At 69.2% G+C, this 45578-nt stretch carries 41 protein-coding genes (1 of these 41 running past the window's edge); 23 read left to right on the top strand and 18 right to left on the bottom strand.

The window, feature by feature from the left end:
• Positions 1 to 31 precede the first annotated feature (31 nt).
• A complete protein-coding gene (locus tag GXY47_06055; GenBank protein ID NLV30704.1) occupies positions 32 to 1927 on the top strand; it encodes a glycoside hydrolase family 31 protein in 1896 nt (631 codons plus the stop codon).
• Positions 1928 to 2268: 341 nt separating this feature from the next.
• Here GXY47_06055 and GXY47_06050 read toward each other — a convergent pair whose 3' ends face one another.
• Together GXY47_06050 and GXY47_06045 are read right to left on the bottom strand one after the other, a co-directional pair.
• A complete protein-coding gene (locus GXY47_06050; protein NLV30703.1) occupies positions 2269 to 2556 on the bottom strand; it encodes a HigA family addiction module antidote protein in 288 nt (95 codons plus the stop codon).
• A gap of 7 nt (positions 2557 to 2563) precedes the next feature.
• A complete protein-coding gene (locus tag GXY47_06045) occupies positions 2564 to 2842 on the bottom strand; it encodes a hypothetical protein (protein ID NLV30702.1) in 279 nt (92 codons plus the stop codon).
• 164 nt (positions 2843 to 3006) lie between these two features.
• Between GXY47_06045 and GXY47_06040 the strand changes: the two genes are divergently transcribed.
• Positions 3007 to 3366, top strand: coding sequence for a DUF4172 domain-containing protein (locus tag GXY47_06040; GenBank protein NLV30701.1), 360 nt, complete (start codon positions 3007 to 3009; stop codon positions 3364 to 3366).
• 115 nt (positions 3367 to 3481) lie between these two features.
• Here the strand turns inward: GXY47_06040 and GXY47_06035 are convergent, their stop codons facing one another.
• A complete protein-coding gene (locus tag GXY47_06035) occupies positions 3482 to 3904 on the bottom strand; it encodes an energy transducer TonB (GenBank protein ID NLV30700.1) in 423 nt (140 codons plus the stop codon).
• 112 nt (positions 3905 to 4016) lie between these two features.
• Entirely contained in the window at positions 4017 to 6362 is a 2346-nt protein-coding gene (locus GXY47_06030) for a glycoside hydrolase family 2 protein (protein ID NLV30699.1), read from the bottom strand.
• An 82-nt stretch (positions 6363 to 6444) separates the two neighbouring features.
• Here GXY47_06030 and GXY47_06025 point away from each other — a divergent pair, with 82 nt between their 5' ends.
• Positions 6445 to 9663, top strand: a complete 3219-nt coding sequence (locus tag GXY47_06025; GenBank protein NLV30698.1) for a glycoside hydrolase — start codon at positions 6445 to 6447, stop codon at positions 9661 to 9663.
• Here GXY47_06025 and GXY47_06020 read toward each other — a convergent pair.
• On the bottom strand, positions 9638 to 10492 hold the full coding sequence (locus GXY47_06020) for a solute-binding protein (GenBank protein ID NLV30697.1): 855 nt from the start codon (positions 10490 to 10492) through the stop codon (positions 9638 to 9640). The genes GXY47_06025 and GXY47_06020 overlap by 26 nt on opposite strands.
• A 341-nt stretch (positions 10493 to 10833) precedes the next feature.
• Here GXY47_06020 and GXY47_06015 point away from each other — a divergent pair, with 341 nt between their 5' ends.
• From GXY47_06015 to GXY47_06005, 3 genes are all read left to right on the top strand, one after another.
• A complete protein-coding gene (locus GXY47_06015; GenBank protein ID NLV30696.1) occupies positions 10834 to 15156 on the top strand; it encodes a hypothetical protein in 4323 nt (1440 codons plus the stop codon).
• 32 nt (positions 15157 to 15188) lie between these two features.
• Positions 15189 to 16802 carry a tetratricopeptide repeat protein gene (locus GXY47_06010; protein ID NLV30695.1) on the top strand — a complete coding sequence of 538 codons (1614 nt, stop codon included), beginning with the start codon at positions 15189 to 15191 and terminating at the stop codon, positions 16800 to 16802.
• A gap of 135 nt (positions 16803 to 16937) precedes the next feature.
• The gene (locus GXY47_06005) at positions 16938 to 17354 is read left to right on the top strand and encodes a hypothetical protein (protein ID NLV30694.1); all 417 of its coding nucleotides are present in this window, start codon (positions 16938 to 16940) and stop codon (positions 17352 to 17354) included.
• Between the two features lie 68 nt (positions 17355 to 17422).
• Here the strand turns inward: GXY47_06005 and GXY47_06000 are convergent, their stop codons facing one another.
• The 3 genes from GXY47_06000 to GXY47_05990 are packed head-to-tail and all read right to left on the bottom strand — an operon-like array spanning position 17423 to position 19764.
• Entirely contained in the window at positions 17423 to 17995 is a 573-nt protein-coding gene (locus tag GXY47_06000) for a hypothetical protein (protein NLV30693.1), read from the bottom strand.
• Positions 17996 to 18006: 11 nt separating this feature from the next.
• Positions 18007 to 19368, bottom strand: a complete 1362-nt coding sequence (locus tag GXY47_05995) for a hypothetical protein (protein NLV30692.1) — start codon at positions 19366 to 19368, stop codon at positions 18007 to 18009.
• A gap of 48 nt (positions 19369 to 19416) precedes the next feature.
• Entirely contained in the window at positions 19417 to 19764 is a 348-nt protein-coding gene (locus GXY47_05990; GenBank protein ID NLV30691.1) for a hypothetical protein, read from the bottom strand.
• Positions 19765 to 20015: 251 nt separating this feature from the next.
• Here GXY47_05990 and rnc point away from each other — a divergent pair, with 251 nt between their 5' ends.
• Positions 20016 to 20726: a ribonuclease III gene (gene rnc / locus GXY47_05985; protein ID NLV30690.1), complete on the top strand. Its 711-nt coding sequence runs from the start codon at positions 20016 to 20018 to the stop codon at positions 20724 to 20726.
• A 4-nt stretch (positions 20727 to 20730) separates the two neighbouring features.
• On the opposite strand, the gene GXY47_05980 is transcribed toward rnc, so the two are convergent.
• Positions 20731 to 22218 (bottom strand): DnaJ domain-containing protein, encoded by a 1488-nt coding sequence (locus GXY47_05980; protein ID NLV30689.1) that lies wholly within the window; start codon positions 22216 to 22218, stop codon positions 20731 to 20733.
• A 36-nt stretch (positions 22219 to 22254) separates the two neighbouring features.
• A complete protein-coding gene (locus tag GXY47_05975) occupies positions 22255 to 23010 on the bottom strand; it encodes a CPBP family intramembrane metalloprotease (GenBank protein ID NLV30688.1) in 756 nt (251 codons plus the stop codon).
• Between the two features lie 163 nt (positions 23011 to 23173).
• Here GXY47_05975 and GXY47_05970 point away from each other — a divergent pair, with 163 nt between their 5' ends.
• Positions 23174 to 23731, top strand: coding sequence for a hypothetical protein (locus GXY47_05970; protein NLV30687.1), 558 nt, complete (start codon positions 23174 to 23176; stop codon positions 23729 to 23731).
• Here GXY47_05970 and serS read toward each other — a convergent pair whose 3' ends face one another.
• Positions 23732 to 25006, bottom strand: a complete 1275-nt coding sequence (serS, locus tag GXY47_05965; GenBank protein ID NLV30686.1) for a serine--tRNA ligase — start codon at positions 25004 to 25006, stop codon at positions 23732 to 23734. It abuts the gene before it with no gap.
• A 106-nt stretch (positions 25007 to 25112) separates the two neighbouring features.
• Between serS and galU the strand changes: the two genes are divergently transcribed.
• Genes galU through mtaB form a run of 4 tightly spaced genes read left to right on the top strand, consistent with a single transcriptional unit; the run spans position 25113 to position 29136 of the window.
• Positions 25113 to 25991, top strand: a complete 879-nt coding sequence (gene galU, locus GXY47_05960) for a UTP--glucose-1-phosphate uridylyltransferase GalU (GenBank protein NLV30685.1) — start codon at positions 25113 to 25115, stop codon at positions 25989 to 25991.
• Positions 25992 to 26020: 29 nt separating this feature from the next.
• Positions 26021 to 27304 carry a phosphoribosylamine--glycine ligase gene (purD, locus tag GXY47_05955; protein ID NLV30684.1) on the top strand — a complete coding sequence of 428 codons (1284 nt, stop codon included), beginning with the start codon at positions 26021 to 26023 and terminating at the stop codon, positions 27302 to 27304.
• 31 nt (positions 27305 to 27335) lie between these two features.
• Positions 27336 to 27842, top strand: a complete 507-nt coding sequence (purE, locus tag GXY47_05950) for a 5-(carboxyamino)imidazole ribonucleotide mutase (GenBank protein NLV30683.1) — start codon at positions 27336 to 27338, stop codon at positions 27840 to 27842.
• Positions 27835 to 29136 (top strand): tRNA (N(6)-L-threonylcarbamoyladenosine(37)-C(2))-methylthiotransferase MtaB, encoded by a 1302-nt coding sequence (mtaB, locus tag GXY47_05945; GenBank protein ID NLV30682.1) that lies wholly within the window; start codon positions 27835 to 27837, stop codon positions 29134 to 29136. Before purE ends, mtaB begins: the two co-directional genes overlap by 8 nt.
• A gap of 56 nt (positions 29137 to 29192) precedes the next feature.
• On the opposite strand, the gene GXY47_05940 is transcribed toward mtaB, so the two are convergent.
• From GXY47_05940 to GXY47_05925, 4 genes are all read right to left on the bottom strand, one after another.
• Positions 29193 to 29420, bottom strand: coding sequence for a hypothetical protein (locus GXY47_05940; protein NLV30681.1), 228 nt, complete (start codon positions 29418 to 29420; stop codon positions 29193 to 29195).
• Positions 29420 to 29683, bottom strand: coding sequence for a hypothetical protein (locus GXY47_05935; protein NLV30680.1), 264 nt, complete (start codon positions 29681 to 29683; stop codon positions 29420 to 29422). Before GXY47_05935 ends, GXY47_05940 begins: the two co-directional genes overlap by 1 nt.
• A gap of 183 nt (positions 29684 to 29866) precedes the next feature.
• Positions 29867 to 30289 carry a type II toxin-antitoxin system VapC family toxin gene (locus GXY47_05930; protein ID NLV30679.1) on the bottom strand — a complete coding sequence of 141 codons (423 nt, stop codon included), beginning with the start codon at positions 30287 to 30289 and terminating at the stop codon, positions 29867 to 29869.
• Positions 30286 to 30531, bottom strand: a complete 246-nt coding sequence (locus tag GXY47_05925; protein ID NLV30678.1) for a type II toxin-antitoxin system Phd/YefM family antitoxin — start codon at positions 30529 to 30531, stop codon at positions 30286 to 30288. The genes GXY47_05930 and GXY47_05925 overlap by 4 nt, the downstream gene beginning before the upstream one ends.
• 176 nt (positions 30532 to 30707) lie before the next feature.
• On the opposite strand from GXY47_05925, the gene GXY47_05920 reads away from it, so the two are divergent.
• The 5 genes from GXY47_05920 to GXY47_05900 all read left to right on the top strand — a co-directional run bounded on the left by GXY47_05920 (position 30708) and on the right by GXY47_05900 (position 36205).
• The gene (locus GXY47_05920; protein ID NLV30677.1) at positions 30708 to 31838 is read left to right on the top strand and encodes a hypothetical protein; all 1131 of its coding nucleotides are present in this window, start codon (positions 30708 to 30710) and stop codon (positions 31836 to 31838) included.
• Positions 31839 to 31959: 121 nt separating this feature from the next.
• Positions 31960 to 32328, top strand: a complete 369-nt coding sequence (locus GXY47_05915) for a helix-turn-helix domain-containing protein (protein NLV30676.1) — start codon at positions 31960 to 31962, stop codon at positions 32326 to 32328.
• The gene (locus GXY47_05910; protein NLV30675.1) at positions 32328 to 33578 is read left to right on the top strand and encodes a type II toxin-antitoxin system HipA family toxin; all 1251 of its coding nucleotides are present in this window, start codon (positions 32328 to 32330) and stop codon (positions 33576 to 33578) included. Before GXY47_05915 ends, GXY47_05910 begins: the two co-directional genes overlap by 1 nt.
• Before the next feature lie 64 nt (positions 33579 to 33642).
• Complete coding sequence (locus tag GXY47_05905; protein ID NLV30674.1) at positions 33643 to 34563, top strand: VOC family protein; 921 nt, start codon at positions 33643 to 33645, stop codon at positions 34561 to 34563.
• A 100-nt stretch (positions 34564 to 34663) separates the two neighbouring features.
• The gene (locus tag GXY47_05900) at positions 34664 to 36205 is read left to right on the top strand and encodes a hypothetical protein (protein NLV30673.1); all 1542 of its coding nucleotides are present in this window, start codon (positions 34664 to 34666) and stop codon (positions 36203 to 36205) included.
• Between the two features lie 27 nt (positions 36206 to 36232).
• On the opposite strand, the gene GXY47_05895 is transcribed toward GXY47_05900, so the two are convergent.
• A complete protein-coding gene (locus GXY47_05895; protein NLV30672.1) occupies positions 36233 to 38053 on the bottom strand; it encodes a U32 family peptidase in 1821 nt (606 codons plus the stop codon).
• A 16-nt stretch (positions 38054 to 38069) separates the two neighbouring features.
• On the bottom strand, positions 38070 to 38450 hold the full coding sequence (locus GXY47_05890) for a holo-ACP synthase (GenBank protein ID NLV30671.1): 381 nt from the start codon (positions 38448 to 38450) through the stop codon (positions 38070 to 38072).
• Here GXY47_05890 and pgeF point away from each other — a divergent pair.
• On the top strand, positions 38416 to 39204 hold the full coding sequence (pgeF, locus tag GXY47_05885; protein NLV30670.1) for a peptidoglycan editing factor PgeF: 789 nt from the start codon (positions 38416 to 38418) through the stop codon (positions 39202 to 39204). The two genes, GXY47_05890 and pgeF, sit on opposite strands and share 35 nt — an antisense overlap.
• Here the strand turns inward: pgeF and rlmN are convergent.
• Positions 39188 to 40246, bottom strand: coding sequence for a 23S rRNA (adenine(2503)-C(2))-methyltransferase RlmN (gene rlmN, locus GXY47_05880; GenBank protein NLV30669.1), 1059 nt, complete (start codon positions 40244 to 40246; stop codon positions 39188 to 39190). The two genes, pgeF and rlmN, sit on opposite strands and share 17 nt — an antisense overlap.
• A gap of 99 nt (positions 40247 to 40345) precedes the next feature.
• Between rlmN and GXY47_05875 the strand changes: the two genes are divergently transcribed.
• The 5 genes from GXY47_05875 to GXY47_05855 all read left to right on the top strand — a co-directional run.
• A complete protein-coding gene (locus GXY47_05875) occupies positions 40346 to 41614 on the top strand; it encodes an insulinase family protein (protein ID NLV30668.1) in 1269 nt (422 codons plus the stop codon).
• Positions 41615 to 41617: 3 nt separating this feature from the next.
• The gene (locus tag GXY47_05870) at positions 41618 to 42403 is read left to right on the top strand and encodes an MBL fold metallo-hydrolase (GenBank protein ID NLV30667.1); all 786 of its coding nucleotides are present in this window, start codon (positions 41618 to 41620) and stop codon (positions 42401 to 42403) included.
• 20 nt (positions 42404 to 42423) lie between these two features.
• Complete coding sequence (locus GXY47_05865) at positions 42424 to 43734, top strand: adenylosuccinate lyase (GenBank protein NLV30666.1); 1311 nt, start codon at positions 42424 to 42426, stop codon at positions 43732 to 43734.
• Between the two features lie 66 nt (positions 43735 to 43800).
• Positions 43801 to 45177, top strand: a complete 1377-nt coding sequence (hydA, locus tag GXY47_05860; GenBank protein NLV30665.1) for a dihydropyrimidinase — start codon at positions 43801 to 43803, stop codon at positions 45175 to 45177.
• 247 nt (positions 45178 to 45424) lie between these two features.
• A protein-coding gene (locus GXY47_05855) for a PEGA domain-containing protein (protein ID NLV30664.1) crosses the window boundary here: on the top strand, positions 45425 to 45578 show its 5' end (the start). It continues 1508 nt past the right edge of the window; the window shows 154 of its 1662 coding nt (coding positions 1–154); it begins with the start codon at positions 45425 to 45427; its stop codon lies off the right edge, out of view.

Here is a 45578-nt window from a genome sequence, read left to right as displayed (position 1 = left end):
GGTGTTTTACGAGACGGCGGAGGGGAGGACGGTGCTGCCCGTCGAAGAGGCGGCGTGGAGTGGGGGCGGGCGGGTCGAGATGGAGTGGAAGCGGGGGGACGGGCCGGCGGTAAGAGTGGCGGTGGTGGCGCGCGGGAACGCGTTTACGGTGCGGATGGAGGGGGAAGCGGGGGCGGGGATCCTGGGCTGGGGGGTGTCGATCGAGGCGCGGGAGGGGGAATATTTCACCGGGCTGATGGAGCGGGTGGTGGACGGGGCGCAGGAGGCGTCCTGGGCGCCCGGGATCGGGGAGGGGATGGATCTCGGGGGGCAGCGGGTGGAGATGATCGTCAAGCCGACGACTTCGGTCTACGCGCCGTATTACCTCTCTTCGCGCGGGTACTCCTGCTTCGTCAAGGGGACCTGGCCCGGGGTGTACGATTTCGGCCGCGAGGACGCCGGCCGGGTGCGGATCCGGTTCGAGGGCCCGGAGCTGGAATTCAAGATCTCGACCGGCGACCCGGCGCGCCTGGTGGCGGAGCACGCGCTCGAGGCCGGCCCCCCGTTTCTCCCCCCCAAATGGGCCTACCTCCCCTGGCGCTGGCGCGACGAGCACACCCACGCGGACACGTATTACGACGGCACCCCCGTCACCGGGCCCTTCAACTCCCAGGTGATGGAAGACGTGCTCCTGATGAAGGCGTTCGGGATCCCCTGCGGCGTCTACTGGGTCGACCGCCCCTGGGGCCTCGGCTTCTGGGGCTACGACGACTTCGAGATCGACCCGGCGCGCCTTCCGAATTTCGAAAAGATGGTCCGCTGGCTTGGCAGCCGCGACATGCGCACCCTCCTCTGGATCGCCCCTTTCTTCCAGGGGAAGATGGAAAAGGAGGCGCTGGCCCGGGGCTACCACCTGGCCGGGCAGAAGCCGCAGCGCAACAACTACCCGATGGTCGATTTCACCAACCCGGAGGCGAAGGCCTACTGGCAGCGGGGGGTGGAAAAGCTCCTCGACCTGGGGGTGGCGGCGTTCAAGCTCGACCGCGGCGAGGAGGGGATCCCCGACGACGGCCTCCCCCCCGTCAGTGACGGCCGGTCGCTCCGGGAGCAGCGGAACGCCTACCCGGCCATGTACGTCCAGGCGGCCTACGAGGTCGCCCGCAAGCACCGCGGGGACGATTTTCTCCTGATGCCGCGCGGGGCCTACACCGGCAGCTCACGCTACGGGGTGTTCTGGGGCGGGGACATCGGCGGGACCCAGGAGGGGCTGCGGGCGTCGATCATCGCGCTCCAGCGCGCGGCGGTGATGGGGTACCCGAACTGGGGGTCGGACACCTGCGGCTACAACCAGCAGCTGATGGAGCAGGAGGTGTGCGCCCGCTGGCTCGCTTTCTCCTGCTTCACCCCGATCATGGAGGTGGGGCCGACGCGCAACCTGGCGTTCTGGAACCTCCCGCGCGAGCCGCGTTACGACGCGGTGCTGATCGCGGCCTGGAGGCTCTACGCCCGGCTCCACACCCGGTTGGCCGACTATACCTATTCACTGGCGCGGGAAGCCAGCCGGACCGGGGTACCCATCGTCCGGCCGCTCTTTTTAGCGGATGGGTCGCCCGAAGCCTGGAAATACTGGGATACGTATCTTTACGGGCCGGACCTGTTGGTGTCCCCGGTCTGGGAGAAGGGGAAGCGGGCGCAGACGGTCTATTTCCCCTCCGGCTCCCGCTGGCGCGACGCCTGGCGCCCCGACCGGGTCTACGAGGGGGGGCGAACGGCCGAAATTCCGGCCGAAGTGCACCAGATCCCGATCTTCGTCCGGGTGGGGTCACCCCTCCGGCTCGGCGATCTCAACCAGGAGTGGCGCGAGGCGATGGAGGTGGCCGGGCGCCGGCCCGATCTCGCCCGCCTCGACCGGGAACTGGCGGCGCAGTTCGGGAAGGTGGGACGGTAGGGAGCCGGGCTCGCAGCAGGACCAGGCAGGCGGCTGATTTAAAGGTTTGCCCCTGGCTGATTTAAACCTTTTTTCGCATGTCCATATCCGGAGTCTGCAGTAATTACTGTATTTTCAGTGGTTTCCATGCGGAGCCGGCCCGACCTTGGGCGCCTCGACAGGGAACTGGCGGAGCAGTTCGGGAGCGCCGGGCAAAACCAGGGTTTCTGGTTGGCCAGCGTATCGATTGCCTTCAGGATGAGGCGGGTGGCGCGCAGGATGGCGCTCACGATAAGGAGCGTCAGCCCGCCGGTCCAGAGCATCAGGCCTTGAGGGGGACAGTGGTGACTGTCCCCCTCCGGCTAAGCGGGCTCAATAGGTTTCAAATGGCCGAGATCCACCGATTGTGCTGTTTGCCAGAGATCATACTGGAGTTGAAGCTTGAGCCAGCCTTCGGGTGACCGGCCGAACACTTTTGACAACCTCAAGGCCATTTCAGGACTGATCCCGGCTCTGCCGTTCAATAGCGCCGAAAAGGTCTTTCTGGTTACACCAAGCGCTCTTGCCGCTTCCGTAACGGTGATATGGAGCGGTTCTACACAAAATTCCCTTATGATTTCGCCTGGATGGGGTGGGTTATGCATGGCCATTTTTTCCCTAATGATAGTCTTCATAATCGAGATCAAAGGCATCCCCGTTTTTCATCCTGAAGGTCATTCTCCAGTTTCCGCTGATTTTGACCGCCCAGGTTCCCTTACGATCCCCTCTGAGGGGGTGCAGATCCAGTCCCGGCAAATCCATATCTTGCAGGGTTTCAGCCGTTTCGAGCAGGGCGAGGATTTTTCTCATCCGAGCCGCATGTTGTGGATCCACACCACTGGTGTTACCGGATTCGAACAATCGTTTGAGCCCCTTGTGCCTGAAATTTTGGATCACGCACTTTCATTGTAACCAGGTACGTTGCGGGTGTCAACAGGAAGCTTGATTCGAGACCGGGGCCTAGGGGGCCAGGGTCGTTGATGCGCTTGCGGAGATTACGCGCCTATTAACCGCAAATAATGCGGCGAATGGTCGAATAATCTCCGCAGGAGGTGCGGAGATTGTACGGCCACGAGCTTGACGATTGGCCGCGGTTCCGGTGGGACGCGCAGCAGATTGCGTATCCTTTGGGCGAGGTACGCCATCGGCAGGGCCTTGAGGGGGACAGTCACCACTGTCCCCCGCTGGATTTGTCGACCCAGGGAGAGACTTTCGAGGTGGCCCGGAAGAACGTGATTGAGGCTTCCCAGTTATTCCTGACCAGCTGCCTGGAAAGAGGAACGCTCGATCAGGCGCTCAGGGAGCTGGGATTTGTCCCCATGCCCAATGAGATGCAGGAGGATTCGCTGCCTGAGGGGACCTTTTCCTTCCCGGTACCGATACCGTTTGTCTTTCAAAAACCCTCCGAATGCCACGCATAACCCCGCTGAGTTGTTGAAGGGGACAGTGGTGACTGTCCCCCCCCAATGTTCGTTATGCCGCTCGTCGGCTGCGGTGATTCTCTCGGGTGAAAAGTTTGACGGTCATGGAATAAGGTCATTGTGAATCTAAAGTGTCAGCATGCGGTCTTTCGGCTACTATGATTACTTTATCGGGATATTCAAACCAGGACTCTTGCCTGCAACCGATGTGATGATCACAATATCCCCTGAATGCAAAGCGGTAGGTGACGGTAATTTCTGCTGCATCCCCTTTGCCAGGAGGGTCGAACACCCACCGGCCTAAATTCGATTCAACCTCTTCTACTAAAAGCGACGGCCCGTTAACGATAGTAACATCGATAACCGATCCATCATCACGAACCCTGCATTTTGCCTTAACCGTCCCCTCTATTCCTGCAAATAGCGCCAGCTTGGGATAATTTGCTGCCAAAACCAAATGCGGACTCGGATGGATTTCCGCGTGGCAGACGGTCGACAATGCAATGATTGAAAACCAAACCCTAAACAATGGTTGCACGATTCAGTGTCTCCTGGCAATGTGCGCCCGTTTCCATTCGAGCCGATCGCTGCTTTGCACTCCGTCGCAAAAATACCATGTATTCAAGCAAAACCGTCTTTGCCCAATCATCTCAGGGCCTGCCCGCGGCCGCCTCGATGGTGAGGGTGCCTCCTTCGAGGCCGGGGGCGGAGGCTTTCACGGTGATCGTGCCGGGGGCGGAGAGGGCGCGGACCCAGGCGTAGCACTTCCCTCCGTAGGCGCGGCGGACAGAGCCGCGATACGATTCGGCGCTTCGGTTGTCGCCGTTGTCGACGGCGGCGATGGCGCCGGGGCCGGTGAGAGTGAAGGTGACCGGGTGGGAGGCGTCGGGGACGGGGACGCCGGCGCGGTCGGTGACGGTGGCGGTGACGCGGGCGACCTGGTCCCAGCCGGGGGCGAGGGGGGTGCGGTCGACCGTGAGGACGATTTTTTCCGGCCGGCCCGCCGTCCGCAGCTCGTGCCGGGCGGCGTCGCGGCCGCCGCTTCGGCCTATGGCGGCGAGGGTGCCCGGCTCGAAGGGGACTTTCCACACCCGCGGGGCGTCGTCGGCCGGGCGCCCTTTCTTTCCGAGTGATTTCCCGTTGAGGTAGAGTTCCACTTCGTCGCAGTTGGAATAGGCTTCCACCGTTTCCTCGTGCGGGTTCAGGTCGGCAGGGGTCCAGTCCGCAAACTGCGACTGCCTGTGGGTGAGGGGGACGAAGCCGGGGTCGTCGGGGACGGCCTTGGGGGGGAGGGTGCGGCGCACCACGTGGACCACCGGCTGGTCGCTCCACCAGGCCATTCTTTCATACGCCATCGGCTTGATCGCGCCGGCGCGGTCGAGCAGGCCGAAGCCGGCGCCGATCATCGGCCAGCCGAGCGATTCGCCCAGGTAGTCGATCCCGCTCCAGAGGAACTGCCCCGCGTGCTGCGGGTGGTCGCGCGCGGCCAGCCAGGTGGCCAGTTCGTGCCGCTGCTCGGTCCCGACGATCTTCCGCCCCGGTTTGGCCTTCCACGCCTCGAGCAGCTCGAGGTCGCGGTAGTTGGTGCCGATGACGTCGAGCAGGTCGGCCAGGCCGTTGGTGTAATCGCCGCTCACGTTCGGGCGGAAGAGCCCCTGGGTCACCGGCCGGGTCGGGTCGAGACGGTGAAAGAGGTCTACCAGCCCCGCCAGGACCTTCTTCCCGAGCTCCGCTTTGACCGTGTCCCGGATCTCGTTTCCCGCGCTCCAGAGGATGACGGAAGGGTGGTTGCGGTCGCGCACGACCGTGTCGCGCGCGTCGATGTGGGCCCAGCGCTCGAAGTCGCGGTGGTAATCGTGGGTATTTTTTCCGATGGTCCAGCAGTCGAACATTTCCACCATGACCAGGAACCCCATCCGGTCGCACAGGTCGAGAAAGTCGGGCGCGGGCGGGTTGTGGGCGGTGCGGAGGGCGTTGACCCCGAGCTTGCGCAGCCGGCCGAGGCGCTCTTCCCAGACCGAGAGCGGGACGGCGGCGCCGAACGCCCCCCCGTCGTGGTGGAGGCAGACGCCTTTTATTTTGAGGTTTTTCCCGTTGAGCCAGAAGCCCGTGTCCGAGTCGAAACGCGCCTCGCGGATCCCGAAGGGGATGCGCTCGCCGTCGCTTTCTTCGTCGCCGGAGCGGAGGGTCAGGCGGGCCTCATGGAGAAGGGGCCGGTCGAGGTCCCAGAGGACGGGATCCGTTACGGTGACCTCTTCCCGGAAGTCGGCGCCGGCGCCGGGGGCGACGTTGAGCGGGCGGGTGCCGGCCGTGCCGACGACCGTCCCGTCGGGAGCGACGAGGGTGATCTCCACGGAGACGGAGGCGGCTCGTGCGGAGCGGTTCAGGACGGTGCCCTCGATGTTTACCGCGGCCCGGTTGCCGGCGAGGCGGGTGGAGAGGAAGGGGCTCCATTTTTCGAAGTGGACCGGGCCGGTCACCACCAGGCGCGCGCGCCGGTAGATGCCGGCCCCGGTGTACCAGCGGGAGGCGGGCTGGCCGGAGTTGTCCGCGCGCACGGCGAGCAGGTTCGGGGCGCCGAAGCGGACGTGGCCGGTCAGGTCGTAGCCGAAACTCACGTAGCCGTTGGGGCGCTGCCCCAGGTGCACGCCGTTGACCCAGACGTCGCTGTGCGCCATCACCCCGTCGAATTCCACGGACACCCGCCGGCCGGCCCAGGCCGCGGGGAGGGTGAAGGGGCGGCGGTACCAGCCGATGCCGGCGGGGAGAAAGCCTCCCCCCGGCCCGGTCGGGTGTTTCGGGTCGTGGGCCCCCTCGATGCTCCAGTCGTGCGGAACGGTGAGTGGGCGCCAGTCGTGGTCGGCGTAGTCCGGGGCCTCCGCCCCCGGCGCGTCCCGCCCGAGGAAGAGCCAGCCGGAATCGAGCGGAATGATTTCGCGCGCCGCCGAACAGGGCGGGGCAAGAGAGATGAGGAGGAGGAGCAGGATCGGTTTCATCGGCGTACCCCGATTGAAGTATAGTGGGTAGTAGACCGCGCCGCCGGACCGCATTGCAAGGAGAAATATGAAAAGAGCCTGGATGCCCGCCGTCCTCTTTCTGGCAGCCGCCTTCGGCGGCGCCGATGAACTCCAGCAGGGATTTGTGAATCCGCCCGAGGAGGCCCGGCCGCGGGTCTGGTGGCACTGGACCGGGGGGAACGTCACCCGCGAAGGGATCACCAAGGACCTCGAGTGGATGAAGCGGGTGGGGATCGGCGGGGCTCACCTGGCCGACATCGGGATGGAAGGGGGGCAGCGGGTCGACGAGAAGGTGGAATTCCTCACCCCCGCGTGGCTGGACGCGGTGCGGCACGCGGCCGCCGAGGCCGACCGGCTCGGGCTCGAACTCGCGATCTTCAGTTCCTCGGGGTGGAGCCTGACGGGGGGGCCGTGGGTCGAGCCCCGGCAGGCGATGAAGCGGCTGGTGTGGAGCGAGACTTCGCTCGGCGGGCCGGGGAGGCGGCGGGTCGAGCTGCCGAGGCCGGTCGAGGAGGGGGAATTCTACCGCGACAGCGTCCTGGTCGCCTTCCGCACCCCGGCGGACGAACGGCCGATGGCCGAGCTCCGTCCGCGGGTGACGGCCGGCGGCCCGGTCGACGCGCCCCTTTTGATGGACGGGGACGACGCCACCGGGGTGAAGGTCCCGGGGGAGGCGGCCTGGATCCGGTACGAGTTTCCCGCGGCGGTGGGGGTCAAGGGGGTGACCCTGATCGCGCCCGGGCGCGGCGTCCCCTTCGGCCGGGTCGAGGGGAGCGAAGACGGGGTGAACTACCGCACCCTCGCGGCGCTCCCCGGGGCGGTGCAGTACCGCGCGCGGGGCCTCAAGACCTACGCCTTCCCGGAAGCGCGGGTGCGCTTCGTGCGCCTGGTGATGACCGGGGCGGCCCCCGACCCGGACGCCGTGATCTACCAGACCGCGCCCAAGCCAGCGCCTTCCTACGCGATCCACGAGTTTATCGTCCACACCGGGGCTTGCATCGACCGCTGGCAGGACAAGGCGGGGTTCAGCCTGATCTACGACTACGGAACGGTTCCCACCCCGCCGGTCGCGCCCCGCTCGGCGATCGGGGAGGTGCTCGACCTGACGCCGCTGATGGAGGACGGGGTCCTCGACTGGGACGCGCCCGAGGGGGAGTGGACCCTGCTGCGGATGGGGTACGCCCTGGTCGGGTCGCGCAACCGCTCCGCCTCGCCCGCCGGCACCGGGCTCGAGGTGGACAAGCTCTCCGCGCGCCACGTCGAAAGCTATTTCCGCGCCTACCTGGGGCCGATCGAGCGGGCGCTCGGGCCCCTGGTGGGGCGGAGCCTGCGCTATCTCGTCATGGACAGCTGGGAGGCGGGGGCGCAGAACTGGACCGAGGGGATGATCGAGCTGTTCCGGCAGCGGCGGGGGTACGACCCCACTCCCTATCTGCCCGCCCTCGTGGGGCGCGTGGTCAGGGGGTCCGAGGAGAGCGACCGCTTCCTCTGGGACTTCCGCCGCACCCTGGTGGAGGCGATCGCCGACGCCCACTACGGCACCATGGCCCGCCTGGCCCGGGAGAAGGGGATGGGGGTCTACGGCGAGGCGCCCGGGGTGTCGATGGAGATCCTGGAGGACACCCTTTTGACCAAGAGCCGGGTCGACATCCCGATGGGGGAGTTCTGGCTCGGGAAGATGCACCCGCCGGCCGAGTACTACGCCGACGTGCGCATGGCCGCCGCCGCGGCCCACGTCTACGGCAAGCGCTGGGTGGCCGCCGAGAGTTTCACCGGCGGGGGGTACGACCCCCCCGCGGCCTACAAGAACCTGGCCGACTACTGGTTCGCCCAGGGGGTGAACCGGATCGTGTTTCATTCCTCCGCCCACCAGCCGCTCGACGCCGCGCCGGGGAACACGATGGTGGGGACGCACTTCAACCGCAACATCACCTGGGCGGAACAGGCCTCCGGGGTGGTGGGCTATCTCGGGCGCGTCTCCCACATGCTCTCCGCGGGGCGCTTCGTCGCCGACCTGGTCTATCTCCTCGACGAGGGGGCGCCCTCGAGCCAGCCCTTCTGGGGCGCCGGCCTCCAGCCGGCCCCGCCCGAAGGGTACGACTACGACACGATCAACGCCGACGCGCTCCTTCACCGGATGAGGGTGGGGGAGGACGGGCGGCTCCTGCTGCCCGACGGGACGGGGTACCGCGTCCTGGTGCTTCCCCGCACCGGCCGGATGCGGGCCGAAGTGCTCCGGAAGGTGAAGGAGCTGGTAGAGGGGGGGGCGGTGGTGCTCGGGCCGAAGCCGGAAAAATCCCCGACCCTTGCCGGGGGGATGGAGCGCGAGGACGCCGAGGTGCGGGCGCTGGCCGCCGAGATCTGGGGCGACCTGGACGGGGTGCAGCGCACCCGGCGCCCCTGCGGCCGGGGGACGGTGGCCTGGGGGGTGCCGATCGGGGAGCTGCTCGCCTCGGCCGGGATCGCGCCCGACGCCGAGTTCGACCGCCCGCTCGACGCGGAAATTTCCTGGATCCACCGCCGGAGCGGGGAGGCGGAGATCTATTTCGTCGCCAACCGCACCGACCGGCCGCTCGAGATCCGCGCCCGCTTCCGGGTGGCGGGGAAGGAGGCGGAACTGTGGCGCCCCGACACGGGGAAGATCGGGCCGGCGGGCTACGCGATCGAGGGGGGGCGCACCACCGTGCCGCTCCAACTCGAGGAGCGCGGGTCGGTCTTCGTGGTCTTCCGCCGCCCGGCGGCGGCTTCCGCGCGCACCATCCCGCCGCCGGTGTACCGGACCGTGGCCGCGCTCGACGGGCCCTGGGACGTGGCCTTCCCCCCGGGGTGGGGGGCCCCGGAGCGGCTGAGGATGGAGCGGCTCGAGCCCTGGTCGGCGCACCCCGGGGAGGGGGTGAAATATTTCTCCGGCACCGCCGTCTACTCGAGGACGTTCCGGCTCCTCCCGGGGCAGGTCCGCGCCGGGCGCCTCTTTCTCGACCTGGGGAGGGTGGGGGACGTGGCCGAAGTGTGGGTCAACGGCCGGCGGGCGGAACTGCTCTGGAAGCCCCCCTACCGCGCCGAGGTGGGAGCTTTGATGAAAGCGGGGGAGAACCGGCTCGAGGTCCGGGTCACCAACCAGTGGTCGAACCGGATGCTGGGCGACCGCGCCCTCCCGCCGGAAGGGAAGAGGCTCCCCCCCGCCCCCGCCTGGATGGAGCGCTACGCCGCGCCGGCGGTGCTGGCCGAGTCGGGCCTCCTCGGCCCGGTCGCGATTATCGCGGCTGCCGGACCGGAATGAAGATCGGGACGCCGTCGCCGATCCCGCCGTCGTAGCCGGCCAGGAAGGACTGGACCCGGTCGGAGAGGAGGAAGTCGGACAGCTTCCGGGCGGCTTCGATGTCGGCGTCGGGGAACCTTTCCGGGTTGGCCACGATCGAGACGTAGGGGCGGCGCATGACGGGGTCCCCCTCGACCAGGATCTTCACCTTGGGGTCGGGCTCCATCTTGCCGTAGAGGACGGGCATCCGCCCGACGATCATGTAGGCGTTTCGGGCCGCCACGTAGTGGAGGATGCCGGCCGTCCCGGCGTGCTCGTACTTGAGGACCCAGGGGCCCGCCATCCGCACCCCGGCGTTTGCGAAGAGGGTGTGGGCCGTCTCGCGGGGGCCGTTCGACTCGAAGTCGAGCCAGTTGGAGCCGGTCGCGGCGATCCGGCGCACCGCCTCGGCGCCGTCTTTCAGCCCCGCGACGCCGGCGGGGTCGGCGGCCGGGCCGACGATGACCAGGTCGTTCTTGGCCCAGGGGCGCAGGTCGCGCGCCCAGCCGTCGGCCACCAGGTTGGTGGTCGCGTCGCTCGAGTGCATGGTGAGGAAATCGACCTTCCCCTCCTTCATGGCGCGCGCGAGGGAGGGCTTGGGCCCCGTCGCCACCACCTCCATCCGGATCCCGGTCTCGGCCAGGAAGAGCCTTTCGATCTCGCCCCAGAGGGGGGTCATGGTCATCCCGCCGATCACGGCCACCCGCAGCGGCCGGGAGTCCCCGGCCCCTTCCGCCGCCCGCAGCGACGGCGCCTGCGGCGCGAGCGCCGGCAGCAGCGCCGCAACCAGAATCCAGGTGCGCCCCCCCATCCTGTCCCCCTTCCGGAAAAAAAGCCGGAAAACCCGGCCGAGGAGCCAGTTATATCACGACAATGTATTTTATAAATAACAAATTCCGGGTGGCGGCGCGGGAGGGGGTGAAGAGGGACCTGGGGGAAGGCCCGGATACTGCATCGGACCCCCCCAGGCTTTTTTAGGGTTGTTATCTGGTAATACGTCATTGGAAGCCGGGCGTTTTGTTTTTTTCGATTTTTTTGTCCTCCGGCGGCGGTTTTTGGTTTTTCCGCGCCCGAGGCGATATAATGGGCCTCATTCGGCGCGGGGCTCCTGCCCCATCCCCGCGTGCGCCGGGGGGAAACGGGAAAACCATCATGGACGGTCTCATGCTGGGTATCGACATCGGCTCCACCACCTCGAAGGTGGTGCTGGCCGGCCCGGGCGGGCGCGTCCTTTTTTCCGACTACGCCCGGCACCACACCCGCACCCGGGAGACCCTGGCCGGTCAGCTGGAGAGGATGCGGGACGGTTGCGGCGACCTCCCGGTCCGGGCGGCCTGCACCGGGTCGGGCGCGATGGGGCTGGCCGAAAGCGCCGGGGTCCCCTTCGTCCAGGAGATCATCGCCGCGGCCGCGCTGGCCGCCGCGCGGTATCCCGCCCTCGGGAGCCTGGTCGACATCGGCGGCGAGGACTCCAAGCTGATCCTGTTCGAAGCGGGCCGGGCGCCCGACATCAGGATGAACGGCAACTGCGCGGGGGGGACGGGGGCCTACATCGACCAGATGGCCCTCCTGCTCGACCGGACCATCGGCGAACTCGACGAGATGGCCCTCGGGGCTTCGGCCGTCTACCCGATCGCCTCCCGCTGCGGGGTGTTCGCCAGGACCGACGTGCAGAACCTCCTCAGCCGCAAGATCGACCCCGCCGACATCGCCCTTTCGATCTTCGAGGCGGTGGCGGGGCAGATCATCAACTCCCTGGCCCGGGGCCGCACCATCCGCCCGCCGGTGGTGTTCACGGGGGGGCCGCTCACCTGGATCCGCTCGCTCCGGCGGGCGTTCGCCCGGCTGCTCGCGCTGGGGGAGGCCGACATCGTCCTCCCCGACCACGGCGAGCTCTTCACGGCCCTGGGGGCCGCGCACTCCGCCGCGGGGGACGCCACCTTCGGCACCCTCTCCGATCTCACCCGCCGGGTGCGGGAGGCGCGCGGGGGCGCGGCCCCGGCCGCCACCCTCCCCCCCCTCTTCCGCGACCGCGCCGAACGCGAGCGCTGGGAGCGCGAGAGGCGCCGGGTGCCGCTCGAGCGGGTGCCGCTCGAGCGGGCGGGTCCGGCGCGGGGCGCGTGCCGGCTCGGGATCGACTCGGGGTCGACCACGACCAAGATCGTGGCCGTCGACGACGCCGGGGCCGTCCTCTTCAGCTTCTACCGCAACAACCAGGGCCGGCCGCTCGAGACGGCGCTCGAGGGGCTCGGGGAGTTTTCCCGGCGGACGGCCGGCGCCCCGGTGCGGGTCGCGGCGGCGGCGGTGACGGGGTACGGGGAGGAACTGGTCCGGGCGGCGCTCGGGATCGAACTCGGGGTGGTGGAGACCGTGGCCCACTACCTCGCCGCGCAGAGGATCGCGCCGGGGGTGTCGTTCATCCTCGATGTGGGCGGGCAGGACATGAAGGCCGTCTTCGTGCGGGACGGGATCCTCGGCAACATCGAGATCAACGAGGCCTGCTCCTCGGGGTGCGGGTCGTTTCTCGAAAATTTCGCCGGCGCCCTGGGGTACGATCCCCCCGAATTCGCCCGGCTGGCGACCGGGTCGACCGCCCCCTGCGACCTCGGCTCCCGCTGCACCGTCTTCATGAACTCCAGGGTCCGGCAGGCGGTCGGGGACGGCGCCACCCCGAGCGACCTGGGCGCCGGGCTGGCCTACTCGGTCGTGAAGAACTGCCTCCACAAGGTGCTGCGCATCCGGAGCTGGGACGATATCGGCGACACGGTCGTGGTCCAGGGGGGGGTGTTCCGAAACGACGCCGTGGTGCGCAGCCTCGAGCTCCTCTCGGGGAAGACGGTCCTGATCTCCGACCGGCCCGAGCTGATGGGGGCCTACGGGGCCGCCCTCTACGCCCTCGAGCGCGGGGGGGAGAGCTCCTTCATCGGGCTCGGGCGGCTCGGGGAGGCCGGGGAGTACACGGCCCGGGTCACTTCCTGCCACGGGTGCCCCAACCGGTGCCGCGTCACCGTCTACCGCTTCGCCCACGGCGGCGTCTGCCACTCCGGGAACAAGTGCGAGAAGGTCTTCGGGGGGGGCGGCGCCTCCTCCTCCCGCGGCGCCAACATCTACGACCGCAAGCGCGAGCTGCTGTTCGGCCCGTCCGCCGAAGGCCCCGCGGCTCAAAGCCCCGCGGCCCAAAGCCCCCACGGCCGCCTCCGCATCGGCCTCCCGCGGGTGCTCGACATGTACGAGCATCTCCCCTTCTGGCGCGCCCTGCTCGAGGGGTGCGGCTTCGAGGTCGTGCTCTCCGACGAGAGCGGCCAGGCGCTGTACGAGCGGGGGATCGGGGCGCTGATGTCGGACAACATCTGCCTGCCGGCCAAGCTGGCCCACGGCCACGTCGTCAACCTGGTCGACAAGGGGGTGGACCGCGTCCTCCTCCCCTACGTGGTCTACGCCGAGAAGGCGTTCGAGCGATCGGCCAACAGCTTCAACTGCCCCATCGTCACCGCCTATGCCGAGGTCCTCAGGAGCGCGCACCTTCCCGGCGCGTCGGCCCCCGTCCCCTTCGACTCCCCCCCCGTCGCTTTTCACGACCCGCTCCTGCTCGAAAAAGCCTGCCGGCGCTACCTCCGCTCCCTGGGGGTCGGGGCCGCGCTTTTCCGCCGGGCGTTCCGCCGGGCGCTCCGGGCCCAGGGGGCGTTCCGGCGGGCGCTCGCGGAGGCGAACGACGCGATCCTCGGAGAGGCGCGGCGGCGGGGGGAGACGGTGGTCCTGGTGGCCGGCCACCCCTATCACGCCGACCGGATGGTGCACCAGCAGGTCTCGCAGATCCTGGCCGACATGGGGGTGCACGTGATCAACGAGGACATCGCCGCCGGCAGGGAGGGGGAGGGGTTCGGGGAGTTCTTCGCCGTCTCGCAGTGGGAATACCCCAGCCGGATCCTGCAATCGGCCTGGTGGGCGTCCCGGCAACCCTTCCCGCTCGGCTTCATCCAGCTCAACTCGTTCGGCTGCGGCCCCGATTCCTTCATCATGGACGAGGTCCGGGACCTGGCGCGGCGCGCGCGCCTCCCCTTCGCCCTGGTCCGGGTCGACGAGATCTCGAGCCCCGGCTCGGTCCGGCTGCGCCTGCGCTCCCTGGTCGAATCGCTCAAGCTGAAGGAGCGCGGGCCCGCCGTTCCCGCCGCCGTCCCCGCCGTCGTCCCCGCCCCGCCCGGCCGCGCGGTGGGGGAGCGGACCATCCTGGCCCCCTGGTTTTCCGATTTCTATTCCCCCTTCGTCCCCCTGATCGGCCGGTGCGCGGGGTACCGGATCGAGAACCTCCCCCCTCCCGACGCGCGGTCGGCCGAGCTCGGGCTCCAGTACGTGAACAACGAGGTCTGCTACCCCGCGATCCTGGTTGTGGGGGACATCATCCGGGCGCTCCGGGGGGGGCGGTACGACCCGGCCGGGGTGGCCGTCGGCATCACCCAGACCGGGGGGCAGTGCCGGGCGAGCAACTACATCGCCCTGATCCGGCGGGCGCTCGCCGACGCCGGTTTCGGCGGCGTCCCCGTCCTTTCCCTGGCCGTGTCGAGGGCGGTCGGGAGCCGCCGGTCCGGTTTCCGGCCGGACTGGCTGCGGGCCGTGAGGCCCGCCTTCGGCGCCGTCCTCTATGCCGACGCGCTGTCGCGCATGTACCACGCCACGGCCCCGCGCGAGCGGGTCGCGGGGGAAGCCGCGCGGTTGCGGGACCGGTATATCGGGCTCGCGTGCGCCTCGTGGGGCGACGACGGCCCCGGCCCGCTCCCCGGCCTCCTCCGCGCCGCCGTCGCCGATTTCAACGCGGTCGCGACGGCGGTGGACGAGGTCCGGGCCGTCGGCGTCGTGGGGGAGATCTACGTCAAGTACAACTCCTTCGGCCAGGCGGGCATCGTCGACTGGCTCATCGCCCGGCGGGTCGAGCCGGTGCTCCCCCCCCTGGTGGAATTTTTCACCCAGGCCTTCGTCAACGCCGGGGTGCGCCGGGACGATTTCCTGCAGCGCCGGCGGCCGCTCGATTTTCTCGCCCCCTTTCTCGAGCGGGCGGCCGAAAGGGTGGAGGGGCGCTTCGGGGAGGCGGCGCGGGGGTTCCGCTTCCACCGCCCGGTGGAGGGGATCCGGGGCGCCGCCCGGCTGGCCGCGGAGGCCCTCAGCCTCGACAACCAGTACGGCGAGGGGTGGCTCATTCCGGCCGGGATCGCCTCCTGCGCGCGCCAGGGGATCCGGCACGCCGTCTGCCTCCAGCCCTTCGGCTGCATCGCCAACCACGTCGTCGGCAAGGGGATGGAGATGAGGATGAAGAGCCTCTACCCCGACATGAACCTCCTCTACCTCGATTTCGATTCGGGCGTCAGCCGGGTGAACGTCCTCAACCGGCTCCACTTCCTGATCCAGAACATCCCCGCCGGCGATGGGGGAACTTTTCCCGCCGGGGGCGCGTATACCGGGGGTAGGAACGACAAGGGGTGAGGGGCGGGCGCAACAGCCGCGGAGGGGGAGGGATGGGGCGCACATTCCGGGTGGGCCATTGGCGGGTCGAGCCCGACCTGAACCGCATGAAGTGCGGCCGCCGGACCGTTTCGGTGGAACCGAAGGTGGCGGAGGTGCTGGCCTTCATGGCCCGCCACCCCGGGGAGGTGCTCGGCCGGGAGCGGATCCTCGGCGCGGTCTGGCCCGGCGTGCATGTCGGGGGGGAGGTGCTGCGCTATTCGATCTCGGAGCTGAGGAAGGCTTTCGGGGACGACGCCCGCAACCCCCGCTTCATCGAGACCATCCCCCGGCGCGGCTACCGGCTGATCGCGACGGTGTCCGGCGGCGGCCCCTCCCCGGGCGGGTCGGTCGCGGTCCTGGCCTTTTCCGACATGAGCGCGGCCCGGGACCAGGAGTATTTCTGCGACGGGATCGCGGAGGAGATCATCGGGAACCTCGTGCGCATCCGGCGGCTGCGGGTCGCCCCCCGCACCTCCTCCTTCGCCTTCAAGGGCCGCTCGGAGGACGCGCGCGCGATCGGCCGCGACCTGGGGGTCGACCACGTGCTCGACGGGAGCGTGCGCAGGGAGGGGGACCGGGTGCGCATCGCCGTGCAGCTGATCCGGACGGAGGACGGCACGACCGTCTGGTCGGAACGGTTCGACCGCAGGCCCGAGGACATCTTCGCGGTCCAGGACGAGATCGCCCGGAGCGTGGCCGCGGCCCTGGAGATCGCCCTGTCGCCGCGCGAGAGCCTCGCCATCGGGCGCGCGCCGACGAGCGACCCCGAGGCGTACGACTTCTACCTGCGCGGCCGGCAGTTCTACTACCAGTACCGGCGCAAGGGGATCGAGTTCGCGCTGACGATGTTCGCCCGGGCGGTGGAGATCGACGGCGGCTTCGTCCGGGCCTGGGCCGGAATGGCCGACTGCGCCTCGTTTCTCTACATGTACGCGGGGAACCACGAGCGCCACCGGCGGCAGGCGGAGGCGATGAGCCGGCGCGCGCTCGAGCTCGATCCCGATTCGGCCGAAGCGCACGCGTCGCGCGGGATCGCGTGCGCGCTCGGGGGGGACTACGCCGAGGCGGAGGAGGAGCTGGAGACGGCGATCGCGCTCGACCCGGGGCTGTTCGAGGCGTGGTACTCCTACGCCCGGGTCTCCTTCGCCAGGGGGGAGCTGGCGAAGACGGTCCGGATGTACGCCAAGGCGATGGAGGTCAACCCGCACGACTACCAGGCGCCGCTTCTGGCGGCGCAGGTCTACGAGGACCTCGGGGACCCGGACCGGGCCAGGGAGGCGCGGGAGCGGGGGGTCCGGGCGGCCGAGTCGAGGCTGAGGCTGAACCCCGACGACAGCCGGGCGCTTTACATGGGGGCCAACGCGTGGGCCGCCCTGGGCGAGCGCGACCGCGGGCTCGAGTGGGCGCGGCAGGCCCTGGCCATCGATCCCGACGAACCGATGGTGCTCTACAACGTCGCCTGCGTCCAGGCGCTGGCCGGGAGGTGCGACGAAGCGCTCGATTCCCTCGAGAGGGCCGTCAGGAGCGGTTTGCACCAGAAGGGGTGGCTGGAGCACGACAGCAACCTGGACCCCCTCCGCCGCTCCCCCCGCTACCGGAAGCTCGTCCGGGACCTTCGCTGCTGATTTTCCCCCCGCGCATTCCTCACGCAACCCTCACAGACTCCTGCGGCCGGCGGCCGTACTCCTTGGTAGTAAGGGGCGGGAAGCCCGGAGCCGCCGGGGCGACGGGGCCCCCGCCCGAAACCAGGTGGAGGGGTTATGAAACGGAATCTGCGGGTTTTGATGCTTGCGGCGGCGCTGGTGCTGATGGCGGGCTTCGGGTTCGCCCTCTCGGGCGCCACCATGCACGTCACGGTGCCGTTCGATTTCTACGCCGGGAGCCGGCTGCTGCCGGCGGGGGAGTACACCTTCGAGATGACCTCGGGCGCCACGGCGACCGGGTCGATGGTGACGGTCATCACGCGGGAGGGGGCGGCGGTGTGCACCCTGGGCGCGCGGCCGGGAAGGGACGCGGCCTCGGGCCGTCTCCTGTTCCACAAGTACGGGGACACCTACTTCCTGTCGGGCGTCTCCATCCAGGGCTTCCGGGCCGAGGTCCCGATGCCGGACGGGGAGCGCGAACTCCGCGCCCGGATCGCGGGGAGCGGCGAGCCCCCGGTGCTGGCGCTCAGGTAAGCGGGGCCGGGGACCAGGCAGGGTCCGTGGCGGGAGGACTCCCGCCACGGACCTGGGATGGGGCAGGGCTAGCGGTACAGCTTGAAGAACAGCGTCTTGCCCCGGCCGGTGCCCCCCCCGGTATCCGGGTCGAATACCATGATCGGGGCGGCCTCCTGGACATCCACCACGAAGGCCGCCCACCCTTCGAGCGAGCCCCCTTCGGGGACGGTGCCGGCCAGCGCCGGGGCGGGGACGGTGACCGAGGGGCGGGCGTACTCGGTCAGGTCGGAACCGAGGGCCACCCACTGCAGCGGCGTGTCCCCGATCTCGATTCCCATTTTATCGCTCACCGAGCGCCCTTTCAGTTCAAACCGGACCCGGGCCAGGAGGTATTCCAGGCCGGCGGGGGGCGCGGGGTTCGAAGCGCTCGTGGCCTTCAGCCGGTCGAGCGCCTCCCTGCCGCGGACCACCTCGAGGGTGGTCACGGTGATGTCGTAGATGTTCGAGCTGACCGATCCCAGCTCGACCATGGACGGAACCGGGGTTCCGACGGGCGCCGGGTTGGTCGGAGAGTTGTCCTGCGCCGGCGCGGCGAGGAGAAGCCCGGAGAACACCCAGGCGACCAGGGCCAGGGGATGCATGATGGTTTTTCTTTTCATTCGCTCTTCTCCTATCTCCATGGGTCCACGGATGCGCTGCCGATATAGCCGAAATCCCCGCCTCCCCAGAAGGTGTTGGTCCCCCCCCCGGTGACGACGATATCGATGGTGGTGGCACTCTCGCCCCCCAGGGAGGCGAAGCCCCCGCCGCTCCCAGCCCTACGCCCGCGCCCCTTGTAACGCGAAACGGGGACGATGTATTCCCGCCCCTTTTTCAGCCAGGAGGCGTACGGTTCCTCCCCCGATTCGGCCTGCTTCAGCGCCATCCGGTTCTGCGACCAGAAGAGCCACCCGGGGGTCCCCGTGTTGTCGGCGAGGAACCGGGCGAACGCCTCCTTCGACTTGTAGCCGGCCCCGGCCACGTCCGCGGCCACGATCGGGTCGAGGACCAGCGTGGCCTGCCGGGTGCCGTAGGAGAAGAAGTTCTCCAGCCACCCCCGGATCACTTCATGCTGCGGCAGGGGGGAGTACCAGGCGATGTTGCTGAAGCTCCAGCCGTTGAAGAAGCTGACGACGCTGTCGCTCTTCTTGAATCCCTTCTGCACGTGCAGCGGGTTCCAGCCGGGGGGGAGCCCCTCCTCGTTTTCGGGCATGCAGAGGTTGTTGTAGTTGATCGGGTTGCCCAGGGACCCGAGGTAGGTCTCCCCTGGTTTTCCCGACCCCCCCAGGTTCTTTGATATCAGGGTCCAGCAGCGGCCGATCGAGGCGTTGGCGTGGTTGAACGGGCCGAGGGCGCCGATCCCGGTGTTCATGCCGATTTCCTGGATCACCGGGCCGTTGAAGACCACCATCCGGCCGAAGGAGGAGGTGGAGCTGATGAGGGAGGTGACCCCCTTGGACGCCATCGCGAGGACGGCGGGGAAATACTCCGGCTTCAGCCCCGCCATCACGGCGTTGACCGCCACCATCTCGACGGTGTAGTACCAGGCCTCGTGCGGGGGGGAGGGGCGCATCTGGCCCACCCACTCGTTCGGCCGTCGGCTCGTCGCCTTGAGCATCTCCGCCACCTTCTCCTCGGTCGGGAGAATGACGGGGTTGCCGTCGGTGAAATTCTGTTCGTGGAAGTAGGCCATCAGCCGTTCGGGCGTGTCGGGGGGGAGGAGGCGCGGGCGCGGATCGCGCTTGAGGTATCCCGCCTTGCCGTCCTCGGCCGACAGCTGCCGCGTCAGGCCCTCGTAGATCTGCTCCAGCATCGGCTTGCCCGAGACCGGGTCGCTGCCCGCCACGTATTTCCGGCACAGCTCCGCGGGCCGGTCGGTGATCGGGTGGGGGGTGTAGGTGATACGCATGTTCGGGATCCCCTTCTTGTAGGAGATCGTGGAGACGAGCTCCACGAACCTGCGGGTGACCATGGGCACCGTGGGGACGCCCATCCGTTCCAGGGTTACCGCGTGGCCGACGACCGCCGGCGAGCAGCTGCTTCAATGCCCCACCAGGACGATGGCCCCCGCGGCCTTTTCCTTCGCTTCCTTCCACAGGTCGGGGTCGTCGTCGAAGTAGACCCCGACCTTCTCGCGCAGCTCCCACGTGGTCTTGGGGTATTTGGCCTTGAGTGCCGCGACCAGCTCGAGCACGAAGGGCTTGGTCATCGCGTACTTGGTGTCGACGACGTACACGGTCCTGCCGTCCAGCGTGGCGGGCCGCGGCGCCATGGGGATCTTGCGGATTTCGGGCTGAATCCCCCGTGGGTTCATCACCACGATCTTCTCCTCGCCCGCCGCCCAACCGGAGAACGAGGCGAACGACGCGGTCAGAATCGCCAATATCATTCCAGCCGTCCTGATTCTCACAACTGCACCTCCTGTTGTAGACATGTCCGCCCCTCCGGGAACCGGCGCGGGGCGTGACGCACGGAACTGCCTAAAGTATCCAATACGAGACAATATCTCCTATATGGGTACAGTGTAGGACAGCGCGCGCGCCCGGGTCAAGCGAAAGGTGCGGGTTCGAGGGAGAATTTGGGATGGAAAGGGGGGGGGGCATGCCGTATCCTAGGCTTTGATTTTTCCACGAGGGTGCCATGAGTGAACCAGGCGGCGGCGCGGGCGAACTGGAACGGCGGCTCGGGTACGCCTTCCGGAACCGGGCGCTGCTCGGGCAGGCGCTGACCCACCGCTCCTGGGTCAACGAGAGCGGGGAACCGGGGCCCGGCCACAACGAGGCGCTCGAGTTCCTGGGGGACGCGGTGCTCGGGTTCCTGGTCAGCTCCCGCATCTTCCACGCCTGCCCGGGGATGACCGAGGGGGACCTGTCCAAGATCAAGGCCTACCTCGTCAGCGCCGCCTCCCTGGTGAAGCTGGCCGAGGCGATCCGGGTGGGCGACTTCATCCGCCTCAGCAGGGGGGAGGAGAAGACCGGGGGGCGGGCCAAGCGCGCCATCCTGGTGGACGCCTTCGAGGCCATCATCGGCGCCATCTACCTCGACGGCGGCGTCGAGGCCGCCGGCGATTTCGTCGGACGCCAGATCGGCCCCTTTCTCGAGGCCATCGACCTGCGGCAGCTGACTTACGGGGACTTCAAATCGGCGCTGCAGGAGCGGCTGCACGACCTGGGGCGCCCGGAGCCGGTCTATCGCGTGGTCGACGAACTGGGTCCCGACCACCGGAAGACCTTTGTCGTGGAGGTCGAGGTCGACGGCAGGGTGGTCGCCGAGTCTTCCGGGAAAACCAAGAAGGAGGCGCAGCAGTCGGCCGCGCGCCTGGCGCTGGAGCGCCTGCCCGACCCTTCCTGATCCCCTAGCGGGGGAGGGCGCGGAGCCCGTCCCGGAGGCGGTGGGCCTGCCGGTTTTCCGGGTCCCAGCGCAACACCTCCCCGATCTGCGCCTCCGCTTTGCGCGAGAGCCCCGCCTCGAGGTAGAGCCGGGCCAGTTCCAGGCGGCTGTCCATCAGGAACGGGTCCAGTTCCACCGCTTTGAGCAGGTGCTCCTCGGCGCTCTTGCGCCGGCGCGGCAGGTGCGATTCGGCCACCCCCAGGTGGTGCCGGTAGAGCGCCTTGTCGGGCCGCAGCCACACGCTCCCCTTCAGCCGCTCGGCCGCCTGCTCGAATTCCTCCCGGGCGATCAGGGCCCGCCCGCTCAAAAAGAGGGTTTCCGCGGTTTTTTCGTCCTCCGCGTTTCCCGCTTTCTTTTCCCCCCCCGCGCCGCGGGAGAGGGTGCGGTCGTAGCCCGCGCGCGCCTCGGGGTCCTTCAGCGTCAGCCAGGCCTCGTTGACGGAGGCGAAAGCCTCCTGGGCGGCGGCGCGGACGGCGGGGGCGTGCTCCCCCGATTGAAAGCGGTCGGGGTGGCAGCGCCGGGCGAGGGCGTAATAGGCCTCCCGGATCGCTTCCAGGCCGGCCTCGGGCGGGATCCCCAGGACGTCGTAGAGCGTGCCGCCGGCCGAGCGCCGCCGCACCTCCTCGAGCTCCCGGGCGGGGGGGGGCGCCTCCTCCGGGACCGCGACCGCCGCTTCCGGCGCGACCGCCGCATCCGGCGCGACCGCCGCTTCCGGCGCGACCGCCGCTTCCGGCGCGGACGCCGCTTCCGGCGCGGACGCCGCATCCGGCGCGGCCTCGGCGGGGCGAAAGCGCGCCAGCCCCAGCAGGGCCAGGCCGAGGACCACCTCTTCCGGCTTCCGGGCGCCGGCACCCGCGAAGGGGAGGAGCTCCGCCGTGCTGCGCGGGCGCGCCAGCGCGGCGAGCGCGGCCGCTTCCCCCCGGTCCAGGGGCAATTCCCCCGCCCCCTCCCCGGCCGGGACCCATCCCCCCCCGGCGAAACCGGCGGGGAACGGGACCAGGCGGCCGGCGGCGGCGCGGCGGGCCGAAGCCGCCAGGGCCTCGGGGAGGGGGAGGGAGAGGTTCCCCCGGCCCGGGAGGAGGCCTTCTCCCGCGTAAAAGTGGAGGAGGGGGTTTTCCCAGGCCCAGAGCGAGGCCAGGATGGCGAGCGCCTGTTCGCGCCTCCCCTTTTCCACCTCCGGCGCCCCCACCAGCGCGAGCAACGCCTCCTCGAGGCCGCGCCCCTTCTTCATCAGCGAGGCGACGTCCCTGAGGGCGGGCCGGGGGAGGGTTCCCTCGGCGACCATGATCGCGGTCAGGTGCTCGCCGGGGAGGCTGCTTTCGGCGAAGGCCAGGGCCCCCCGGACCGTCACCAGCTGCTTCTTCTCCTTCCCCCGCTCGAAGCGCAGCACCCCGCTGCGCCCCTTCCGGTGTATGTCGAGAAGGATCCGGGTGAGATTTCCGTTGTCGGCCATTTCCGGTACCCTTATCGGCCGGACGGGCCGGGACGGTTAGGCGGACGGGCCCCCGCCCCCGCCGGCGAACCAGTAGAGGAGGAGGGCGGCCGTGTCGTAGGCGCCGTGGGCCACCATCGGCGCCACCAGGCTCCCCCTCGTGAGGTAGAGAAGGCCGAAAACCAGCCCGAACAGGGTCGCGAGCGCCATCCCCTGGACCCCCTGCAGGTAGTGTCCCGCCCCGAAGGCCAGGCTCCACAGGAGCAGCCCGACCCCGTATCCCCCCAGGTGGCGGCCGAAGCGGTCGAGGATGAAGGCGCGCTGCAGTTCCTCCTTGACGCCCCCGGCAAGCAGGGCGGCGACGATGAAGAGCGCCAGTTCGGCCGGGGTGCGGATGACGTCGGTCAGGGGGTTGCTCTCGAGGCAGTGCCCCGGGAGGAAGACCCGGAAGAGGTGGGCCGTCGCCTGCTGGCCCAGCAGCAGGAGGGGGGCCGCCGCGAGCCCGATCAGGGCGTTCGATTTCCATCGTCTCCAGCCCGCTCCCAGGGAGCGGACCCTCTCCCGGTTGGCCCGGAGGAGCGCGAACAGGATGACGAAGAGGACGCCCGCTTCCACCAGGAGGTAGCCCGCGACCGCCGCGGCGCCGCCGGAGAGGAGGTCGGTCCGTTCCCCCCGGACCAGGCGGAGGACCAGGCCGGCCAGCAGGCCCGACACCACCCCCGAGGCCAGCAGGATTTCGAACAGGGCCCGCAACCGCTCCACGCGCGGGGGCGGGGCGAGATCGACGGGAAAGGGGCGGCGGTCCATCGTCACACGCTACCAGCAGGGGGCGCGGCAAGTCAAGCCGGCCGAAAGAGCGGTTTATCAGTCGTTTATCCCCGGCGTGCCGGCCGCGGTCCCGGAGTCTGAACCCTTTGGCCCGCGCGATCCATCTTACTGTTTGGAACCACCCACGATGTCGTGCGAGAATCGGCGTATGAAAAAGAGCTTTGGCCTGATCCCGGTGCTGGTGTCCGCGCTCCTGGCATCCGGGATATCGGCGGCGGCCACGGACGCGGTGCTCCCCCGGGGGACCCGCATCACCCTGCAGCTGAACAACACCCTGGGCACCCGCTCGAGCGGGGAGGGGGACCCGTTCACGGCGGTCGTGACCACCCCCGTCTACCATAAGGGGGGGATCGCGGTTCCCAAGGGGAGCGTGGTCGGCGGGAGCGTGGCGCGCGTCGTCCGCCCCGGCAGGCTCAAGGGGAAGGCGATCCTGGACCTCCAGTTCCGGTCGATCAGCATCCCCGGCCGCGGGGAGCGGGAGATCGCCGCCCTCCTGGTCCGGATCGACGCCGAGGGGAGCCCGGAGAGCTCCTCCGGGCGGGGGAAAGAGGGCGCCCCTCCCTCCGGCGCGGCCGGCGACGCGCCCAGGGTGGGGGACCGGGGGTCCGTATTCAGCTCCGAGGGGCGGGACCTGGAGATCCACCGCGGGTCCACCCTCGACATCCTGCTCGAGCGCCCCTTGCCGATCCCGACGGAAGGGGAGTAGCTACCTCGGCCTGAGGACGTCCATCCCCCGCATGTAGGGGCGCAGCGCCTCCGGGACCCGGACCGAGCCGTCCCGCTCCTGGCAGTTCTCCAGAACCGCCAGCCAGGTCCGGCCTATGGCGAGGCCCGAACCGTTCAGGGTGTGCACGTGCTGTTTCCTGCCGCTCCCGGAGCGAAAGCGGATGTTGGCGCGCCGCGCCTGGAAAGCCTCGAAGTTGCTGCAGGAGGAGATCTCCCGGAAACGCCCCTGGCTCGGCAGCCACACCTCGATGTCGTAGGTCTTGGCGCTCGAAAACCCCATGTCCCCCGTCGAGAGCGCCACCACCCTGTGGTGGAGCCCCAGGCGCTCCAGCACCTCGGCCGCGTCCCTCGTCAGGGCCTCCAGCTCGTCGTACGATCTTTCCGGGTCGGCGAATTTCACCAGCTCCACCTTGTTGAACTGGTGCTGCCGGATCAGGCCCCGGACATCCTTGCCGTAGGAGCCGGCCTCGCTCCGGAAGCAGGGGGTGTAGGCGACGAATTTCCGCGGCAGCTCCGCGGCCTCCAGCGTCTCGTCCCGGAAGATGTTGGTCACCGGCACCTCGGCCGTCGGGATCAGGTAGTAGTCGGTCCCCTCCACGTGGAAGAGGTCCTGGGCGAACTTGGGGAGGTTGCCCGTGCCGAACAGGCTGGCGGAGTTGGCCATCAGGGGGGGGAGGACCTCCTCGTACCCGTGCTCCCGGGTGTGCAGGTCGAGCATGAACTGGATCAGCGCCCGCTCGAGCAGGGCCCCCGCGCCGCGAAGGAGCGAAAAGCGCGCGCCGGTGATCTTCGCCGCGCGGTCCATGTCGAGGATCCCGAGCGAGGCGCCCAGGTCGACGTGGTCCAGGGGCTCGAAGTCGAACTCCGGGGCCTTTCCCCAGCGGCGCACCTCCACGTTGGCGCTTTCGTCGCGCCCGACCGGGACCGAGGGGTGCGGCAGGTTGGGGATGGTGTGCAGACAGCCGAGGAGGCGCTCCTCGGCGGCGCGGGCCTCCTCCTCGAGCGTCTTGATCTCCGAGGAGATCTCCTTCACCCGGGCCTGCTCGGCGGCGGTGTCCCCCCCCGCCCGCTTCACCTTTCCTATCGCCTCCGAAGCCTCGTTGCGCCTCCTCCGGAGCTCCTCGATCCGCCCCTGGACTTCCTTCCACCCGGCGTCGGCGGCCACGAGCTCCTCGAGCGGGTAGGCGCCCCCGCGGGCGGCCAGCCGCTCCCTCACGAAATCCAGGTTTTCCCGCACGAAGTTCTTGTCCAGCATGGCCGTTTCCCTGTGATCGGTTGATGTCCATGCGCATTCTACCATTGACTTTGACAGATGCCATTGTTTCAATCATTTTTCCGGAAACCACAGGGGGGAAACCACGATGGCCAGAATCAGGCGGGCGGTTTTTCCGGCGGCGGGACTGGGGACCCGGTTCCTCCCGGCCACCAAGGCGCAGGCGAAGGAGATGCTGCCGCTGGTGGACAAGCCGATCCTGCAGTACGCGGTGGAGGAGGCGGTCGCCTCGGGGCTCGAGGGCCTGGTGATCGTCACGAGCCGGGGGAAGGGGGCCATCGAGGACCATTTCGACGTGTCCTACGAGCTGGAGAAGACGCTCGAGGAGCGGGGGAAGCCGGAGCTGCTCCGGGCCGTGCGGGCGGTTTCCGACCTGGCCCGGATCGCCTACATCCGGCAGGGCGAGGCGCTCGGGCTCGGTCACGCCGTCCTGACCGCCCGGGACCTGGTGGCGGGGGAGCCGTTCGCCGTGCTCCTCGGGGACGACGTCATCGTCGCGGACGTTCCCTGCACCCGCCAGCTGATGGACATCCACGAGCGGCACGGGGCCGCGGTCGTGGCGGTGATGGAGGTGCCCGAGGAGGAGACCGGCCGCTACGGCATCGTCAGGGCGCGCCCGCTCGGGGAAGAGGGGGTGTTCGAAGTCGAGGACATGGTGGAGAAGCCGGGGCCCGGGGAGGCTCCCTCCCGGCTGGCCATCATCGGCAGGTACATCCTCCCCCCGTCCATCTTCCCCGCCCTGGAGGAGACCGGCCGGGGGAGCGGGGGGGAGATCCAGCTGACCGACGGCCTGCGCCGCCTGCTCGGCCGCGAACGGGTGCTGGCCTGCCGCTTCCGCGGCCGGCGGCTGGACGCGGGGGACAAGCTGGGGTTTCTCCAGGCGACGGTCGAGCTGGCGCTGCGCCACGGGGAGCTGGGGCCGGCGTTCGGCGCGTGGCTCCGGTCGCTCGACCTGGAAGGTTACTGAAGCAGCACAACCGAAGTGTGCGAGGCGATATGAGAGTACTGGTCATCGGGTCCGGGGGAAGAGAGCATGTGCTGGTCTGGAAACTGCGCCAGAGCCCGAAGGTGGAGTCGGTCCTGTGCGCGCCGGGCAACGGCGGCATCTCCCGCGACGCGCGCTGCGTGCCGGTCGAGGCCGCCGACGCCGGCGGGATCGTCGACCTGGCGCGGCGGGAGAGGATCGACCTGGTGATCGTGGGGCCCGAGGGGCCGCTGGCCGCGGGGCTGGTGAACCGGCTGGAGGCCGAGGGGATCCGGGTGCTGGGGCCGACGCGCGAGGCGGCGCAGCTCGAATCGAGCAAGGTCTTCTCCAAGGACTTCATGGCGCGCCACGGGATCCCGACCGCGCGCTACACCACCTACCAGGACCCGCAGATCGCCGAGGCCTACCTGCGCTCGCCGGAGGCCGAATACCCCATCGTGGTGAAGGCCGACGGCCTGGCCGCGGGGAAGGGGGTGGTGGTCGCCCGGGACGCCGACGAGGCGTGCGACGCCGTGCGGCGGATCATGGTGGAGCGGGAATTCGGCTCCGCCGGCAACTGGATCATCGTCGAGGAGTGCCTCCAGGGGATCGAGGCCTCCTACATCGTCTTCACCGACGGCCGGACCGTCCTCCCGGCCGCGGCCGCGCGCGACCACAAGGCCGTGTTCGACGGCGACCGGGGGCCCAACACGGGGGGGATGGGGACCTACTCGTGCGACGACATCCTCGGCCCCGCCCTCGAGCGGGAGGTGCTCAGGAAAGTCATCCGGCCCGTGATCGACGGGATGCGGGCCGAGGGGTATCCCTTCAAGGGGATCCTCTACGCCGGGCTGATGCTGACCGAGCGGGGGCCCAGGGTGCTGGAATTCAACGTCCGGATGGGGGACCCCGAGTGCCAGGTGATCCTCCCCCGGCTCCGGAGCGATTTCGCCGAGCTGTGCGGCGCCGTCTGCGACGGGCGGCTGGCGGACTACCAGGCCGAGTGGAGCCCCGACGCCGCCGTCTGCGTGGTGCTCGCTTCCGGCGGGTATCCCGGGCCCTACGTCAAGGGGAAGCGGATCACGGGGCTCGAGATGGCGGCCGAAGACCCCCGGGTGTCCGTCTTTCACGCCGGGACGCGGCTCGAGGGGGAAGAGATCGTCACCGACGGCGGCCGGGTGCTGGGGGTCACGGCCCTCGACCGCGACCTGGCCGGGGCCATCATGCTGGCCTACGAGGGGGTCAACAAGATCCATTTCGAGGGGATGCAGTGCCGCCGCGACATCGGGGCGAAGGGGCTGAAACAGGGCGCCTGACCCGCCGCGCGCCTTCAGGGAGGAGATTGCCGTGACTGAACCGAAAGTATCCGTGGTGCTGGGGAGCGATTCCGATCTTCCCGTCGTCGGGGAGATGCAGAAGATCCTGAAGGAGCTGGGCATCCCGCACGAGGTGACCATCTCGAGCGCCCACCGCTCCCCGGCGCGCACCCACCGCTACGCCGCGGGGCTCGAAGAGCGGGGGGTCCAGGTCGTGATCGCCTGCGCGGGGGCGGCGGCGCACCTGGCGGGCGTCATCGCGGCGGAGACGATCCTCCCCGTCATCGGCGTCCCGATCGACAGCTCCCCGCTGCTGGGGCTGGACGCGCTCCTCTCCACCTCGATGATGCCGGCGGGGATCCCGGTGGCGACCATGGGGATCGGGAAGATGGGGGCGGCCAACGCCGCGGTGCTCGCCGCCCAGATCCTGGCGCGCGGCGACGAGGAACTGGCCGGGCGGCTCCGCGCCTACAAGAAAAAGCTGGCGGACCGGGTCGAGGAGAAGGACCTGGCCCTGAGGAAAGCGATGGATGCCTAGCTTTCACATCCGGACCTTCGGCTGCCGCGCCAACCAGGCCGACAGCGCCGGCATCCGGGCGACCCTCGCCGCGCTCCCCATGGACGAAAGCGGCGACTGGCGCGCCGCCGACCTGATCGTGGTCAACAGCTGCACCGTCACCCACCGCTCCGACCGCGAGGTGCGCCAGGTCGTGCGCCGCCTGCACCGCGGCAACCCCGGGGCCCGCATCGTCGTCCTGGGCTGCTACGCCCAGCGCGACCCCGAAGGGGTCGCCGCCCTCCCCGGCGTCCGCCTCGTGGTGGGAAACGCCGAACGCGCGCGCCTTCCCGAACTGCTGAAGGAAACCGCGGCCTCCGGGCCGGCCCGCGTCTCGTGGTCCCCCGTCGACGCGGCCGCGGACTGCCCCCTCCCCCCGATGGGGCGGACCGGGGGGAAGACCCGCCCCCTGGTGAAGATCCAGGACGGGTGCGACTCCGGGTGCGCCTACTGCATCGTCCCCAAGGTGCGCGGCCCCGGCCGCAGCGCGCCCCCCGAAGCGGTGCTGGCCGAAATCAGTGCGCTCACGGCGGCGGGGTTCCGTGAGATCGTGCTCACCGGGGTGCACCTGGGCGCCTACGGCCGCAAGCAGGAGGGTCACCCGGGCCTCGCGGAGCTGCTCGAACGGGTCGTCCGGATCCCCGGCATCGGCCGCGTGCGCCTCAGCAGCATCGAACCGATGGACTTCGATCCCGGCATCCTCCGGCTCGCCGCGTCGAGCCCCGTCATCGCGCACCACTTTCACATTCCGCTCCAGAGCGGGTGCGACCGGATCCTCCGCCTCATGCACCGCCCCTACGGCGCGGCCCGGTACCGGGAGCTCGTCGGGGAGATCGTGCGCTCGCTCCCCGACGCCGCCGTCGGCACCGACGTCATCGTCGGCTTCCCCGGGGAAACGGAGGACGATTTCGCCGCCGGCTGCGCGCTGCTCGAAGAGCTGCCCCTGGCCTACCTGCACGTCTTCCCCTTCTCCCCCCGGGAGGGGACGGAGGCGTTCGCGCTCCCCGGCCGGGTCCCGCCGCGCGCGCTCGCCCGCCGGCTCGAGCGCGTGCTCGCCATCGGCCGCGCCAAGAGCGCGGCCTTCCGCCGCCGCTTCACGGGGCGCACCCTGCCGGCCGTCACCCTCGCGGCGGGCCCGGACGGCACCCGCGTCCTCACCGGCAACTACCTCGCCGCCCGCGTCCCCGACCCGCTCCCCCCCAACCGCCTCGTCACCGTCCGCATCGAGGAGCCCGAAGGCCTCGCCTCCCTGATAAACGGGGATGGACCAGAGTAATCATGAAGATATGGTAGTCAAGGGGGGCAGGGGGCAGTTCGAACAGCGGCGGGCGCCTATTTTTTGGCTCGAGCAACGACGGCTGCACGATCCCCGGTTTTGGATTTGCCCTTGGCTTTACCGCGGTAACTCAGGGTGAGATCGACGATTTTGCCCCGCTTCATCACGTAGACCGGGGTACCTGTCTCCAGACCGATCTGAAGCGCCCGACGTGCCGCCCGACGCAGCGCTTTTATGGAGGAAAGGATATCCGGATCCTTCGAACCGATAATCCTGCTGGCCATCAGTTGTCTCCCGCTTCGATAATGATGGGTTCCGCCCCGGCATTATCAATCCAAATCCAGCTGTTCACCAGCCTTTGGTAGGTCTCCCGAAAATTGCGTAGTCCCGCGCCGAACCTTGCACTCATGCCCGTCTTTCTCCCGCCGCTATCTGCATAGTAGAGCAAATCGGCGGGCCGATAGGAATAAACGGTGCCGGGCACCTGTTTTTCACTCAAGTGACGAAGCAACTCGGCGCCGATATCCGTTTTCCGGCTGTGCTTCATATATGAATAGCAACCAGTGGAGCCGGGAAAAATACGAGCAGGAGGTTTCCTTTCTCGAAAGCAAAGGGTTCATCAAAAGAACGGGTGAAGAGATTCGGATCACCTGCATGGTTGTCAGCAATGAAGACGGAAAGGGTCTACATCAATACGCCGAACCGAAGTAAGGCACTGAGAATAAGAGGTTTACCTTCCGGAAATGCAGGGGTACCGATCGCTCAGGGCCAGAAGGTCCGAATCCGCGGTGAACAGCGTGGCCCCGGTGGAAACGGCCAGGTGGAGATAAGCGGCGTCGTAGGCGGAAAGATTATGCGCGAGCGTGAACTGGAGCAGCCCCGCGATCCCCTGCTTGTCGGGATCCCAGGTTTCCAGCGGCAACTCCCGGAGGAGAAAGAGCGCGGTGGCGGCATCCCGGGGGCGCAGTCTCCCGCGGCGCTGCGCCGATTTGATGACGTTGACGTTTTCGTACCACCAGAGCGAGGGGACGAGGGCATGAAAGGTCCCATCGGCAATGCGCGCCAGAACGTTTTCAGCGCGGGGGGAGGCTTCGTCCCTGAGGTACCACGAAGCGGAGATGGAGCAGTCCACCACCACCGTCTCCTCCCTCATCGCTTTCTCCCTTCCGAAATGAGCTCTTTGACCGGGGTGGCGTCGCTTCCGCCGCGGGCGCGGAGCCGGCGAAAACGCTCCACGATCGATTCCGATGCCGCCCGGTTCCCTTCGCGGTAGGGAACCAGGGTAGCCACCTTCCTCCGGTTGCGTTCGATGACAAACACCTCCCGGTCGACTTCCACCTCCCTCAGCAGCCGGCTGAGGTTCGTTTTGGCGTCAAAAGCCCCTATGGTCTTCACGGCCGCTTCCCTCCCGCAAAGTATCAACTAGTCTAACAACCAGTCTTATTATACCCCATTTGTGGGCACAGGGGAAACCGCCCCTTCGTGGTACACTTCCGGCGGACGTGAATATCCGTCAAAAAGAGCAGGGAGCGTTCCGGATGACAAATTCAAACGAACAGGGATGGAGAGCCATGGCGCATAACCACCGGTGGCTGGCGGCCGCTTCACTGGGACTCGGGCTGTTGTTGGTTACGGGCTACGCGGCCTACAAGGGGCATGCGGACGACCGCGACGTCGAAGCGGTGCTGGCGGCCTACCCGCAGCTCAAGGGGGGCGCGTCCGATTCGTGCGCCCCCTGCCACCGGAGCGGGCGGGTCGAGGAAGGCTCCGGGAGCCGGGTCGAGAACCACTGCGGCTATTGCCACGCGGTCCACGTCCGGGGGGGCCGTCCGGCCGTGGCCACCCTCACCCGGTTCGGCGCCGAGTACCTGGCCGCCGGCCGCGGCGTCGCCGCCCTGCGGAAGATCGCCGGGGGGGACGCCGACGGCGACGGCGTCTCGAACGAGGCGGAACTGCTGGCCGGCACCCTCCCGGGGGAGGCTTCGAGCCGCCCCGGGGCCGCCCTCGCCCCCCACCGGGTCTACTCCGGGCGGGAACTCCGCGCCCTCTCCCCCGTCGTCGGCCACACCGTGTTTCTCAACACCTCCCACAACCGCCAGGGGGACTTCTACAACCAGTACCGGGGCAACTCCGTGTACGCGCTCCTCGAGGCGATCGGGCTCGCGCCCGGGGCGGAGAGCGTCGATTTCATCTCGGTCGACGGGTTCGAGGGGACGTTCACCCTCGAGGAGCTCCGGCGCGAGTGGGCGCAGGCCAGGCCGGTGCCGGGGCTCGACAAGAAAGCGCTGGGCGCCTGCGGCTGGGTCAATTACAACGCTGCGGGCCTCGACCCCGGCCGGGCGCTCCCTTCGATGAAGGTCATGCTCGCCTTCGAGGAGAACGGCCGGAAGATCGAGCCGGCGCACCTGGACCCCGCGAGCGGCCGCATCGTCGGCACCGGCCCGCTGCGCCTGGTCGTTCCCCAGTTCGTCCCCTCGCCCCCCGACCTGCCGAAAAACGCCGGCGCCGAATGTCAAAAGAGCGTGGCCCCCGAGTACGCCTTCAACGAGGAGTACGACCATAACGGCGGCCGGAGCTCTTTTTCGATCATCGCCGTCCGCGTCCGCCCCCTGCCGGAGGGGACGCGCGACTTCGAGTGGGAGAAGGAGCGCGACGCCCTCCTGGCCGGCGAAAAGATCGTTTTCTTCGGCGCCCTCCAATAAAAAACGGGGACGGACCAGGGCAAATAACTGAAAAAACAGAGGATCTTCTTCCGGTGCGGTCGCGCCTCCATTGACAGAACGTCCATAATAGTGTACCTTCTATTTATTAAGGACTATTATAATGGACGATAAAGGCGACAGGCGATCATTTTCGGGGGCACCGATACCGGTGAGGCGTGCCCTCCGCAAGCTGGGGCACGATGTCCGTGACGCCCGGCGGCGGCGCCGCATCCCCGTCGCGGTCATGGCGGAGCGTGCGTCCATCAGCCGCACGACCCTGAACAAAGTGGAGAAGGGGGATCCCGGCGTCTCGCTGGGCACCTGGGCCACCGTTCTTTTCGCCCTGGGAATGGTCGACCGGCTTGCCGATGTCGCCGACCCCCGGCACGATGCCGTCGGACGGGAACTTGAAGAGGAGCGTCTCCCTCTGCGCATCCGGCCTTCGCGTCGGCGGAATCCCGGCAAGCCAAAAGACGGGGGTATCCGTTGATGGACAGAGAAGTGCTGGTCTTCGTGGACCTGCAAGGCATTCCTCACCTGGTGGGGCGCCTGTGGGCGCGCATGCGCAAGGACAGGGAGAGCGCCACCTTTGAATACGACAAGAGCTGGCTCACTCATTCCGATCGCTTTTCCCTCGAGCCTGCCCTGACCCTCGGGCCGGGACCGTTTCACACACCATCCGATAAAGCGCTTTTCGGATCCATCGGCGACTCCGCCCCTGATCGATGGGGACGCGTCCTGATGCGACGCGCCGAGCGAAGGCGCGCCGAGCTTCAGGGAGAGACGCCGCGCACCCTCGGGGAAATCGACTATCTCCTCATGGTGGACGATGAAGCGCGCCAGGGAGCATTGCGTTTCGCCGACCGGGAAGGGGGGCCGTTTCTGGCCGGGCAGGGACAGAGGAGGATTCCGCCACTATGGGAGCTGCCGCGACTTCTATCCGCGGCGGAGCATGTTTCGAGCGACACGGACAGTGATGAGGATTTGCGGCTGCTCCTCGCGCCCGGCTCATCGCTCGGCGGCGCCCGGCCCAAAGCCTCGGTCCGGGACCGCGACGGCCATCTCGCCATTGCCAAGTTTCCGGACAAGGGAGACGAGGTGAATACGGTCCTGTGGGAGGCTGTGGCCCTGACGCTGGCCGCGAAGGCAGGCATCCCGGTTCCGACCTGGCGTCTTGAAACCGTGGCCGACAGGCCCGTTCTTTTACTGCGCCGTTTCGACCGGGAGCAGGAAACGCGCCTGCCGTTTTTATCCGCGATGAGCATGCTCGACGCCAAAGACAACGAGGCGCGGAGTTACCTGGAATTCGTCGATGTTCTCCGTCAGCATGGCGCGGAACCGAAGGAAGACATGCACGCGCTCTGGCGGAGGATTGTGTTCAACGTCCTGATTTCGAATACGGACGACCATCTGCGCAACCACGGCTTTCTATGGGCCGGTTCCTCCGGTTGGCGGCTGTCGCCGGCATACGACCTCAATCCCGTGCCCACCGACATTAAACGGCGCATTCTGACCACCGCTATCGATCTCTACGACGGCACCGCGTCACTGAAGCTGGCGCTCCAGGTCTCCGGCTATTTCGAACTATGCGAGGACGAAGCCCATGCGATCGCGAAGCAGGTGGGGCGGGCGGTTTCCTCATGGCGTCGGGAGGCGAGGAAGCTCGGCCTTACACCGGCTGAGATCGACCGCATGTCGTCCGCGTTCGAACATGAAGATCTGAAGGCCGCATCAGGATAAAAAAACGGGGACGGACCAGGGCAAAGAGCTGATCCCGCATCTGGTATCATGGAGTGACAGGAGCATGAAGGAGGAGGGCGTCATGCAACAGAAAATCACTCCGAATTTGTGGTTCGATGGCAATGCCCAGGAAGCGGCCGGTTTTTACGCGTCGGCGTTTCCGGAGGGCAAGGTGGGTTCCACTATTTATTACCCGAAAAGCGCCGAGGAGGGGTTGGCGGCGTTTCAGCTCGGGCTGGCCGGCAAGGTGCTGACCGTCGACTTCGAAGTCGGGGGGTTTCGGTTTGTGGCCATCAACGCCGGGCCGGAGTTTGCATTCAACCCATCGATTTCGTTCATGCTGAATTTCGACCCGTCGCGTGACGGGCGGGCGGGCGAGCACCTCGAGGAGCTGTGGAACAGACTCATCGACGGCGGCGAGGCCCTCATGCCGTTGGGGGCCTATCCCTTCAGCAAACGCTATGGCTGGGTCAAGGACCGCTACGGGCTGACGTGGCAGCTGATTTTGACCGACCCCGCCGGCGAGCCGCGTCCCTTCGTCATACCGTCGCTGATGTTCTCAGGCGAAAACAACAACCGCGCAGAGGAAGCGATCCATCATTATCTGTCCGTATTCGAAGACGCCAGGTTGGGCACGCTCGCCCGTTATGCGGACGATACCGGTCCGGCCAGGTCAGGGTCGCTGATGTTCGCCGACTTCACGTTGGCAGGCCAATGGTTCGCGGCGATGGACAGCGGGGTCGAGCATGACTTCAACTTCAACGAAGCGATTTCCCTGTCGATCGCGTGTCAGGATCAGGCCGAGATCGATTACTTCTGGGAAAAACTCTCGGCGGTACCGGGGGCGGAGCAGTGCGGCTGGAGCAAAGACAGATTCGGTGTCAGCTGGCAGGTGGTCCCGGCGAACATGGAAGAACTGATGAACAAACCGCACGCGTTCGCCAACATGATGCAAATGCGTAAGATTGAAATCGCGAAATTTTAGGCCAAAAGGTCCGCTCAACCCAACGGCTCTTGTTAAGCGCGCGGTTTTTGGAATCATGGAAATATGATATAAGACTTGTCATATTCCTTCGGGAGGAGCCATGCCTGACCAGAGATGCCGGTGCGCCGTCCTTTGCCTGCTTTTCACCCTGGCCGCAGGAGTCTTCCTCCCCGCGGCCGGGGCCGCGGAGCCCCCGCTCCTCGTCAAAATCGGGGACGTGGAGCGGCTGATCCGGGACGTGGAGGCCCTGACCCCGGCCGATTCGCCCGTCCGGGCCCAGGTGGGGATGCTGCGCGCCCTCGTCGGGGGGACCGGGTGGCTCGACCCCGCGCGCCCGGTGGTGGCCGGGGTGCTCGAAGGGGGGCCGAGCCCCGCGCTGGTGGCGCTGGTCCCGTACGCCGCCCCCAACCCGCAGTTCCAGGCGGCCTTCGGCGCCGCCGCGCGGGAAGGGTACTACCTTCTCTCCTTCCCGCCCAGGCCGGGGGCGCCCCAGGCCGTGGACCCGGCCCTCGAGCAGGCGCTCGTGCGGGCCTCGGCCGTCCGGCCGCCGGCCAACCTGGTGCTCGAGATTCCCGCCGCCCTCATGGCGGCCCGGATGAAGCCCCAGCTCGACGCGGCGCTCGCGAAGATCGGGGAAGCGGAGCCGGCTCCTCGGGCGCCCGGGGCCGCCGCGATCCCCCCCGAGGAGATCCGGGCCATGATGGGCGACATGCTGGGCCTCCTCGGGCAGGCGGAGACGCTGCGCCTGGGGATGGAGGTGGAGGGGGAGGCCCTGTCGCTGGTCCTGGACGTCGAGGCGGGCCGGGACACGGCGCTCGGGCGCCTCTTCGTCGACCCCGGCGGGGAGATGCGGTTGGGCGAGGTGGCCGCCGACATGCCGCTGCGCTTCCGCTCGCGCGCCCCGGAGATGTCGGGGATGATGGAACTGGCCGAGCTGGTTTACGGGCGCCTCTACCGCCGGCTCGGCTTCGATCCGGGGGAACTCTCGGCGCTGGCCGAAGCGTTCACCGGCGAAATGTCCGGCGGGATGCGGATCGACCGGGAGGGGATCGCGATGAGGGGGATCTACGTCCTGCGCCCGGGGGTCGACGGCGACGCGTATATCGACAAAACCTATCTCCCCTTCCTGGACCGCTACGCCGGGCGGGTGGCGGCGCTGGCCGCGGCAGAGGATCAGGCGCCGGCGGGAGCGCTTTACGAGCGGACGGCCGATAGCACCGTGGCCGGGCTGCGGGTCGTGGGGCTGCGGATGAACCCCGGGGCGCTCCCCGGGACCGGGGCGGGGGACAACCCGCTCGAAAAGGTCCCTCTCGAGATGAGGATGGCGGCCTCGGGCGACCTCCTCCTCTTCGCCTCGAGCGACGCCGGGATCGCCGACCTGGCGGCGCGCACGGCCGCCTTGGCGCCCGTGCCCGCCGCGGGCCCCACCTCCCTGATGGAGATCGACCTCGGCGCGCTTTTCGCCGGGATCCGGACGCTGGCGCCCCCGGGTGCCGGCGCCGGGGCGCTCCCCCCGCTGTCGGGGAAGATGACGGTGGAGGTCGACATGAGGGACGGCGGGATGCACAGCCGCACCCGCTTCGATATCGGGCCGCTCACCCGCATGATGGAGGCGGCGAAGGCGCAGAAGAAGACTCCCTGATTCCCGGCGTCGGAATGCGGATGCCCTCTATTTTTTGCTTTCCAGGATGACCGACATCCGGCAGGCGTCGCAGTCGAAGCGCAGAAGGTAGGTGTGGCCGCTGTCCCTGATCCGGAGCGGCTCATCGAGGAGGCGCGCGCCGCCGCAGCGGGGGCAGGCGTCGAGCTCGCGGCGGAGGCAGTAGCGCGACGTCATCACCGCCCGCCCCACCGGGTCGGCCAGCGTCTCGAAAGCGCCCTCGACCACCTCGGCGCCGTGGCGCTCGTAGAAGCGGCGCGCGTGGCGGTTGAGGACGTTCGAGTGGTAGTCGAGGCGCGGCTCGGGGAAGGGGGCGTCGTTGGGGACGAGCGGCGCCTCCGCGCGGGGGTACGTTTCGGCCCGGACCCGCCCGAGCGCCTCGAGCGCGTCGCGCTTGAGCCGGTTGAGGAAGCTCAGGGGGTAGAAGCCGACCGGGCCGGGGACGCGGATCTCCGTGGCGACGAAGGGGGTGTTGCCGGTGGCCGCGAGCCGCGTCCGCACCTGCTCGAGCGATTTCTCCGGGTCGAGCGGGGGTTCGAAGGGGAGGGGGGCCTCCGCCGCGGCCTCGTGCCCGTCCTCGTCCCGGACGGCGAGGCGGACGGCGTCGCCGTCATGCGCGAAATCCATCTCCACCCCGATCCGGCGCCGCCCGGAGCTCTTCCTGAGGAGCCGGTTGAAGGCGATGTCGAGGTTGCGGAAGAGGCGGGCGCCCGGGCGCACCCCCTCCATGGCGGAGGGGTAGACGCGCTCCCCCTCCACCCGCTCCACCCGGAAGCCGGCGAGGGTGCGGGCGCGGGTGAAAAAGCAGAGGCCGTCCCCGTTCTGCAGGCGCGCCCCGTCGGTCTCGAACCAGCCGTCGCCCAGGCGCGTGACGGCGCCGACCGGCTCCCCGATCGATTTCTGCGTGTCGAGCGAGGCGACCTTCGGCCCGCCGCCATGGAGGAAAAAGCGGGTGTAGCCGCGGTTGAACGTTTTCCGCGGGTCGGGGGTGAAGCGGAGGTCGCACCGGCCGGAGGAGGCGCGGCGGTAGCCCTCCGTGCGGGCGATGAAGGCGTCGAGCGCGCGGCTGTAGGCGGCGGTGACGTTCTTGACGTACTCGATCTCCTTGTAGCGCCCCTCGATCTTGAAGGAGGCGACCCCCGCCCCGACCAGGGCGGGGAGGTCCTCGATCAGGCAGAGGTCCCTGAGGGAGAGGAGGTGGCGGTCGGACTCGATCACGCGCCCGCGGCCGTCGAGCAGGGTGTAGCGGCCGCGGCAGGGCTGGGCGCAGACCCCGCGGTTGCCGCTGCGGGCGGCCACCGCCTGGCTCATGTAGCACCGGCCGCTGTAACTGACGCAGAGGGCGCCGTGGACGAAGGACTCGAGCTCGACGCCCGTGGCGCGGCGGATGGCCGCGATCTCCTCGAGCGCCAGCTCGCGCGCCAGGATGACGCGGCGGAACCCGACCTTCTCGAGAAACGCGATCCGCTCCGGCGTGTGGTTGTGCATCTGGGTGCTGGCGATCAGGGGGATGGGGGGGAGGTCGAGCTCGAGCAGGCCGACGTCCTGGAGGATCAGCCCGTCCGCCCCGAGCGCGTGGATCTCCCGGCAGAGCCCCAGGGCTTCGGGGAGTTCCCCGTCGGTGAGGATGGTGTTGAGCGCCACGTAGACCCGGGCGCGGAAGAAATGGGCGTGCCGCACCAGGCGCTCGATCCCCGCGAGGTCGGCCCCGGCCGCGGCGCGGGCGCCGAAGCGCGGGGCGCCGATATAGACGGCGTCGGCGCCGTGGTCGATGGCGGCGATGCCGATCTCGGGGGTCCCGGCGGGGGCGAGCAGTTCCAGCGGCTTCATGGTCGTCTCCCCGCGGTCAGCGTTTTTCCAGGATCACCGTGGCGGCCGCCCAGCCGTCCGCGTGGGTGAGGCTGAGGTGGACGGCCGAGGCCCCCAGGGAGGCGGCGATCGCCGCGGCCTCGCCGTGAAGGAGCAGGAGGGGGGCGGCGGGCCGGCGGCGCACCACCTCGGCGTCCCGCCAGGAGACCCCTTTCCCCCAGCCGGTCCCCAGCGCCTTCATGAGCGCCTCCTTGGCGGCGAAGCGCGCGGCGAAATGGGGGACCGGGTCGCGGTGGCCGAGGCAGTACTCCCGCTCGGAGGGGGTGAACACCCGCGCGGTGAAACGCTCCCCCGGCCGCCCGAGGATCCTGCGCAGGCGGGGGATGTCGACGATATCGATTCCGGTCCCCACGATCATGCTCGGCTCCGAGAAGCGGGTTGACAGCGGGCGGCGCGCCGCCCCACTATTTCAGGCGATGCCCCACGACGCTTTCCTCCTCCGGTACGCCCGGGGAATACCTTATTACAGCTGCCGGGAGTTTGAAAGAGTCCCGGGGGTGCGCCACGCCTTTTTCACCCGCGCCGGCGCGGCCGCTTCCCCTCTGCTGACCCTGCGCCAGGTGCACTCGAGCCGGGTGTGCGTCGTGCGGGAACCGCCCGGCGCGTGGGACCCCCCCGAGGGGGACGCCCTGGCCGCCGCCTTCCCCGGCGCCGCGCTGGGGGTGAGAACGGCCGACTGCTTCCCCGTCCTGGTCGCCGACCCGGTCGCGGGCGCCGTGGCCGCGGTCCACTCCGGCTGGCGGGGCACCCTCGCGGGCGTCCTCGCCGAGACCTTCCGCGCGCTGGTCCGGGAATTCGGCAGCCGGCCGGGGGACCTCCATGTCGCCGTCGGCCCCGGGATCCGCGCCTGCTGCTTCGAGGTCGGGCCCGAGGTGGCGGCCGCCTTCGCCGCGGGCTGCCCCGGGGCGGCGCGCCCCGCGCCCGGCCGGCCGGGAAAGTTCCTCCTCGACCTCCCCCGGGTGCTCGACGCGCAGATGGAGGAGGCCGGGGTGGCGCGGGCGCGCCGGTACGACTCGGGCCTCTGCACGGCGTGCCGCCCCCGGGAGTTCTTCTCCTACCGCCGGGAGGGGGCGGCCGCCGGGCGCATGATGTCCGTCATCGCCCTGGGGTGACCCCCGCCTGCCCGCGCGCCTTTCCCGCCAGCATGCCGCAGGCGGCGGCGATGTCCTCCCCCCGGGCGCGGCGCACGCTCGCGGTGACGCGGGCGGCGGAGAGGACCTGCTGAAATTCCAGCACCCGCTCCCCGGCGGGCGGGGCGAGCCCGATCGACGGGTCGGGGTTGAGCGGGATCAGGTTGACCTTGTGGCGCAGCCCGCGGAGCAGGCGCGCGAGCGCCCGGGCGTCGGCGGGGGAGTCGTTCACCCCGCCCACGAGCACGTATTCGAAGGTGATCCGGCGCCGCTCGGCCAGGGGGAAACGGCGGCAGGCGTCCAGGAGCGCGGCGATGTTCCAGGTCCGGTTGATGGGCATGAGCCAGTCCCGGACCTCGTCGGTCGCCGCGTTCAGGGAGACGGCCAGGTTGGGCCGGACCGGTTCCCGGGCGAGCCGCTCGATCCCCGGGACCACGCCCGCCGTGGAGAGGGTGACGCGGCGCGGGGAGACGGCCATCCCCTCCGGGTCGGTCATCAGCCGCACGGCGGCCATGACGTTGTCGTAGTTGAGGAGCGGTTCCCCCATTCCCATGATCACGATGTTGAGGCGCCGGGAGGCCGTGCCGCGGTCGGCCGCGAGGGTGAGCACCTGGCCGGCGATCTCCCCCGGGGTAAGGTTGCGCAGGAGCGGCCGGCGGCCGGTGACGCAGAAGAGGCAGCCGAGGGCGCACCCCACCTGGGTCGAGATGCAGAGGGTGTCCCGCTTCTCCTCGGGGATGAAGACCGACTCGACGCAGGCCCCCGGGGAGACCTCGAACAGGTAGCGGCGCGTGCCGTCCCGGCTAGCGGCCGTCTCCGCGAGCGGCGGCCAGGCGATGGAACATTCCGCCGCGAGGCGCGCGCGCAGCGTTTTCGGCAGGTCGGGGAAGGCGTCCCACGAGCGCCGCAGGCGGCGGTAGACCCCGGCGTAGATCTGCCGCGCCCGGTAGCGCGGCTCCCCCAGGCCCGCCGCCACCGCCTCCATCTCCCCGAGGTCCATCCCCACCACGTTCCTGGTTTTCATATCCGTTTCCAAAATACCATGTTTGGCGCCCCCTCTTCGAGTGCCGGGGCGCCGTTTGAGGCTGGCCGCCGCTCCGCCGTTGTGGTAAGTAATACGGTCATGCGGATGGACGTCCGGAAAAAGGTGCTCCCCAACGGTCTCGTCGTGGTTTCCGAGGCCATGCCCCAGCTCCGCTCGGTGTCGCTGGGGGTCTGGGTCCGGTGCGGCTCCCGGGCCGAAAGGGCCCATCACGCGGGGATCTCCCATTTCATCGAGCATCTCCTTTTCAAGGGGACGCGCACCCGCTCGGCCGCCGCCATCGCCGCCGCGATCGATTCGGTGGGGGGCGAGCTCAACGCCTTCACCGAAAAGGAGTACGTCGGCTACTACGCCCGGGTGATGGACAGGCACCTGCCGCTGGCGTTCGACCTCCTGTCCGACATCGTCCTCCACCCGACCTTCCCCGCGCGGGAGATCGAGCGGGAGCGCAACGTGATCTTCGAGGAGATCAACATGGTCGAGGACTCCCCCCAGGAGCTGGTCCTCGACATGCACCTGGAGCATTTCTGGAAGGGGCACCCCCTCGGCCGGCCCATATCGGGCACCAAGGAAACGGTGGCGGCGATCTCGCGCGCCGACGTCCGCAGGTTCTTCCGGGAGCACTACACGGCCGGCAACATCCTCGTCGCGGTCGCGGGGAACGTCAACCACCGGGAGGTCCAGGCCCTGGCGGAGCGCCATTTCTCCGCCCTGGCCCCGGGCGCCGCGGCCGACGCGGGGGCGCCCCCCGAAGCCTGCCCGGGGCGGAGGGTGCGCCGCAAGCGGCACCTGGAGCAGACGCACCTCTGCCTGGGGACGGTGTCCCCCCCCGTCGTTTCCGGGGAGCGGTACGCCGCCTACCTCCTCTCGAGCGTCCTCGGGGGGGGGATGAGCTCCCGCCTGTTCCAGAACATCCGCGAAAAGCGGGGGCTGGTCTATTCCATTTACTCGATGCTGAACCTCTACCGGGACACCGGCTCGCTCGTGGTCTACGCCGGGTGCGCCCCCGCCCGGGCGGCGGAGGTGGTGGAGCTGACGCTCCGGGAGCTGCGCCGGCTGAGGGAGCGGCCGGTGGCGCACGGGGAGCTCGAGCGCGCCCGGGAGTGCCTGAAGGGTTCGATCATGCTGGGGCTGGAGAGTTCCGGCAACCGGATGACGCACCTGGCCCAGCAGATGATGTATCACGGGAAGTGCCAGGAACCGGAGGAGATCCTGAAAGCGGTCGACCGGGTCACGGCGCGGGAGATCCGCGCCCTGGCCGGCCGCGTGTTCGATCCCCCCTCCCTCGCCCTGACCGCCCTCGGCAGCGGGGCCGGCGCGGACTTCGGGGCTGCGCCCGCGGGTGCGTGACCGATGGGGCTCTGTTTCACGGTGCTGGGAAGCGGCAGTTCGGGCAACGCCACCCTGGTGAGCGACGGGGAGACCCATATCCTGGTCGATGTCGGGCTGAGCGGGCGGGAAACCGCGCGCAGGCTGCGTGAAATCGGGCTGGAACCGGAGAGGGTGTCGGCCATCGTGATCTCCCACGAGCACGGCGACCACTGCCGGGGGGTCGGCCCCTTCGCCAAGGGCCTCGACATCCCCGTCTTCATGACGGAGGAGGCGTTCGGCGGTTCGGGCCTGCGGCTCGACGAACGCAGGCTCCGGTCGATCCGCCCGGGCGAAGGTTTCCAGATCGGGGGGATCGGCGTCACCGGCTTTTCGGTCCCCCACGACGCGACCGACCCGCTCGGCTTCGTCCTGGAGAAGGACGGGGTGAGGATCTCGATCGCGCTCGACCTGGGGTTTCTTTCGAACCTCGTCCTGGAGCGGCTGCGCGGCTCCGACGCCATCGTGCTCGAGTCGAACCACGACGAGCGGCTGCTCAAGGTGGGGCCCTACCCCTGGGCGCTGAAGCAGCGGGTGATGAGCCGGCGCGGCCACCTTTCCAACGATTCGGTGGCGCACTACCTGGCGCACGATTTCGACGGCCGGGCGGCGGTGGTGGTGCTGGCCCACCTCAGCAAACAGAACAACCTTCCCGAACTGGCGCTGCTGTCGGCCCGGAGGGCCCTGGAGGAGCGCGCCGGGCCGCAGGCGCCGCAGACCCGGATCGAACTGGCCCACCCGGACAGGATCGGCCCGACGTTCCGATACTGAAGAAGCTGGAGGAGAGAACCATGATCGATCGTTATATGCCCGGGGACCTGGCCGAGATCTGGTCGGAGGAGAACATGTTCCGGACCTGGCTCCTGGTGGAGCTGGAGACCTGCCGCGTGCTGGCCGAAAAGGGGTGGATCCCGCGCGAGGCGATGGACGTCATCGAGCGGAAGGCGGCGTTCTCCGTCCCCCGGATCAGGGAGATCGAATCGGTCACGCACCACGACCTGATCGCGTTCACCACCAGCGTGGCCGAGCACGTGGGGCCCGAATCCCGCTACATCCACTGGGGCCTGACCTCCACCGACGTGGTCGACACCGCCCGCGCGGTGCAGCTCCTGCAGGCGAGCGCCAGGATCCTCGAGGCGATGGATGCGCTCGCGGACGCCATCCGCGCCCGCGCCCTGGAGCACCGGCGGACCCTCATGATGGGACGCACGCACGGGGTGCACGCCGAAATCACCACCTTCGGGCTCAAGCTGGCGGTCTGGTACGACGAGATGCGGCGCAACCGGGAGCGGATGCGGCGGGCGGCCGAGACGATGGCCGTCGGCAAGCTGTCGGGGGCGGTGGGGACCTTCGCGCACCTCGACCCGGACGTGGAGGCGCGGGTGTGCGAGCGGCTGGGGCTCGTGCCCGCGCCCGTGTCCACCCAGACGCTGCAGCGGGACCGCCACGCGGAGTACGTCTCGGCGATCGCCATCGCCGGGAGCTCCCTCGACAAGTTCGCCACCGAGATCCGCCACCTGCAGAGGACCGAGGTGCGGGAGGCGGAGGAGCCTTTCGCCTCCGGGCAGAAGGGGTCCTCGGCGATGCCGCACAAGCGGAACCCGGTCAAGTGCGAGCAGGTCTCGGGGCTCTCCCGCCTGCTGCGGGGGTACTCGGTCACGGCGCTCGAGAACGTCGCGCTCTGGCACGAGCGGGACATCTCCCACTCCTCCGCCGAACGCGTGATCCTCCCCGACGCCACCTCGGTGCTCTGCTACATGCTCCGGGCGATGACGCGCATCGTGTCGGGGCTGGTGGTCCACCCCGACCGCATGCTCAAAAACATCGGGCTGACGCGCGGGCTGGCCTATTCCGGGCAGCTGCTCCTCGACCTGACCCGCAAGGGGGTGCTGCGGGAGGAGGCCTACCGCTGGGTCCAGCGCTGCGCCATGAAGGTATGGGACGAGGACCGGGACTTTTTCGAGGTCCTCGCCGGGGACCCCGACATCACCCGGGTCCTCGACGCGGAGGAGGTGCGCGCGGTCGTCAACCCCGACCTGCAGCTGCGCAACGTCGACGCCGTCTTCGCCCGGGTCTTCGACGGGGCCGAACAGGGCCGCTGACAGGCGCCCGCTCACTTTGATATAATCCGGAAATTATCGGCCGGGCCACGCACGCGGGAGAACCAGATGACGACACTGATCAAGAACGGAACCATCATCACGGCCACCGACACCTACCGGGCCGACATCCTGGTCAAGAACGGCAGGGTGTGCGAAATCGGGGGGGAGATATCCAAGATCGCCAACGAGATCATCGACGCGACGGGCAAGTGGGTGCTGCCGGGGGCCGTCGACGCGCACACGCACCTCGACGTCGAGTGCGACGGCATGACGACGGTCGACGATTTCGAGAGCGCGACCGCGGCGGGCGCCGCCGGGGGGACCACCACCGTGATCGATTACGCGGAACAGGTCCCCGGGGGGACCCTGGCCGGGGCCCTGGAGACATGGAAGGAGAAGGCGGCCGGGCGTTCGGTGGTGGACTACGCCTTTCACATCGCGCTCAGCGAGGTGACCCCGGGGATCCTCGAGGAAATCCCCGCCATGGTCGCCGCCGGCGTCACCAGCTTTCACGCCCGGCTCGACGGGTGGGGCGAACGGTACATCCACGACGGCCGGCTGCTGGAACTGCTCGAGTGCGCCCGCGGCGCCGGGGCGATCGTCTGCCTGCACGCCGAGAACGGGGAGATCATCCGGACCTACCTGGGCCGGCTGGCGTCGGAGGGGAAGACGTCGGCCCGGTACCTTCCCGAGGCCCGGCCGCCGGAAGTGGAGGCCCAGGCGACCGCCCGCGCCATCAGCATCGCCGAGATGGCCCGGGCCCCCATCTACCTGAGCGGCATCTCCTCCGCGCACGCGATCGAGAAGGTCAAGGCGGCCCGGGACCGCGGCCAGGTGGTCTACGCCGAGACCTCCCCCCATTTCCTGGTGCTCGCGAGCGACCGGTACGAGGAGCCGGACGGCGTGAAGTACACCTGCATCCCGCCGCTGCGCCCCTCCTGGCACGCCGACGTCCTCTGGAAGGCGATCTCGAGCGGCGACATCCACTCGGTCGGGAGCGACCACCGGGCGTTCCACTACGCGGGGCAGAAGGACCTCGGGAGGGAGGATTTCACCAGGGCCCCGCGCGGGTTCGCGGGGATCCAGGAGCGGGTGTCCCTCCTTCATTCCGCCGGCGTCGCCGCGGGGAGGATCTCGCCCAACCGCCTGGTCGACCTGGTGAGCACCTCGCCGGCCAAGATTTTCGGGCTCTTCCCGCGCAAGGGGACGCTGGCGGTGGGGAGCGACGCCGACATGATCCTCTTCGATCCCGCGGCCGAGGTCACCCTTTCGAAGGCCACGAGCCTCTCGCGCTCCGACTACACCCCTTACGAGGGGATGAACCTGCGCGGGACCCCCTGGATGGTGCTGCAGCGGGGGAAGGTGATCGCGCGGGAGAACAAGGTCCACGGGCGCGCCGGGCAGGGCGAGTTCCTCCCCGCGGCCCGTTTCAAGGTGCCGTGACGGGGCGGCCCGCCGCCGATGAGGCATCGACAACCGACAGGGAGCGGCTTTGACCAGAGAGTGTCCAGAGTGCGGTAAAGAGTACCCGGAGGAATTCTCCTTCTGCCCCGTCGACGGGAGGTCCCTGGCCGGGGGCCCGCCCGGCGGGGGTCCGCCCGGCGGGGGCCCGTCCGGCGGGGGCCCGTCCGGCGGGGGGGCGCCGAAGGGGGGGCCGCGGAGGCCGGCCCAGATCAGGGTGCGCACCCTCATGACGGGGTTTGCGGTCCTGGTCCTCCTCGGGATGGTCGCCTTCACCGCCGCCTTCCTCTACCAGTACTGGAAGCCGAAGTTCGGGGGGCTGACGGTCAAGACCACCCCCGCGGGGGCGCTGGTCTCCATCGACGGCAAGGTGAGGGGGACGT

The sequence above is a fragment of the Acidobacteriota bacterium genome (assembly GCA_012729555.1).
In the GTDB taxonomy this organism is placed as follows: Bacteria; Acidobacteriota; UBA6911; order UBA6911; family UBA6911; genus UBA6911.
The sequence above is the reverse complement of the archived record's forward strand: the minus strand, read 5'-3'. Positions and strand labels throughout refer to the sequence as shown.

Bases quoted from the DNA above. Each gene is read 5' to 3' on its own strand.
- GXY47_06050 (NLV30703.1), bottom strand. From the start codon at position 2,556: ATGGCCATGCATAACCCACCCCATCCAGGCGAAATCATAAGGGAATTT.
- GXY47_06030 (NLV30699.1), bottom strand. From the start codon at position 6,362: ATGAAACCGATCCTGCTCCTCCTCCTCATCTCTCTTGCCCCGCCCTGT.
- GXY47_06025 (NLV30698.1), top strand. From the start codon at position 6,445: ATGCCCGCCGTCCTCTTTCTGGCAGCCGCCTTCGGCGGCGCCGATGAA.
- GXY47_06020 (NLV30697.1), bottom strand. From the start codon at position 10,492: ATGGGGGGGCGCACCTGGATTCTGGTTGCGGCGCTGCTGCCGGCGCTC.
- GXY47_06015 (NLV30696.1), top strand. From the start codon at position 10,834: ATGGACGGTCTCATGCTGGGTATCGACATCGGCTCCACCACCTCGAAG.
- GXY47_06010 (NLV30695.1), top strand. From the start codon at position 15,189: ATGGGGCGCACATTCCGGGTGGGCCATTGGCGGGTCGAGCCCGACCTG.
- GXY47_06005 (NLV30694.1), top strand. From the start codon at position 16,938: ATGAAACGGAATCTGCGGGTTTTGATGCTTGCGGCGGCGCTGGTGCTG.
- GXY47_06000 (NLV30693.1), bottom strand. From the start codon at position 17,995: ATGAAAAGAAAAACCATCATGCATCCCCTGGCCCTGGTCGCCTGGGTG.
- GXY47_05995 (NLV30692.1), bottom strand. From the start codon at position 19,368: ATGGGCGTCCCCACGGTGCCCATGGTCACCCGCAGGTTCGTGGAGCTC.
- GXY47_05990 (NLV30691.1), bottom strand. From the start codon at position 19,764: ATGATATTGGCGATTCTGACCGCGTCGTTCGCCTCGTTCTCCGGTTGG.
- rnc (NLV30690.1), top strand. From the start codon at position 20,016: ATGAGTGAACCAGGCGGCGGCGCGGGCGAACTGGAACGGCGGCTCGGG.
- GXY47_05980 (NLV30689.1), bottom strand. From the start codon at position 22,218: ATGGCCGACAACGGAAATCTCACCCGGATCCTTCTCGACATACACCGG.
- GXY47_05970 (NLV30687.1), top strand. From the start codon at position 23,174: ATGAAAAAGAGCTTTGGCCTGATCCCGGTGCTGGTGTCCGCGCTCCTG.
- serS (NLV30686.1), bottom strand. From the start codon at position 25,006: ATGCTGGACAAGAACTTCGTGCGGGAAAACCTGGATTTCGTGAGGGAG.
- galU (NLV30685.1), top strand. From the start codon at position 25,113: ATGGCCAGAATCAGGCGGGCGGTTTTTCCGGCGGCGGGACTGGGGACC.
- purD (NLV30684.1), top strand. From the start codon at position 26,021: ATGAGAGTACTGGTCATCGGGTCCGGGGGAAGAGAGCATGTGCTGGTC.
- mtaB (NLV30682.1), top strand. From the start codon at position 27,835: ATGCCTAGCTTTCACATCCGGACCTTCGGCTGCCGCGCCAACCAGGCC.
- GXY47_05940 (NLV30681.1), bottom strand. From the start codon at position 29,420: ATGGCCAGCAGGATTATCGGTTCGAAGGATCCGGATATCCTTTCCTCC.
- GXY47_05935 (NLV30680.1), bottom strand. From the start codon at position 29,683: ATGAAGCACAGCCGGAAAACGGATATCGGCGCCGAGTTGCTTCGTCAC.
- GXY47_05930 (NLV30679.1), bottom strand. From the start codon at position 30,289: ATGAGGGAGGAGACGGTGGTGGTGGACTGCTCCATCTCCGCTTCGTGG.
- GXY47_05920 (NLV30677.1), top strand. From the start codon at position 30,708: ATGGCGCATAACCACCGGTGGCTGGCGGCCGCTTCACTGGGACTCGGG.
- GXY47_05915 (NLV30676.1), top strand. From the start codon at position 31,960: ATGGACGATAAAGGCGACAGGCGATCATTTTCGGGGGCACCGATACCG.
- GXY47_05910 (NLV30675.1), top strand. From the start codon at position 32,328: ATGGACAGAGAAGTGCTGGTCTTCGTGGACCTGCAAGGCATTCCTCAC.
- GXY47_05905 (NLV30674.1), top strand. From the start codon at position 33,643: ATGAAGGAGGAGGGCGTCATGCAACAGAAAATCACTCCGAATTTGTGG.
- GXY47_05900 (NLV30673.1), top strand. From the start codon at position 34,664: ATGCCTGACCAGAGATGCCGGTGCGCCGTCCTTTGCCTGCTTTTCACC.
- GXY47_05895 (NLV30672.1), bottom strand. From the start codon at position 38,053: ATGAAGCCGCTGGAACTGCTCGCCCCCGCCGGGACCCCCGAGATCGGC.
- pgeF (NLV30670.1), top strand. From the start codon at position 38,416: ATGTCGACGATATCGATTCCGGTCCCCACGATCATGCTCGGCTCCGAG.
- GXY47_05890 (NLV30671.1), bottom strand. From the start codon at position 38,450: ATGATCGTGGGGACCGGAATCGATATCGTCGACATCCCCCGCCTGCGC.
- rlmN (NLV30669.1), bottom strand. From the start codon at position 40,246: ATGAAAACCAGGAACGTGGTGGGGATGGACCTCGGGGAGATGGAGGCG.
- GXY47_05875 (NLV30668.1), top strand. From the start codon at position 40,346: ATGCGGATGGACGTCCGGAAAAAGGTGCTCCCCAACGGTCTCGTCGTG.
- GXY47_05870 (NLV30667.1), top strand. From the start codon at position 41,618: ATGGGGCTCTGTTTCACGGTGCTGGGAAGCGGCAGTTCGGGCAACGCC.
- GXY47_05865 (NLV30666.1), top strand. From the start codon at position 42,424: ATGATCGATCGTTATATGCCCGGGGACCTGGCCGAGATCTGGTCGGAG.
- hydA (NLV30665.1), top strand. From the start codon at position 43,801: ATGACGACACTGATCAAGAACGGAACCATCATCACGGCCACCGACACC.